We start from the raw sequence: 52,938 nt of genomic DNA on the forward strand, positions 1-52,938 counted from the left end.
CAGTCTGTACGTCGATAAACAGGCGCTTACGCTTTTGTTCTTCGTTCGTACTTCTGTTGCCGAAGGTGGCAGCCTGGTTTGCAGGTGCTCAACCACTATAATGTCTTACGGACATTATCTGGTATCGCAACATCTTTTTTCTGCCCTCCGGGCAACGGCCGCTCCTTTGGGGTCACCGGCGAAAACTGGATGTCGCGCAGGCCAGCGGAAACCCCCACTTCAAGACGATTTGTTTTTTAATCGGCTAAGTGGGGGAGGTTCATCCTAAATCATGTCCCGTTACAATAATATAACCCACTAAAAAGATATTTAAAGCTATAATAACTCCCGTACAAATCCAGGCCAGCGATTTCACCCATGTACTATTTGCAAACTCACCCATTTTTTCCTTGCTGCTCGTGAATAAAACAAGGGGAATGACTGCAAAAGGGAGCTGAAGGCTCAAAACGACTTGGCTCCACAAAAGCAACTCGCCTACACCTTTAGACCCAGCTATCCATGTCACGATAAAGGCGGGAATAACTGCAATCAAACGGGTAATCAAGCGGCGGAGCCATGGGGAAATCCTCATGTTGATAAACCCTTCCATAACGATTTGTCCTGTCAAGGTTCCAGTAATGGTTGAATTCTGTCCGGAAGCAAGGAGTGCTACAGCAAATAAAGTGCTGGCAATTCCTACACCCAAAGTCGGGCTTAGCAACTTGTATGCCGCTTCAATTTCCGATACGTCCAGTCCTGTTCCGTAAAATGCGGCAGCCCCCAGAATCAAGATGGCTGAATTGATTAAAAAGGCAATGGAAAGCGAAAAAGTGGAATCCAAAATTGAAAATTTGATTGCTTCTTTCTTTCCTGCACGACTGCGCTCAAAATTCCTTGTCTGCACAATGGATGAATGTAAATATAGGTTATGCGGCATCACGGTTGCCCCTAGGATTCCCAAAGCGATAAACAGCATTTGTGGATTGGCAGCAATCTCGGCTTTTGGAATGTATCCTGCCAATATAGAGGATACTTCCGGTTTGGCTACTATTACTTCAAAGACAAATACAATGAAAATCGTAGCCATCAGTACAATGATAATGGATTCGATGACACGAAATCCTTTCTTTTGCAACAGCAGCAACAACATGACGTCCAATGTCGTAATCAAAATTCCAAGTAATAAAGGAATGTTGAACAATAGGTTTAGTGCTATCGCGGAGCCGATCACCTCCGCTAAATCCGTTGCAATGATTGCAATTTCGGTGAGTATCCAAAGAAAATACGCCGTTTTTTTCCCAGTCGAATCTTTTGTGGCTTGTGCAAGATCCCGCCCAGTAACAATACCAAGTTTCGCAGACAGCCCTTGAAGCAACATGGCAATCAAATTGGAAATGAGAATAACGCTCAGAAGGGTATAACCAAACCTTGCTCCACCTGCGATGGAAGTTGCCCAGTTTCCTGGGTCCACGTAGCCAACGGCAACTAGCGAACCAGGCCCCGCAAATGCCAAGAATTTTCTCCAAAAGCCTGCGTTTGCAGGGACATGAATTGAGCTGTTTACTTCTTCCAAGCTAAGATTAGAGCTCTTTCGCAGCCATCCATTACGTTTTACTTCCTGTTCATCAGACATTCAATCAACTCCTAAAGTAAAGCCGAGGGAAACAAGGTTGCCTTAAGGCAAAAAAATGAGTGAAATAGATTTCTTTTTTTGTAAAAATATCATAAAGCTGTTTCTTTCACAAGCAGTTTGTGTTCTTTGTGAAATTAATCACAATATATGACAAATATCATCCCAAAGTGATGACGTTTATGTCTACTCCAAATTGGTACTTGCTCTTATCATTAGATGTAACATCAATTGGGAGAGGGTCACATGAACAAAGAGAAGACGAAACAACTGCGTAAAAGCGTAGCAGCTTTTGCTAAATCTGATCTGAAAAAGAGCACTGGTCAATTATTAAATACGATTCCACCCTTCTTGGTACTATGGTTTCTGGCGTATCAGAGCTTATCCGTATCCATTTGGCTTACCCTTGGTTTGGCAGTAGTGGCTGCCGGGTTCGTTGTTCGCATATTTATTATCTTTCACGACTGCACCCACGGGTCTTTTTTCAAAAATAAAAAAGCGAATGATATACTTGGCACGATTACAGGAATTATAACTCTGTTTCCATATGAAAAGTGGAAAAGAGAGCACGCGATTCACCATGCCTCCAGTTCGAATCTCGATAAGCGGGGCGTTGGCGATATTTGGTTGATGACCATTGATGAATATAAACAGGCTTCAAAAGGACAACGTCTTTGGTACAGATTCTATAGAAATCCGTTTGTCATGTTCGGATTGGGCCCGTTGTATCTAATTTTGATCTCTAATCGGATTAATAGGAAAGACGCTAGAAAGAAAGAACGGTTGAATACATATTTGACCAATCTTATGATTGTAATAGCGTACACGTTGATGATTGCAGTTGTCGGTTGGCAGGCTTTTCTCATTGTCCAAGGGACCATCATGTTTACTGCAGCAATGCTCGGAGTCTGGCTCTTTTATATTCAGCATACTTTTGAAGACTCCTATTTTGAGGAAGAGACGGAATGGAATTATGTAAAAGCAGCTGTTGAAGGCAGCTCCTATTATAAACTGCCTCGAGTATTGCAATGGGTAACAGGGAACATCGGATTTCATCACGTGCATCATTTGGCGCCGCGTGTACCAAACTATCATTTAGAAGAGGCTCATGATATGACACCGCCGCTTCATCATGCTACGACCATCACAATTAGAACAAGCCTTGAATCTTTGAAATATAAATTATATGATCCGGAAAATAAAGTATTTGTCACCTTCAAAGAGGCACAGCGAAGGATTCAGATAGAAAGAAAACGGCCGAATTTGAAGCCGAAACATATAAGTTTTGAAACAAAATAGTTAGTTTAAGCCATTCCATATTGGTGGAATGGCTTTTCATTCATATTAAAGAATAGCTTGTTATAGAAAATTTTAGGATTAAGCTGTCTCCTCGGGAATCGTCTTGTTTGCCCGCGCTGACCAAGGCGCTTCGCTTTTCTTAATCATCATTGATATAATATGTCCGACAGACAGGAGTGACTATCTGATATGGGTAGCTGGTTTAGCATTTTTCCAAGAAATAAATGGCTGAGTATTTATGTATGGATTATTTTTTGCTTATTGCCCTTCTTTTTCATTTTTAGGTCATCGTCACCATTGGAAATCTCAATAGGCATTACGTTAATGCTGCTGTATTTTTTATCATATATGTTCTCGTATAAGTCAAAAAATAATGGACTTGTCTATATGTGGGTCAGTTTTGAAATTGTCATAAATATTGTCATGACCTTGTTATTTGGATATGTGTACTTGGCTATTTTTACAGCATTTTTTATCGGGAACATTCGAAATCCTGTTGGATTCTATATCATTTACGGTCTTCATATTGCATTTACTGTAGGGGCAATTGTAGCGGGGTTTTTCATAGAAATCGATTTGTTCCTTCCGCAAATTCATTTTATCCTTGTATCAGTTCTAGGAACGGTGCTTCTTCCTTTCAATCTCTTTTATAGGAATAAGCAGATCAATCTGGAAGGGCAGCTGGAACATGCGAACGAACGGATTTCTGAATTGACCGTACTGGAAGAGCGCGAACGGATATCGAGAGATCTGCATGATATTCTTGGCCAAAAACTGTCGTTAATAGGATTGAAAAGTGATTTGGCCGGGAGGCTTATTTTTCGAGATCCGCAGGCGGCAGAAAAAGAGCTGCAAGATATCAGGCAAACCGCCAGTACCGCATTACGTGAGGTGCGGGAGCTTGTTGCCGATATCCGGGCGGAGAAGCTGGACAATGAGCTAGTCAGGACGAAACAGATGTTCAAAGCAGCTGAAATGGAATTAACAGTTGAGGGCGACTCTTCCTTGGGACAAGTTCCAGCAATCATTGAGAGCGTAATGAGTATGTGTTTGAAGGAAGCGGTAACGAATGTGGTGAAACACAGTGGTGGTACGGCTTGTCGGATCACATTCAAAGAAACTCCGAACGAATATGTCCTCTCTGTCGAAGATAACGGTATTGGAATTGCCAATGAAGGAAAAGTCGAACCTGGAAGCGGGTTGAGGGGGATGCGGGAACGCTTGGAATTTGTGAATGGCAGTCTCCACGTTGAAGGCGGAAAAGGGACAAAGCTTACAATTCGCGTACCCGTAGTACTAACACATATCGTGAAGGAGGTTGATTGATATGATTCGTATTGTCATTGCCGAAGATCAGGGGATGATGCTCGGAGCCCTTGGCTCGCTGCTAAATATGGAAGAAGATATGGAAGTTGTCGGACAGGCCAGAAATGGGGAAGAGGCAGTCAGGCTTGTAAAAGAGCTTGAACCTGATGTTTGTATCATGGATATTGAAATGCCGCTTAAAACTGGACTTGAAGCAGCACAGGAACTAAAGGGTTTCTCTAGTAAAATCATCATTTTAACCACTTTTGCGAGGGCCGGATATTTTGAGCGTGCCCGAAAAGCTGGAGTTCGAGGCTATTTGTTGAAGGAGAGTCCCATTGAAGAACTGGTTTCTTCTATCCGCCTAATCATGGATGGAAGGCGCATGTACGCCCCTGAACTGGTGGATATCGCCTATGGTGACGACGATTATATGGAGAACCCTTTGACTGAACGCGAAAGTGAAGTTCTCAGTCTTGTCGCCGAAGGAAAAACAACAAAAGAGATTGCGAAGGAGCTGTATTTGACTCCAGGTACGATCCGAAATTATATATCTTCCATTCTTGAAAAGTTGAACGTTGGTAACCGGATTGAAGCCATTGCCAGGTTCAAGGAAAAAGGATGGTTTAAATAGGGCAGGCCAGCGTTTTTCTCTTCGCTCAAGAAGGCAGCTATCCGTTGTAACGGATGACTGCCTTCTTGTCTGTTTTTAGGAAACTTCTATTTCAGCAGGCGGAAGGAACAGTAGCTTCTAAGCAGTTGTCCCGTTTGATGTTTAAATGACGTTTTCTTTATGAAGCAACTTCTCAATTTCTTCTTTTGTTACTGGTGGGCTGTAAAGGAAGCCTTGCCCAAGTTGGCAGCCGTTTTGCATTAGGAAATTCGCTTGTTCCTCTGTCTCGATGCCCTCAGCAATCAATCCGAAGTTCAAATTGCTTCCCATCTCTATAATTGTTTTGACCAAAGAGGCAGTGTTTGCGTTAGTCATCATTTTTTGGACGAAAGATTTATCAATTTTGATGACATCAATTGGCAGGCTGCTCAGCACACTTAAAGATGAGTATCCGGTACCAAAATCATCAATAGAGACTTTAATGCCGATGTTTTTCAGTTTGCTGATAATCGCAAAGGATTGGTTGATCTTCTGCATGACACTTTCGGTGATCTCCAGCTCCAGATATTTAGAAGGCAGCAAATTTTGACTCAATGTTTCGTCGATCAATTCGATGAATTGTTGATCCTCAAATTGCAATGCCGAGACATTAGCGGCAATTTTTATCCGGATTCCGATGCTTTGCCATAACTTGATTTGCTTGCAAGCTTCCTGGATGACCCACTTTCCAATTGGTATAATCATGCCGGTCGTTTCGGCGACCGGAATAAATTCGTATGGGGAAATAGTACCCAATTCCGGATGCTTCCAACGAAGCAACGCTTCCACCCCTACAATCCGCTTGCTTTTCAAATGTACCTGAGGCTGATAATACAGTTCAAATTCATTATTATGGAGGGCCTTTTTCAATCCATGCTCTATTTTTATTTTCCTGTCATGGATTTTATCATCTTCATGTACGAAAAATTGATAGTTGTTATATCCGCTTTTTTGAGCCAAATGCATTGCTTTGTATGCATTTTTCATCAAAGTGCCTACATCTTTGCCATCATCTGGATACATACTGATGCCGATGCTTATTGTTGTAAAAAATTCCTTTTTGTTCATAATAAAGGGGGCCATAAATAATCCTAGGAGTTGTTCAGCAGCTTCTTTAACTTTTGATTCATCCGTATTCTCTATCAAGAGAATGAATTCGTCCCCGCCATGCCTTGCAAGCATCGCATTGGAAGGGGCCTTTTCAATTAGTCGTTCACTAACTTTGATGAGTAACCTGTCCCCAAGCTGATGTCCTAGCGTATCATTGAAGACTTTGAACCTATCCAAATCTAGAAACATGACTGCAAGCTGATGGCTTTTTTTTTCACTCCACTTAATAGCATCCTTTAAAGTACTTTGAAACTTCATTCGATTTGGGATTCCAGTCAATTGGTCATAATAGGCCATGTAATGCATTTTTGTTTCATGGGTCCTTCGTTCTCTCAGCGATAGGGTGTGCATCAAGCCCATTATAATGATGTTGATGATAGCGATTCCAATCAATATAGAATTTGATCCGATAAAGAATTCCCATTTCTTTGGCTTCAACAGAACAACCTCGTAATGGTTTGCATAGATAGTCATTGATTTCATTGCCAGATAGTGGGAGATGTATACTCCAAGGGATAATATGACTGCAGCGGGTATGTGAAAAAGGGAGAAGCTTTCCTTGATTGTCTTTGCAAACAAACAACCTGAAATAAAAGACAATCCGATCGCAGAAACAAATGAGATGACCACAAGCAAATAATTATATTCGATGAATGCATTTGTAACAATTCCATATGTGCCGCTATAATGCATGATTGTAATGCCCGCGCCCAGCAGGACAGAAGCAGGAGCTAGAGTTGAGAAAGTGGCCTCTTTTTTGAGTGTGAAGATATAAAAGGCAACATACGACAGGGTGATCGTGGAAAAAAGTGAAAAAAACATTATTGGGCCATTGTAAATTGCCTCATTCTCAGTCTTCAGAGACAGTGAGGAGATAAAATGCATGGACCAAAGGCAGCTTCCCAACATTAAGGCGCTTGCTGCAAGCCAAAGCTTTCTCTTTTTTTTCGATTTTACCCCGCGAACCCTCCTCAACAAATCCAATGTAATGACACATAAAAATATTGAAATGACAATGGAAATGAGTACAATAGAGTAGTTGTATACGAATGTGATTTCTACCATTAATAAAACCCTCGTTCCAACTGAATTTAGATAAATAACTGTTTAATTTTTTTATCGGTTTTTTTCGAATTTTGTAAAGGGAATTGTTTTGATTTAACTTTATTCAGCAGAAGTCTCCCACTTCTATAAGTGGTGAGATGAATGCATGTTGTGGTATTCCATTCAGCGGGGGTTCAAACCTAGGCTGAATAAAATTAAAGCCTCCGGCGGATGCCACAGATTTTTACAGGAAATTTATCGAGCGAAAGCTCGANGTTGTGGTATTCCATTCAGCGGGGGTTCAAACCTAGGCTGAATAAAATTAAAGCCTCCGGCGGATGCCACAGATTTTTACAGGAAATTTATCGAGCGAAAGCTCGATAAAATCTGGGCGCAAATACGCCAAGGCGCATTTGATAAATAAGGTGGGAGATTCAACATTTTGGTGAAAGTTGTTGGTCCTTTTAAGCTAAAAAGAAATTCTCATATTATAATGGAAGTAGATAGTACCATACATGTTGAAATAACGGCCTGGTTGGCCTGAATTTAATGGCGGGTTCAAAAGACCTGCCTTATTAAGGGGACGAATCGAATGATATTGAGCAAGACGGAGTCTCGTGAAGGACAGATTAAGACGGGACAAATTGCAGCATTCTTTGCTGATATGATGGCGCTTTTCAAAGGGATTGTACTGATTGCCAATGTGCTGCCCGTTTTTATCGGCTTCTGGTTAGCATTGGTGTTTACCAATATCTCCTTCGCCATGCATCTGAATTTGTTTTTTTTGACAATCATCGGCAGCACGCTTGTCATGGCTGGTGCGCTTGTCTTGAACAACTGGTATGAAGTTGATTTGGACACTGCTATGGACAGGACTCAAATACGCCCTACCGTTACTGGGAGGATTTCGCTGAAAGCAGCCTTGATACTTGGGATAGTATTAAGCATCATTGGATTTGTTTTTTTGGCTTTCACAACGTGGGAAGCCGTTCTTTATGCGTTTATTGGATGGTTTACGTATGTGATTATGTATACGATGTGGACAAAACGCAAATATACCTTCAATACGATTGTGGGGAGCATTTCTGGAGCTGTTACACCGTTGATTGGGTGGGCGGCGGTTGCTTCTGTCAACCACATTGTTCCTATTGTTCTGTTTATGATTTTATTCATTTGGCAAATGCCGCATACTTTTGCAATTGCGATGAAAAGGCATGATGAATATAAAGCGGCGGGAGTGGCGATGCTTCCTGTCATCCGCGGGTTTGAGATGACAAAGCGCCAAATGTTTGTTTATGTCGCTTGTCTGTTGCCCTTTCCTTTCTTTTTGGCACCGCTTGGCACAGCATTCATTGCTGTCTCGACTTTAATGAACCTGGCATGGCTGGGGCTGGTGATTAGGGGATTTTTTGTAAAAGATGATATTAAATGGGCAAGAATCAATTTTGTAGTGTCAGTCAACTATATTGCCATTATTTTCATTATGATGTTTTTAGTGACTTTGTAAACTGGAGGAGTTGTTTGAACTCCTCTTTTTTCATGCAAATATAGCAGGTATAATGGAATGAACAGTAGATGAAGGGGATTTTTCACAATGTCTCAAGACTTTTTTGACCAAATGCAGAAGGAGACGGCTGTCATCTTAAATGAGGTTCAAAGAAAGGCAGTGCTTCAGACAGAAGGACCGCTGCTTCTGCTCGCTTCGCCGGGTTCGGGAAAAACAACGACCATCATTATGCGAATTGGATACCTTATTCAGCAGAAGAAGGTTCCTCCTGCCCGGATAAAAGCCGTTACCTTTAGCAGGGCTTCTGCCAACGATATGAAAGAGCGCTTTAAACAATTTTTTCCCGAGCTTCCTCCAGTAGATTTTTCTACGATTCATAGTCTGGCTTTTGAAACTGTTCGGGAGCAATTGTACGAGGAACGGGTCGATTACCAGATTATTGAGGGGAATACGGAAAATGGATTGCATAAGAAGTTGATTTTGCGCAAGCTGTTTGAATCTGTTGTTAGTGAGACAATGACAGACGATCAACTGGAAGAGCTTATGACCTATATCAGTTTTATAAAAAATAAAATGATTGCTCAGGATGAGTGGTCGTCGGTTAAATGCACTGTTCCAAAGGCAGTAAAGATTTTACAGAGGTACGAAAAATTCAAGCAGACAGGTCATCACAAGCTGTTGCTGGATTTTGACGACATGCTGACAATGGCAAATGATATTTTTGAGAATGAGAAAGAGCTTCTGAAGAAATATCAAAGCAGATACGATTACATATTGACGGATGAAAGCCAGGATACGTCATTGGTGCAGCATAAAATCGTGGAAAAGCTGACAAGGGAACATCGCAATCTATGTGTGGTGGCTGACGATGATCAATCGATTTACAGCTGGAGAGGGGCAGAGCCGTCTTATTTGCTGGATTTCAAGAAGGCTTATCCGAGTGCAGAAGTTTTGTTTATGGAGCAGAATTACCGTTCTTCTAAGGAGATCGTAGAGACTGCAAACAATTTTATCAAGCAAAACAAAAAACGGTATGCCAAAAATATGTTCACGAAAAATCTTTCGTCAAAGCCTATTGTATTTAAAAAAATTTCAGATTACAAGTTGCAAGCAAAATATTTGGTGAAAGAAATCAGGGATGAAGAAAGTTTGTCGGATATTGCGGTATTGTATCGGAACAATGCTTCTTCCATCGCATTGATGAATGAATTTGACCGGGCGGGCATCCCTTTTTTCATGAAAGATTCGGACAACCGCTTTTTCTCTCATTGGGTCGTTGGCGATATCCTAAATTTTATGCGGATGACTTTTACGGATAAAAGGCCGGATATTTTAGAGAAAATCCACACAAAACTTAATGGTTATATTACAAAAAAACAGATGATGGCTCTAAAGCAGATCAAAAATAATGAATCTGTTTTTGATAATCTTATCAACCACGTTCCATTGAAAGATTATCAGGTAGAAAGGTTGAAGGATAACAAGGATACCTTTCGTCAAATGAAAGAAATGCCGCCGCTCCATGCGATCCATGTCATTAGGGATCGGTTGGGATATGAGAAGGCCTTGGAGAACATGTGTGAGCGCTTGGGATTCCGAAAAGAATATCTCCTGGGTATTTTAAATACGCTGGAGGAAATCGCGCAGGAACTCAAAACAATGGAAGAGTTCGCGGCGCGTTTAAAACATTTGGAAGCAAAACTAAAAACATCCAAATTTAAGAAGGATGAAAATGCAGTTACCTTCTCCACTTTCCACAGTGCGAAGGGCTTGGAGTTTGAAAAAGTGTACATGATCGACTTAGTCGACGGTGTCATCCCATCAACCGAAGACAAAAAGGGGGATATAGAAGAGGCTGTGCGCTTGTTTTATGTCGGAATGACCCGAGCCAAAAGGCACTTGGAATTGATTTCATATCAACAAAGAGATGGGGCGAAAACAATGGAATCCCAATTTGTCAGCGATGTCTGGAACATCATGAACCCATCGAAGGAAATCGCCATCCAGGGGCGGGAACTAAGAGAAAAAACAAAGGCTGTTGAGGCTAATCCAAATGCTATTTCTGACATGTCCGAGCTCCAGCAAGGAATGTCCGTAAAGCATAGAGTATTCGGAGCAGGCAGTATCAAATCACTCAGCGAAGAAACCGTACGGATTCAGTTTTCAAATCAGGAAAAATCTCTTTCTATTAAAATGTGTTTGGAACGTGGGTTGCTGGAGCCTGTTTGAGAAAGGGAGTGTGAGCCTTACTCGGGGGATTTGAGAGGGAAAAGTGCCTGTTGGGCGGGGTTGCTCCAACAGGGGTGTATGGGCGGCATGATGTAAGCGAAGCCTGAACCCCTTGATACACAAGGGTTTGACGGCAACGAATTATAATCAACAACATTCCAACAACATTTTAAAAACATCCTTCCACTCAAATTGTTGTGTGAAGGATGTTTTTCTTATCTGGTTTAAAATAAAGATAAGTTGGGAAGTAATGAAAAAGACAACGGTATTTTATGTGGATTTTATAAAGATTTGTCTCTTTAGATATGCTCAATCAAAGATTTTTCCTATACTATACCTTTACCGGTTATGTTGACATGTTTTTGTGCATATTATATAATGATCTTAGCGATCAGGCCCAGATCCTTACGAGGACTGGGCTATTTTTATGGAGATGAAGACGTTTGAAACCTTTTAAAACTCATAGACAACAATTGGGAATCTTACGTGACCGTGGTTTAGAAGTTAAAAATGGATCAACAGCATTGAGAATACTCGAAAAAGAAGGATATTATGCTTTGATAAATGGGTATAAGGATCTTTTTCTTAAATTAGATACTCAAGGTAAACCACTTGATCCAGAGGAATATAAAAAAGGTACAACCTTTGATGAAATATATCAGCTTTATTCTTTTGATCGAAGTTTGAGAAACTTAATATTAGAATATATATTAATGTTTGAAAGTAGTATTAAAGCAAAAATTTCTTATCGTTTTTCGGAGAAGTATAAAGAACAGCATGCTTATTTAGTATTGAAGAATTATACTCGTAATCCTGATCAATTAAAAAACGTACTTGATTTAATATCAACAATTTCAAATACTATATCAAAAAAAGGTAAAGCAAAAGGTGAGAATCCAATAAAACATTATTTGGATTCTCATGATGGTGTTCCGCTATGGGTTTTAGTAAATTATTTAACATTAGGCAACATCAATTATTTTTACATGTGTCTCACTGATAGTTTACAGAACACTATCGCTAAGGACTTTGCAATAAACTTTAATAGAGATTACCAACAAAATTGCCAAATAACACCGGCTATGATTTTGGATGTACTAAAAATGGCGAATTTCTTTAGAAATGTATGTGCTCATGAAGAAAGAATGTATAGCTTTAGTGTACACAACCCACCCAGAAACGCTCAAATTGGAAAAATATTAGGCATTCCACGAAATCATATAAATAATGGAAGGTTGTTTACCTTGATAACGTTCCTTAAACTTGTTTTACCTAGAAAAGATCATAAGCAACTCATTAAAGAAATTAAACTGCTCTTTAATGAATATGAAAATAAATTTTCATCTGTAAGCTTCGATGATATTCTTTTTAAAATGGGCTTTCGGTATAATTGGGAAACGAGATTTTAGTATCAATATATAGGTTTAAAAAAGACCCTCATAAAAATGGTGGTCTTTTTTTAGAATATACCCGTTTTGAACGATTGTTTCAAAACGGGTTGGTTTCATTTTGCGAATGGTTTTGAAGGTTTTCTGAAGCTTCATTATCGTGTTATTTTCTACGTTTCGATATTTATAACCTGATCCATTAACTGACTAAATCGTTCTGCATCTTTTTCTCGAACTGGTTTAGTAATATGCAGATATATCCTTTTAGTGATTTCGTCATTTGCATGTCCTAACCTTTTCATAATTCGTTCTAATTCCACTCCTGCTTCTGCCAATAAAGAGGTATGCGTATGACGAAAAGCATGTGGAGACAAATGCGGATTCATATTTGCGATTCGGAGAATTCGGTTCATTCGATGTTGTACAAATTTAATGTAATGTGGATACCCCGGATATTTATTGCTATTAACAAAAATAAAATCTTCGTCGTGATAATCTTCTCCCGTAGCTTCTTTCAATTGCTCGTTATAAGAAATGACATTTTGTAAAGCGTCGTAGACGACCGGTGCAATATCAATGGTTCTTCTCGATGTTTTGTTTTTAGTAGTCACCAGCTTATAATCCTTTATAATATTCTTTGGGTTATAAAGTGTTTTAGAAATCTTTAGAAAGTAAGTCCCTTCTTCTTCGAATACATCTGTTGTTTTTAAAGCACACAATTCTCCTAATCTCAATCCGGTATATGCCAATGTAAGAAAAATTTCATAGTCATGAAGAAGACCATGATCTTTACAGGTTTTCAGGAAATTAGACAATTCATTCTTTTCCATATAATTAGGTAGCTTTTCTTCATTTTCGATTTCTTCAACTGTTTTCGTATATCTTGGAAAGTAGCTGTAGCGTGTTGGGTCTTCTTTAATAACCTCCAATTCAACCGCCTTTTCGAAAATCATTTTTCCGGTAATATAGATTCCTTCCAATGTGCTTTCAGAGAACCGTTTTTTCATATCGTTAATTGCATCTTGGAACATCTTTAGGGTAATATCTTCAATCGAAATATGTCTAAAATAGTGTTGCCAATTATTGATTTCATTTTTCCTAATCCTAATAGTTCCCGGTTTTACAGCTCGTTGATTTTGATAAATATCTAGCCACATATTGCAAAAATCATAAAAAGATTTGTCGTCTCCTTGAAAAATACTCCCCTTACCTTTGATTTCCTTCTCCAATTCATAAGCCATTTCCTGTGCTTCTCGCTTAGTTTTAAAACCCTGCCGGCTTGTCTGTTTTCGTTTTCCTGTGATTGGGTCTTTTCCATTATCAATTACAAACCTCCAAAACACCCCGTTTTTTGTTTGGTATTTGTAAAATGATGCCACTCCTTCGATTTCTCCTTTCAGCATTCAAAATAATTGTTTCGATTCCCTCCTTTCATACTTAGTCCTAAAAAGATTTGTGCGGTATTGCTTATTAGTTAAGATGCACAGTGTAATTGTAGGCGCAATTCAGCAAAATCATATTCAACATGAAACACCCTTGAAATTTCATGTATGATTTCTTCCCTTGTCATATTTTGGGCGCATAAAGATAATTGGTTCATAAGAAATTTTGGTACACAAAAATACAAATGGAAGTTGTGCAATTCTCTAGTTGCTTTACCTTCCAAAAACATTTGGTAACAAGCATAAACAGCCATGCTTCTTCCGAAGTCCTGCCAAAGATCATGCTTACTTTGCTCTTGGTTTAAGTAAATTCTCCACTCCCCGCCAAGATTGTTAAGTTCGGTCGGATAATTATAAAAGTGTATATGTAATCCCAATTTTTCTGAAATATCTAAGATGACTTCTTCCACTGATGCATCTTTCAATTGTTCCCACCGATGAATGTTGATGTCAGAATAAATGTTTTTAATGAAATTATGCATAATGCTTTTTTCCTCCCATCTTGTTCATAGTTGCTATAGATATAAATTAAAGACACAGCAGCCAACTTGAAGGAATTACTAGGATGTATCGCTGCCCGGCTGGCCGTATCGAAGCCCTAAACCAATCAACAGACACCCTCACTTTCTAACATTCCCCATTTATAACGATGACTATTATACCATGACGAATTGCACGAAACACATGTTCTATTAAAAGGCATTTTTAATACCTACCGATAGGTAGATATTAAAAACCGTCCGGTAGGTATTCAGATTTGAATTCTAAACGCGTTTTAAAATCTCTATATTTTAACCAAAAACAAAAAATGTTTGTTTATCTCTTTTTTATTTATCGTCTCTTTTTTCACCTTTAATCAAATTCCACATAGTCCGTAATTTTTCTAAATCTTCTTGGTCAGACTTAGAAAGATCTATAAACCATCTTTTTAAATTAGGATCGCTTATCGCTTTTAAAAATTCTTCTTCTTCTTCATTCCTGTGCGCAGAAGTAGGCTTGCTTGTAATACCTAAAAGGTAATCAGTGGAAACATCGTAAAGCTCGGCTATTTTGGCGATCATGTCGTTATCTGGTGTCCGTAACCCGTATTCCCAATTTGCATAAGTCGATAAAGTATTGACATTCAATTTCTTTGCAACATGAGTCTTGGACCAACTTTTACTTTCGCGTAACGCCTTTAACTTTTCCGAGAGATTATTTTTCATTAATACACACCTTTTCCCTCAAATTATAAAAAAATAAAGAAACGGACATCCAAACATTTATAAATATATTAACATACTTACACAAAAAATGAAAGATTTTTCACAGTTTGAAAAATAGTTAGGTTGACATACACGCTATGAGTAGGTTACTATGTTGGTGAGTTACCCGTAACGTGTATAAATAATGAAAGGCTGTTGAAAGATGTAATCATGAATCTAATGAACTATAACATTAATCGGTTGAAACGAATTAGGATTGAAAAAGGAATATCCCAAACGTATATGGCGCGTAAGTTAGGATACAAAACACCTTCTGGATATGCCAACATCGAAAGCGGAAAAATAAAATTAACACTTGAAACAGCTTTAATGATTTCAGAGATTATTGAAGTGGATTTTCACGTCCTTTTTTTTGACTAAAACATACACATATTGTGTATATTTTTTCTTTGAAACATACACACCTTGTAAATATTCATTTAAAGGTAACTAAGGGGGAAGAAAATCATGAGTTCTATGTTAGATCATTTGAAATCGGAATTGATGAAAGAAGAATTAAAAGCACTCTTCAAAGAAGCGTATGAACTCGGTATTCAAGATTCTAAAAAGCAATACAAATACCCGTTGCTACTGACTAAAAAAGACTTGGCGGAAATATTTCAAGTAAAAGAAGCGACAGTCAACAAAATTGTCGGAAGAAGAGGGTTTCCGAAAGCTCGTTTTGTTTCAGCCAGGTATCCAAGGGATGAAGTTTTTAAGTGGATGGAAGAAAACAGCGTGCGAAACTCGGTTACATAAAGAGAGCCGTCAGCAAGGAACCTATGAAACTATTTTTCGTTCCTATACATAAGAGCATAAACACTAAAAGAAAGGGTGGTTGGAAATGGGATCTTTCTTTGTCTTGCAAGTTCATACAGGATTTGAAATTGAAGCCAAAGAAATGTTGCAGAGTGTTTTGGCAAGAACGAACAACAGAACAGTCAAAAGTATCTATGCAATGGAAAAAGTGGAGTCCGTCTATCAGACAAGTGAAGACTTAAAAGAGCTTACTGAACTCGACCGCGATGAAATATCTGAACATCTTCACGCGAAACGATTGCAAGCGGGATTGTCAAACCTTCGCCATGCTTGCGAAGCCATGAAAAGGTACGAGGATGCAGATACGCTCGCACTTCTTGACTCCTACCGAGAAAATATCCGCGCACTTACGAAACAACTGAAAGAATTGCGTAAGGGAAGCAAGCGGATCGGGTCGGTCCTAAATGGTTATATTCTCATTGAAACTCATGAAAATATAAGCCGTTTTCCTAGTGACTTATTGCACATCGTTTATAGCATCCCAAAGATCATTGGACTGCCAAGTAAAAACAATGTACCGCAAGAAGAAGTGGATTCCTTTTTCACACAAATCGATATTTCGCCTGAAATTGAAATCGAATTGGACGAGTTTTCTGACGTTGAGGAAGATGAACAAGTAAAACACGAACTAATCGAACAAGCAAACGAGGTTATCGGAAGCCCAAAAGAAAAATGGTTGCTGAACAGACTGGATAATTACAGGAAACCTATCGAGAAAGAAATCGAAGATATACTTTCCGAATATAGCCAAAGACAAAAAGAGAAGTGGACAGGTAATCCCATCCACTCAAAAATACAATCCATAAATGTTTCAGTGCGGCAAAGGAAAAAGCGTATCCGAATGCCACTATCCCTTTTTGAGACTGTTTATCCCAATACCTCAATTCCTTCGAAACAGAACGTGTTTGTGATGGAAGACCGCCATCTTTTCTTGGAACGATTGAAAGATTTGCTCTGTGAATCTACCGAGAAAGGGTGTGTGTATCATGAATGAAGAACAAGCTCTCATGCCTGAATCACATTTAGGTACTCTAAAAGACGTGGTTTTCAGGCAAGAAGACTTTTTGATTGGTTATATGGAAACAGATAAACGAGAACGTATCAAAATAAAAGGTAGTCTGTACGGTGTGGAAAAAGGCGAAGAAATAGCAATCAAAGGAAAATGGGAAACTCATCCTAAATATGGAAGGCAATTCGCAGTTGAAACATGGGAACGACCTATTCCACAGACAAAAGAACAAGTCATCGCTTTTTTAGCTTCCCCTCTTGTGAAAGGTTGTGGCCCTAAGCAAGCGGTCATGATTTATGAAAAGTTAGGGGAAAATGCTATTGACATCATTGGTGAAATAGGAGAATCATGCCTTGAAGGAATCAGGGGTATTGGTCCGAAAAGGCGAAACAAGATTGTAGAGAGTGTTCGTTCGACGTTCGAAGTTCAAAAAGTCATTAGCGAATTGCTCGTATACGGCATTACGGCGGAAGTAGCCATGAAAGCTTATAAGGAATTTGGTCCGAATGCTGCCGCGATTATACAGGAAAATCCATATGAATTGATAAAACTCGACAATATCGGCTTTCTTAAAGCTGACGAAATTGCAAGGAAAATTGGAATACTTCCGATTTCGAGTTTCCGCATTGATGCTTGCATGGAATTCGTCTTAACAAAGACATGTTATAGTTCCGGGCATTGCTATGTGGAAGAACATGAATTGTTCAAGCAAGTCGAACTTGCCCTTAATCATCATTCCTCCGGGGATGATATTGTCACAATGGAAGAAATTGAACAAAGCGTTCTTCGTCTCGACGGCGACACCATTGTCATCGACGAAGACGGTAGTATTTATCCAAAACGACTATTCAATTATGAAACAAGCTTAGCCCGGAAACTTTCAAGATTGAGAGGTTCGCGGGGTGGCGAAGCCATGTCTTTTTTGGAAAAGCAGATTACGACTTACCAAAAAAAGAATAGAATCATCCTTGCAGAAAAACAGCGAGAAGCCGTCAAACGGCTGTTTTTTGAACAGATGCTCATATTGACTGGGGGACCCGGGACAGGCAAGACTACTGTGGTTAAGGCAATGATTGACGTGTTTAAATCCGTCTATCCGAAAGCACAAATAGCACTTGCTGCTCCTACTGGAAGAGCAAGCCGGAAGCTTTCAGATGTCACTGGACAAGAAGCAAAAACAATCCATAGTTTGATTGGATACCGTCCCGGAGACAAACCTGAATACAACAATGATAATAAACTCCCTGCAAACTTACTCGTAGTGGATGAAGTGTCGATGGTAGATCTTCACCTAATGCACCTGCTCCTGCAAGCCGTGGAAGACGACACTAAGATTCTACTTGTCGGGGATACAGACCAGTTACCATCAGTAAATCCTGGTAATGTCCTAGCTGATATGATTCAAGCCGGTATACCGACAGTCCGGCTTACTGATGTGTTCCGACAGGCAGAGGAAAGCCAAATTGTCACTAATGCTCACCGAATTAATAAAGGGAAGCCATTGTTGATTGATACAACCAAAAACGATTTCTATTTCATTCGAAAGGAACAACCAGAACATATTGCGCAGCTCGCTGTTTTAAGCGTCGTTCGTTTTATGAATCTTGGGTATGATTTATCTGACATTATGGTATTAAGTCCAATGAAGAAAGGTCCTGTTGGAACCATCACATTGAATCAGATGTTGCGAGATACCATCAATCCGAAGACTGTCTATACGAATGAATGGAAAGTTGGGGACCGAGTTTTTCGTGTAGGGGATAAAATTCTTCAAAAGAAGAACAACCGAGATAAGGATGTATACAACGGGGACATCGGCATTATTCGTGCCATCGACAAACATTTCGACACGGAATTAAATGAACACATCCAAATCCTCACTGCTAATTTCGGTGGCAGGAACGTGACCTATAAGCGTGGGGATATGGATCAGATTGAACTCGGTTACGCTATTACGATACACAAGTCGCAAGGCGGAGAAGCCCCTATTGTCATCATTCCTATGACTACAAGCCATTACATTATGCTTGCACGGAATCTTGTGTATACGGGTTTGACGAGGGCGAAGGAGAAGGCCGTTTTCATTGGAACGGACAGAGCAATGAATATGGCAATCGCAAACGATAAAATCACAAAACGTAATAGTCGATTATCGGAACGGATCATCACAGAAATCAATTACAACAATCGCTATAAGGAAAGCGAAAGGGTCAACGGATGATGTTGACTCCTTTTTATTTTGCGCCGTGGAATACACACAGGGAATACAGAGGTGGAAACGAATGAAACTACAACGTCAATTTGAGATTGCAGAACAACGTGCCAGACAGCGCGAATCCGAAAGGCGTGTCGATTTAAGTGAAGTAGCTAAGCAAGAGCAGAAAGCGAATCAAATGGGATACGGTTTATACAAAATTAAAAAGAAGAACAAAACGCCTTTTGTTCAGATGTTCCATGAAAACATCGACATACTTATTAAAGAAAAGTATATGACAATGAATGAACTTGGTTTTTTGTCGGCACTCTCTCCATTTATTGCAATGGGGTCCAATGCCGTCAAACATCCCGAAACAGATCATTTTATGACCATTACCGAAATTGCAAACGTGTTAGGGTTCCAAAGAGAAACCCTAAGCAGGACGATAAAGAAGATGTTAGACAAGGGATTGATGTATGAGATTGTCAGCGCACGAGAAATCAAACTCTATAAAAGGAATGTCAATGCTCGTCCTTTGTTCGTGAATCCCGAAATCATGTACAAAGGCAACAAAGACGAAATTGATCCGATGCTTTGTGACATGGTAATGGAATATGACTACATCGAAAAAAACAAAGTCCTCCTTGAATGGAAAGTCTGGCATACCCATGATCAAAAAGCGGGGAAGATATTGAGTCGTTCCACTTATTTGAAATACAAGAAACAAAGTAAGAAAAAGTGAGCCTTTAGGAGTGTGATTATTTTTTCACACATTAGAATTTACGCCAAAATAGTGCGTTGGGGGTGTGACTTAAAAATCACGCTCGCGTGACTTAAAAGTCACACCTTAAAATGGCTAATAATGTTGATTTCGTGCGGTTTTTCGCGCTTCGCTTCAATGGCGCTATTCTTACTCTTATATATAGAGTCCAATTCTTAATTTTTCAGACAAAAGGTAAGGAGTTGGTTTACTTGGTTATCCAAGAGTCAAAAAAGGACTCCAACGTCGTAACCTTCGTGACGCCCAATATTTCCTATTTTACTGAACAGAAATACCTCACAGATGCGGAAATGGCGTTTTTGTTCCGGTTATCCACTGTTCTCGATGCCGAGAATTGCATCAACCGAGAAGGCAACCAGTATCTTACTCAAAGTAAGTTGGCTCAACGTTTGGAGATGTCTAGAGAAACTACGAACCGATTAATTGGAGCTTTGGAAAGAAAAGGGTTACTTAAAAAGGAAACGAACAATAATGCCAATTCAAAAACGGCTCAATATAAGGTGTTCGTTAATCCTAATATACTGTTCTATGGCGAAACGTCTTGTGCAGTTCCATTATTCATCAAGCACCTTTTCGCAGAACCGGTCCGTAACTCAATCATGGATAAATTACCTTTCAAGGTATAACAGTAATCAACGGAAAGGGGGTGGTTGGTTTTCGCGAATGTTTAATCGCACATTAATATGGGCGTATACAGTCGGTTTACTATCCGGCGTTTTAGGGACGTACCTAACGTACACTTTACTTGTTTCAGCAGCACAAGTGAAAGCCTTGTTTCTCTTTTACCTGATATTAAGCATATGTTCTGGCGGTATCTTATTCTTTCTGCTTGGCGGAATATTCGTCTTCAAAGTTACCGACTTCTATCAGGAAACGAAAATCAAGGAATCTAGCGGTACTTCCGAAGGTCCAGTGAAAAGAACATGCAAACAAGGGGATTGACCTGATAAGGGTCGCCCCTTTTTGTGTGGATGGAAAGGAGGGGGTTGTATGACAGTAGATGATAGAGATCCAGCTTTGTTGTCGGATAGGGCGTTTCTGGAAGAATGGTGCTATGTATGGGGAAATTATAGCAGGGATTTCTACCGAAATCTTTCGGATGCGGAATTGGAAAAACTTTATGACGAGCTGAACGATAAAGTGAGCAGGAGCCAGCAGACTTTCAAGAAATGAGACTCAGGAATTAGAAAGTACAGGGGGAAGATCGCCATTCCCTTGCCCAACTACAGGCAATCCCCCCGAAAAAAAACAAAGAGGTAAAACAAATAAAGGGGAGGTGACAGTCATTGGGGCGGAAAAATATAAGGACGGTTGAAACATTTTTGATTTGCAGCGTATGTGACAACGTCTACCCGATGTTCCGGCACAAAGGGAAACAGAAAAAGGACGGGCATATTAAACATCTATGGTGTTATCGCTGCAAAGATACAACTGCGCATGTAGAGGATAAAAGGCTTTTCAACAGGCCATCGTTGGAGAAAGAATGCGTGGGAACCTATCCCGAAAGGAGGACGTCCTACTGATGGAGTGGCAAACGCATATGTTGTCCGGTGTTGTTGCTGGATACATGATAACGGGTGGTGACTGGAAAGGTGGACTAATCGGTGGTATTGCCGGTATTCTCCCGGATCTTGATGAACCAAAATCGAAATTCGGAAAAATCCTAATTCCCGTATCGCTTCCGCTTAATCAGTTGGTTGGACATCGAACGCTAACCCATTCACTTTTGTTTGCCATAGCAACAGGATTGTCATTATCCTTGTTTTTTAACATGAATGTGGGTCTTGCGTTTGCGGCAGGGGTTCTTGCGCACGCTGCGGGGGATATGCTGACAGGTAGAGTTAAATTGTTTTACCCTTTTAATCTATCAGTTGGTATGAAGGTATCTCCATTCGTGTTCTTTGTAAACGACCGGATTTGCCGGGTCGCTATGGTTTTAATGCTATTGTTTTTTGGTTGGAAAGATTTCACTGATTATTTTTTGAGTTTGGCTAATTGATTAGAGAAGATTGAGAGAGACAAAGTTATTTTGATAGTGACCGAAAGGGAGGAAAAATGCGTGAATACGATTTATGTAGGAGTAGATTTAGGATATGGTTGGGTTAAAGCGATGTCATCAACAGGTAAGAGGGTCGTGTTTCCATCACTCGTTGGTAAAGGACATGATCGAGGACTTACGAACATGTTTGGAGAGGAAAAAAACACACATTCAAATATGAACGTCATGTATAAAGGGGAAAATTATTTCGTCGGAGAATTGGCAAAGGAGTCTCGATCTTTGTCTCGGATTTTTGAACGGGAGAGGTTTAACCATTTGTACACTCATATCTTGTTGAATACAGCCATTCAACTTGTGACAGAAGGTGGAAATGGTTCTGTGAAGTTATCAACAGGGCTGCCACTTGATTTCTATGGTGCACAGGCAAAGGATTTTCAACAGTCCATCAAAGGCGTTCATCCTGCAATTGAATGGGTATCTGGTTCCCTTGCTGGACGTACCGAGCAGATCAACATTGAAGATGCACTTGTGTTTCCCCAAGGGGCATCGGCAGTATATGCAGCATTGTTCAACCATGAAGGCAAATTGACATATCCTCAATACATGAAAAAAGGAGCACTTATCGGTTTAATCGACATTGGATATAGGACGACAGATTTTGTGGTTGTTGAAATTCAGGAGAACAACGGATTTATGCCAATGACCAAACTGTCCGGTACAATCGACGATGGTGTTATTAACCTGACTCGGGATATTAGACAAGCCTTTAAGGTGCAATCAGGCGGCGCGGATTTGAATGAATTTCACTTGAATCGGGTCATGCAGGAAGAAAGATTGACATACAAAGGGAAGACACTTGATTTTGAGGATGTTATCCATTCCAGTAAAAAATCGATTGCTATGAATATCGTGGACCGGCTTAAAAATGTATGGGGAGAAGAGTCGGATTTGTTCGATGCCATTTTCCTTGCTGGTGGTGGAGGCGAGTTATTCGAACCATTCATTCAAAAACCTTTTGATGAACGGCTGATTAAGATTCAAGAAAGCCAATTCGCAAATGCGATTGGGTACTTGCGACTTGGAAACTCCATTTTTAATCATCGGAAATAAGGTAGCGGGCGGTGAACGACGATGACTGCGAATTGGAAAAGGCGGTATAGTTTTCGATTAACGGATGACGATGAAGACCTCGGGCAAATGCTTGAAAATGTACCGGACAGTAAAAAAAGTGAAATGATTCGTAATATGCTCAAATACGCATATCGCATGATGAATGAAGAACGGAAAGAGAAAAAAGAACTGGATGAGCTTAAAAAAGCGTTGCTTGATTTCAAAGAATCATACCAATTGCAACATGAAGAGCTATTAAAGGAATTACGCAAAGGGATCAAGGTTGCTCCAAGTCAGTCTGCAACAGAAGGAGAGGAACGGGAGGGTGTCGTATCGGAAGACGCCATCAGAAACAGTGCACAAGCCTTTCTTTCCTCTTTCGGCGGCATAGAGTAGCCATGCGGAAGGGAGATATACATGCTAGATGCAAAGACTAGAAAAAAGATAGAGAGTGGCTTCAAGGAGAAAACGCGATTGGCGAAGAAAAGGTTGTTTAGGGAAATAAGCAGATGTTTTAAAGTATGTGACGCCTGTCCAATGAATGGGCAGGTGATTTCCGATGCTGCCCCAGAGGAACCTAATTCCTATCAGTCGGTATGTGGGAAGTGTCCAATATATAAGAGGATGCGAAGTGCAGGAGCCGAACTTTGGGAAAAGGATACAAACATCGAATTTCTTCTTTCTAAAGGAAAAAAGTTAACAGCTGATGAAGTCCTATATTTGCTCGAACAGGGAGCGACAAAGAAATCCATTCAACATGCGCTCGGGTTTTCCAATCCGAAACAGTTGAATGGCTTTTTAAATGCAATTTATCAAAGCAAGGGATGGAAAACGGATAAGGTTATGTAAGGAAATGTAATGAAACTAATAACTTAATAAGAAAAAACAATAGACAAGGAGTTAATGGTATTAATGAAAAAGAAAACATGGTTGAAAGTTTTATCAGTTGGTGTACTTGCAGTAGGGTTGGTTGGATGCAGCAATACAGAAAATGCACCAAAGACAGATACAAAAACGGAAGATGTCGCAAAGAAAGTGAATGAGGATGCGAAAAAGATTTTTGAACAAGCTAAAACGAAATTCGAAGACGCAAAAAGTATGAAGTTTGTCATAGAGAACAAGCAGACATTTAAAATTGGCGATCAAGAAGATTCCGGTTCCATCACAAAAGAAACGGAGTTCATGAAAGATCCAGTCATGGCTCATATCATTACAAAAGCTAATATCGCCCCTCTTGGAGAATATCAAACTGAAATGTATTGGGTGGACGGATACCATTATCATGCTTTTGAAAACGAGACGACCGAGAAAAGCTGGAATAAAGTAAAGCCAGGAAACGAGTACATTAATGAAGATTACCGTTTTGTCCAAGACATGTTCAATGCCTTCAAGGGTAATATTGATGATTTTAAAGTGAGGGAAAAAGATGGGGCCTACCATTTCGTTTTTGCTGCTGACAAGAAAGAAATAATCGAGAAATATAAGACAGTGACTAGTTGGCTCATGAATACGGAAGGTGCGGAAATTAATAAGATGGATGTGAATTTCACATTTGACAAAGACAGTAATGAATTGAAGTCTCTTCACTATATCTTTGATATGTCTGGCGTTGCACGTGAGGAAAAAGGAGATAAGGGGGATGTCCATGTGGATGCCTTGCTTACCGTAAGCGACTATGGTAAGGCGACTGTCAGCCTACCGGAAGAAGTAAAGAAAGGAGCGAAGGAGTTGCAGATAGAGAAACCTGCAACGGAAGAATCCGATAAGTAATGAAACAGTTACCAAATGCGTTGTTGTCGGCGGTCGTACTGTTCATTCTAATGGGAGTTCTTCTGCAAGGTGGAGGGGAGGAAGCCCCTTCTGAAATTATTCCGCCATCAAAAGAAAATAGTTTACAATTACGAAAAGTAAAAGCTTCCATAGCTAGAATTGTGGATGGTGATACGGTCATTGTTCGTTTTTCAGAAGGAGATTTGAAAGGCAAGGAAGAACGTATTCGGCTTCTCTTGATCGATACTCCAGAAAGCGTCCATCCCTCAAAGGAACCTGAATGGTTAGGGAAGGAGTCATCAGAATATGCCAAGAAATATTTAAAGGAAGGCCGGAAGGTTACTGTCGAAATCGGGAACCCGGAGCGTGATAATTACGATCGGTTGCTTGCCTATATTTGGGTCGATGGTGTGAATTTCAATCAGCACATGATTGAGAAAGGCTATGCACGAGTAGCTTATGTTTATCCACCGAACACAAAGTATCTTGAAGAGTTTAAGAAGGCGGAGGAAAAAGCGAAAAAGAAAAAAGTTGGTATTTGGGGTGTTGCGGGATATGTGACCGAAAAAGGTTTTGACATGTCTGTCATTCAACCAAAAGGAGAGGTAGCTAAATGAGTAATCTGGGGGAAATCGTAAAACAGTATAAAAAGATTGGAAAGGAAATTGAGACTCTTTTACAAGATACTGACGAAATGTTCGACAATACGAATGCAGCAATTCTTGACATCGAGGAATACCAAAAATATCTTTTGGTTTACCAAAGTCAGTTAGCTCTTGAAAAAGCACATAACTACATGAAAGAGTTAAGTAAAACAACTTTCATAGAGGGCTATTTGGAAAAGAAAAGTAATGGTCGATATGCGATAGGGGGATATGAATTGTCAAGCGGTTCTCACCTTGATATTTGGGTAGAGGATGACGATTCACAAGCAGGTGGATATTATCTATTTACCCGCATTGAACACAAGGAGGATTATTACGCCTTCGACAAGCCAAGTCTTGAACTTGAAGGTAGAAAGGCGAGAATCCGTCGATAGCAGAACAGGCAACCTTATTCAGAAGGGTTGCTTGTTTCATTTTGACTGAATTAGGAGTGTAGAAGTTGGAATCAAAAGATAAGGAATTGGCATTCCCTCATTTAGACAAGTGGCAGTGGAAGCCAAATGTAGTAGAAGCCGTACAAGCGATGGAAAGGGAGCACGGGCCATTAAAGGTTCTTGTGCAAAAGGTGGATGTGCATACATGCAAGAACAACGGCGATATTAGCATTCACGAATTTACGGCTGAAACCATCATCAAAGGAAAGGAGGTGATCGTTTCAGATGCCTTTTCTGTGCTTTGGTTCATAGAGTGGGGCATCATCCGTCATTGGAACAGCATCAACTTGTCGGAAAAGTTTTTGAATACAAAAATTGGGAAAATATGGCTCGGGTATTTGATACAGGAATGTAAACCGCAATATCTTGTCTATTAGTCTTGTTTTCATAACTAAAGACGTTTAGTTTATGACGTTGAAAGTTCTCCTTACGATAATTGGTTGAATGCCTGTAGATGGTGCTACCATAGGTGTAAGATCAAAAATAAAAAAGGAGTTGGTTGTGATGATGATGACGTTAGAGCAAACGTACAAGGCGGTGCTGCTGAAAGAAATGTTCAGAGAAGAAAGGGAGGAATGGAAAGCGAAAGTAGACGCTTTTCTGCAAAAAGGGATCGTAAAGAAAAATACGACACTACGGATTGTTCTCTCGACAATGGGTGCTTCTGCATTCATCTTCTTCCTGCTAAACTCAACTGTCCGTCCAATGCGGGAACTTTTTATCTGGTTCCCTCTATTCTTCTTTATGGGCGGCTGCGTCGCACTTTCAGTATTACTTGGCTTTCGTGTATACAATGCCATAAAGAAACGGATAAATGTATTGAAAGGGAAACGGGACAGAGAGTTCTTGAATTGTTTTGAGTTCGCAAAGGCAGCGGAACATAACTACGCCACGATCGAAAAAGCACTCAATGAGAAATGCACGATCCCGGGAGAGTTCCAAAACAAAAAGGTGTTAGAAGCGATGATCTTATTTATTCGTCAGGGACGGGCAGCAAACGCCGAACAGGCCATGCGGATCATCCGCAAAGAGTTTCCATATATGCTTAGCAAATAAAATGTCGGGCCAAAATCGGTCGGGCATTTTTTCTTTGAATCTATTTTTCCGTATACTTTTTAGAGACTTTGCTATCGGTGATGGCTGTTAGAATGAAAATAACAACATATAGGCAAGTCGAAGGGGAGGGGTAGGTTGAAGAAACGATATTTGCTATCACTTGTTGCGGTAGCAGGAGTAGGCGCATATCTGGTCTGCCGTAAATTGAAGCAAGTGGAAGCGATGTGACAGGATATTCTGTTTTTCATCCCTAAAAGTGGATAGGCGAGTGAGATGGAGAAGGGGAATGAAAGTATCCTCTTCTTTTTCTTTACCACAGGGGGCGCAACATTCAATAAATCTTGAAGGTAATCCCGTTATTTAATTACAGCGTATCGAATGTTTGCTCATTGGTGGTGGTTGACATGTAAATTTACAGGCAGTCCCTATAAATAAATATTTTTTTGAAAAGGAGGAACGTGCATGTTCAGGATGATGCTCGGGATTATCTTCATGATTTTCCTGATCGCGGTCGTCGGTAATATAGTTTTGGATCAGTTTCCGAGCCTCGTGCCGTTGTGGGAAGAGTTCAAGATGCACATTACTAATCTGTATGAAATGTCTATCGTTAAGTATGGAACTGCCGCAACACTCATGATTATTGTGGCTGTCGTTATATTGGTTGGCTCATCTAACAAGAAAATTTGAATCTACGTCAATAGCATGGCGAGAAAGGAGTAAATAATTGAGCAAACTTACTCATCGGAGAACAAAAAAAGTAAGCAAGTTTGAAAAAATCAAAGATGTCGCGCTGAAAATGAACGAAAATGAAAAACGAAAAAGCGATGCAAAGAAAAAGGAAAAACAAAAGAAGCCAAAAGGGTATCGCGCACGAAAAGCTGGTGTTGTTACCTTCTGGGTGATGCTTGTCTTAATGTTTTTAATTGTAGTTGTGAACTCGGGAGGGGGTAAGAAACAGACAGAAGCGATGGTTCTTAACGAGCCGACTACAAGTAAAGCAGTATCGACGGAAGCTGTAGAATTCTCGAAGGATTTCCTTTCGAAATATTTTACGTGGAACCTCGATACGCTGGACCAAAACGAACGGAATGCAACGCTTTCGTATTTTGTATCAAAAGATATAGTTGACCAGATTGGAAGAATAACAGGGAAGACCTGGCATTCTTCGTTGAAACGAGATGCAGTCCTTTTGAAAGAAGCGCAGGATCTAGGCGACAACAAATCCATTCTGACTTATCAAGTAAACATTACCTATGACAAGACGCTTGCTGCGATTGAAAAGGAAAAAAGTGCACTTGGCGAGAACGGGGAAGATACCTATTCTGTAGAAAATCTATCTCCTGACAGCATGGATGTTGTGGTGAATGAACAAGGAATTGTTAAAAGAATCACAAAGAAAAAGTTTGTGACAATTCATTTGTATTACGATGCAGACCAAAATCGTTTTGTAATCTATCAGATTCCAAGCTTCACCTATTTCGAAGATACGCCGAATACATCCGGTCCTGAAATGGAAACGGACAACCTGCGTACTGTTGTTGGAAACGAAACAAACGCTGTCAAAGATTTTCTGAATACATTTTTTGAAGCCTATGCAAACGATTCGAGCGAGAAGCTAAGTTATCTCTTCGATGATGAACGCCGTCAAAGTGGATTAAACAAGACTATGGAGTTTGTCACGGTCAAGAATGTCACAGTTTATGAAGGTAGAAACGAAAAAGAAAAAGTCGTAAGTGCTACGGTCATCTTTGCCGAGCCAGATACCGGAATTGAATATTCATCAAACTATCAAATTGTCGTGGCAGAGAAACAGGATCGTTTCGTGGTTATGCATCTCAACAGCAAAAAATATATCGACGATATGCTAAACGATGCGGAACAAGATGCAGATAAAACCGATGTAGATTCGTCGGAAGACAATAAAAAAGGCGATGAAGTAGAAAAAGAACTGGAAGAGCAATCTACGGAAGAATAATTTCCTTGATTGCCTTTGTTGGGGGTGGTTCTGTCAATATAAGACATTCATACTGCGGTTGTGAGAATACGGTTTTTGGGAATGAAAAACAAATTATATTTTTCAATGAATACGATTGAAAGGAGTTAGTTGGTATATGTCAATAGAGAACTTATTCGATTGGTTAGCAGGGGAAGTAAAATGGGCTTTGTTCATCGCTCTCTTAGTCTTGCTAATCGTCACGGCTTTTAAGCGTGCTTGGATCGCGATGGTCGGTGTTGTCATCGGACTTGCATTTATTGGTATGTTCATTGTGAAGCCTGACTTAATTATCACACTTGCTGAATGGCTGACAGGATTGCTCAATTTCGGCGGAAAATAACGCATCTTCTCATAACAGCAATGGGAGTTTGTAACGGCGGAATCCGTTATAGATTCCCATTGTTTTGTTTTTGAAAACTAAAACAGGTGGTGAATGGTGATTAATAGAATCCCGTTATATGTCCTGAACAACTTTTTGAAATTCGAAAAGAAAATCTATCAGGTTTTTGGTTTAAAACTAGGACGACCATTACGGATGAAGGCAGTTTTGTATGGAATTGTCTTTGGTGTCGGAACTATCGTTTTCTATAACCTTCCGTATCTTGGAAATCTTATTAACTGGATGCCGAAGGGTGTACTGGTCCTGATTCCGATCGGCCTCGCATGGTTGCTTGCCGACGTCGGTACGGAGAACCGATCACCAATCTACTTTTTCCGTTCGTTTATTGGTTATCAGGTTAGGAATTTTATAACAAAGACGACGTATTACCGTGGGAAAGAAATTCCAAGAGAGACGGTCTACCAATTCAAAAACTATTTTACTTATACCGTTTCAGACGAAGAAGTAAAGGCACTTGAAGAATTAGCGTTGGAATCAACAAAACAAGTTGAAACTGATGCGCCTAAGAAGAAAGTTGCAAAATCTTCTCCTTGGATACGTCTGAAAAAACATAAAGAGAAATTCGCAAAGCAAAGAAAGGAACAGAAGGAAACTGTGGAAGAACCGAATTTTTCTACAGAACCTTCACTAAATGTGACGAAGGAACGGGTATCCGTCCCCGAAAAAAATGATTTACTAGAAACAATTCCGGTTCCTACAGGAAAAGCACATGTAAAAATGGAGTCGGAAAAAGTAGAAGTCAAAGTAGCAGAAAGAGTCATTCGAAGACAATTGGACGAAATCAAAACTTCTTTTGTAACTGAACCGGTTAATGAAGGAATAGTTGATGTTCAAGAAGTACAAAAGATCAACGAAGAAACAGCTGTCCGCCCGGTTAGTCCAATAGAAGTACATGCGAAAATCGATGAGATAAACGCCCAAACCGAAATACAGGAAGAGACGAAAGTTAGTGAGTCAGATCCATCGATTTATCAAAAAGAAAACGATTTGTCTACCCAAACCCATTTTTACGAAGAACCGAAACAGTCGGATACAGCCCATACGTCGGAAAGCATAAATAGAGAGGCTGAACAAGAGGAATCAAAGCGGCTGTCCGAACTTGAACAGAAGGTCGTCTCACTTGAAAAACTAATGGAAAGCAACATGACAGAACAGTCAAAGCAACAGGAACCGGTAGGCAAAGCTATATTGACAACCCTCAAACCACTCAATCCCCTCATCGCTAGGCGCAAAGAGGAAAAAAATAAGGAGCAAGTGAAGAAGGAAGTGTTCGAATTGCTTAGCCTAAATCCGATAAAGGTTGAAACACCTTCCGAAGAAAAAGAGTTAGTGGAAGTCGGGTCACGCACGGAACGTAATCAAATGAAGAAAAAACGGAGACTTTTATAAAAAGGAGTGTGGGGTCTTTGAAGATTGATTTTCCAATTAAACACATTGACGGGAATCTTGTGTTTGCCCACGATAACACCGTATGGGCCTATTTTAGAATTGACGGATTTAACTATGATTTTTTAGACGATGATGAAAAAAGTGTTCCATTTCAACAGCAAATGTCATTTTTCACGAACATTGGACTTGATTTGCATTTTCTCTCCATACCGAATCCAACTGATATTGGGGGTATATTGGACGAAACAATTGAAGAAATGAAACGAAAAAATTACCCTCTCCAAGAAAATGGAATCGAATTTATGAAGCGGGTAAAAGCAGCACTTGAAGATCAAAAGGAACTCAATGAATCTAGTGAATATCATGATTATCTTGGTGTTCAATTGAACAAGGAACGAAACAAATATACGTCCGGGAATGTTGGGATAGACACAATTAATGCGTTCAAGAGTTTTATCAACGGTTTCAACTCACCTGTGTATCAGGCGGTTGGTCTTTACCCGAACGATATTCTTGAAAGTGAAATACAAGCATACCGTAGTCAAGCAGCAACGATCGAAACGACACTTGTAAATGCCTTCTCATCTCGCATTTCGCGTGTTACGACAGCGGAGGCGGTATACATTGCAGAAAAGATGTTCAGCACGCGGAACAATAACTCTGACGTAAAATTGAGAAATAGGTTTGCGTCTGGAAGGGTTGTTGAGGGGGTTGATAAGAAAGGCGTCAAGCATAAGGCGATCCGAAGCGATAAGAGAGATTTCATCGACTTGCAAGGGACTAATATCGAGGAAATTAACCCGAAAGAGCTTTTGTTAAGTCGTATCACAGACGATAACGAAATTGAAGAATTGCTCTGTCAGCATCTTGTTATCGCTGATATGGGCGATGTCCATTTTCATCCGGGTTTTGAATGGCTCTATTATATCAAATTGAGGATGCCGTTCCCTGTTACAATTTCTATCCGGGCAGATCACCAACCAAATGAAATGGTGAAGAAACGACTTAGTAATGCCAAACTTGAAATTCAAGACCAACGTAAAGAAGCGTGGAAAGGCGGACAGGGTGTTGACATGAACGTTGAAGTGTCAGAGCAGGGAACTGTCCAAATGGAGAACTATTTCCAACAGACGGGGTATCCAGGTTATGCGTGTTCGTTTGTTTTGAAAGTAACAGCAGAAAATGAGGAACAACTAAAAACACGTGTTGATATGTTGAGAAACGAAATGAGTAAATTCGGTCTGAAAGTCCTTTCGCCATATGGCTACCAGATTCCTTTGTTACTTGAAATGATTCCGGGTTCTAAGAAAATGCATGAGGATTACAAGATCGAAGTTTCGCCGGGTATTCTTGGCGGCATGATGTTCGGTGCAACAACAAACATTGGTGATAACCGTGGATTCTATATCGGCCATACTTCAAGATTATCGAAACCTGTATTTGTTCAACCTGATTTAGCAGCGAAGGCATTCGATATTGGAAATATTGTAGATTCCATTTCTGTTCTTGTTGCCGGGATGACAGGGAAAGGGAAATCGTTCTTCATGAACTTGTTCGTCTATCTCGCTACCCTCACAGGTTCTAAAGGTCTGGTTATCGACCCTAAAGGCGATAGGATGGATTGGGATAAAGGCTTGCCGTTTATTCCCCCAGAATACATTTCGGTTTGGACATTAGGGACTGACCCTAACGATGCAGGTTCACTTGATCCTTTCCGTACTAGTACGAGTATGGAAGAAGCGAAGGACATCACTATGGACATCCTATCTTATTTGGCGAAAGTCAGTATAGACGATGTAGCCTACAGTATTTTAAGTGAAGCGGTTGAAATTGTACCACAACATGAAGATCCATGTATTGGAGTTGTGATGTCCTACTTGCATAATCTTTATGACAACCGACCCGCAAACATGTCCGATCAGCGTTATTTAGCATTAGAAAGCCTGTTGAATACACTGACGACATTGAAGCGAAATCAATTGTCCTTGTTGCTATTCGGGGAAGTTGGACAAAATTACAAAGTGTTGCAACATGAACAGCCAATTCAAGTATTGATGATCCAGAACTTGAATCTCCCACGAGGAAGCGAATTGGAAAACAAACGTCCAATCCATATGATTTCGGAAGCCATTATGATTTCCATAACAGCATGGACAAAGCAATATATGTTCAATAGCGAGCGTGGAGTCCATAAATATATCCTTCAAGACGAAGCCAGTGCCATCGAACGAAGTGCAATCGGATCAGAATTGATGGATTTTATCGTTCGGATGGGGCGCTACTATAACACGACCCTCATGAAAGGTTCTCAAAATGCTTCCGACCACGGGCAGGATGTCGCCAACATTGGGATGAAGTTCAGCTTCGGTTTGCGGAAGACGAGTGAATGCGAAGAAATGCTTGATTATTTGAACTTGCCGAGGACGCAGGAGAACATCGACACGCTCAAACGGCTCGACCGCGGGGAAGCTTTGTTTCAAGACATCTATGGTCGTTCCGCCGTCATTCGTATCAATCCAGTCTTTGAAGAATTGTTGAATGCGTTCGACTCGTCCACATCGACCGAAGAAGAAAGGGAACGCGAAAAAGAACGTGTGCGGTAAGTCTTTCCTAACAATCCTTTGTCTGTTTGGACGAGGATGTCCTATAATGCTTGTAAACTAGAAAACAAGCAAAGGATTGATGAAGATGAAAATGAATAAGAAGAAAATCAACTTCCGGGCTTTCGGGATTGCCTTGATAGCAGGATGTACACTTGTCATAAGCGGATGTGCAGGTTCATCTGGTGGAGAGCAGCCAGCTCCAAAGAAGGAAAACCAGGTGAAGAAACAGGAAAAAGAACCAAAGGATGAGTTGCAGCGTGACAAAGAAATGCGGGCTGAAATGAACGAAAAATTCAAGGATGCTGATAAGGTGATTCATCAATTTATCGTCGCCTATTTCGAAGGTGATCTCGACATATTGGAATCCATTTTTCTTTCGGGTGGAGCGGGCGATGAAAAGCAAAAAGGAAATGGACGGCAGTCATTGGAAGCACAGAATAATGGACCATTCGATGAGAATGTTGATGAATACTATTTCGTCCGTTATTCATCCGAATATGATGAGTTTGAAAAATTGTACTATCAGACGTATGTATACAAGCACGGGGCAATGGCTGCGGTGTCCACGAATGTGGCATTGGTCAAGGATGAAAGTGGTCAGTGGAAAGTTGAGAATTACGGATTAAGTAGCAGTGAAGTCTTCCCTCAAGGGATTGAGAAACACGGTGGTACAGTTTCAACACTTTATTTTGACGGCGAAGGAAACCTAACAAAAAATGATTAACCTTTACACTTCTGCAATTTAGAAAGGAGGTAAAAGGTGTGAAGAAGGATTCTCCCTACATGGTAGGGAGTTTCTTTTTTCCCCTTACTCTATGAAACATAAGAAAACATCTATTTTGAAACAAGCATTCTTGATTCTCATGTTGCTTGTCTTCGTTTGGGGAGTCGGTGCATCTTCACCCGCGCCCGCTTTTGCTGAAATGGATTCCCAACGGGTCGATCAGGGAATTGTGGATGCTTTTGAGCGGGAGCAAATGGGAGAATTTAAGGAAGGAGGCAAAAACTATTACTATTTAGATTCTGTCACGGAACGTGATGCGAAAAAGGTGCGGGAAGATAGCGTTTGGGAAAATATCAAGGATAAGCTATTTGGTTGGACGGACTTCACTGGGAATTTTATGGATAAGTTCAACACGTTCCTGAACATGATCGTCAATATGGCATTCAAGATGAACCTCTTTATGACAAACACGATGATCATGGTGCTTGATTTCGCGTTTGACATCGACATTATCAGCGCTTTGGTGCAGGAGCTACAGAACAGCATCCAAAATATGACTGGCATATCGGGTGGTAAGTTCCTCGGTGGAGGCTTGTTTGGTGGCTTGATTAAAATGGTGGCTATCATTGCAGTTCTCTATATGCTGTATGTCTTCGTCATTCGTCGTGCTTTCCTTGAATCCATCGGCGCATTGATGAAAACGGTCCTTACGCTATCTTTATCATTGTTACTGTTCTCTAACTATGCAACTTTCATTAGTGGTGCGCAGAGCATTACGCATGATGCAACCCGGTATATCATCGGTTTGACGACATGGAACGAAAACAGCAACATTTCTGTCGATAGTGATACGAAGACGACAATGAAAGACTCGTTATGGACAATGTTCGTCGATCGTCCATATCTTTATATGCAATACGGTACTCATGACACAAACCAGATTGGGAAGAGCAGGATCGAGGACTTGCTGAAAACACCTACCGGTGAAGACCGTTATGAAAAAGTGCTGACAAAGGAAGTCGCGGGTCATAACAATGATTTCATGGTTCACAGTTCCGTTTTGGATCGGCTATCCTTTAGCGCCTTCTATCTAGTGGTGAACGGAATCGTCTCCATGCCGATTTTCATGCTTGCGATACTCTTGATCGTATTACAATTTTGGTTTCTCATTATTGCGGCTATCGCTCCTTTTGCATTGTTAGTTGCTTCAATTCCAGGCTTCTTCGGGGTACTTAAACGGTATGCGATTGAATTTGTGATTCCACTTGGGCTCAAAGTTTTCTTCGCATTCTTTACTGTACTATTGTTGGTGCTTTCGGATGCTTTATTCTCAATGAGTATTGCACAACGTTACAACGCGCAATCAATCATCGACTATATCGCAGTGGGAGTATTTCATTTCGTGTTATTTATAACACTATTCCTTTTAAGGAAGAGGATTTCTAACGTCTTTGCATCCGGCTCACAGATGATCGCAGGCTTGCGCGAAGCATCTGGACCTGTAAATCCGTTTACCATTGCCAAAAAAGGTGTACAAGGTACAGCAACAGTTGCAGGAGTAGCAGTAGGAGCGGCAGTGGCAGGTCCAGCAGGAGCGGCTATGGGAGCTTCTATCGGTAGCACAGCAGGCAGAGCGGTTACAGGCGAAGCAGGAGTCGCAGAAGTTGCTTCTGCAACGTCTCGTGCAGCTAATTTTAGCAAGCTCAGTAAATTGTCTGATGCCAGAAAGAATATTGACTTTGAAATTGATAAGGAAAAGAAAGAAGATATTACTGAATTCATGAAAGAAAAAGGTTTTGACGATCAGACAATCAAGGATACAATAGACGCCTTTGAGAAAAATGGTTTGCAGGATGTTTCACAGAAAGAAATTGAAGAGCAGTATGAAAAGATGGCGAAAGATGCAAGAGGGGAAGAGTTAGACAAAGATTTCTCTCAAACAATGGCAGCCGGGATAAAAGAACAGCGTGCAGAAAACCGGATGAAAGAACAGCAACGCATACTCGGAAGGGAACAAAAGCCTACGGAAACATCCGAGAACGCTGCCCGATTCTTCCATGAGAAAGGTGCACATCATGCTACATTGGATGTTGTCGGAAGCCTTGAAAAAGCAGGTTTGAAAGATGTCAGTATGGAAGAAATGGAAGCACAGTACGCTCGTATGCAAACACAATTCGACAAAGGAAAATTCAAGGGTGATTTTGCAAGTGAATTCGCTAATGGTATTCAACAGCAACGGATGCAGGATGCCAACTACGAGTCACACGAACGTGTCTTTGCAAATGCAAGACCTGAAATTAAAGCGGCTGATAATGTTGACGACCAACCTTCTACGGTAAAATCCGTCCCAATGGAAAATAAGGATATGGAATTAAAATCACTTTTCGACCAAGAACCACTTACAGATACAGGTTCAATGGACACCAAACCAATGGACACAATTAAACCCGATTCTAGACCTGAGCAAGATGGTCCAATGGATAATGGTCCAACTCATGGCGGGGCAAACAATCAGAATTCTAACCAATTGGAAAACATGCCTATCGGCAATGATCCATTGCAAACCGCAGGATTCGATAGCAGGCAGTCAGAAGTTCGCCCGATGGATGGTCAGAAATATGATACATCTGGTTCAAATGCTCCACCGATGGAACATGGTTCTCTCGATGGGACAAAGTTGGACGAAAAAGGTTTGGATTCCACTCCTGTAACCGGAAATACGACAACTGGCGGACGTATAGATTCAACTTCTCTCAATGAGAGCGATATGAATGCAAAGCCACTTGACCAAAATTCCGTGAAAGGTGAAGGAATGAGCGGAACAAATATGGATGTTTCACCAATGGGGGAAACCCCACTGCAAGGAAATACAATGGACACAAAACCAATGGAAAACGAGTCTCTTGCAGAAAAGGAAATAAATTCAAACCCGGTTGGCAATAATCCGGTAAGTGGTAACCAAATGGATACCAAGCCGATAGAAAGCAATGATATGAGCGCTAATAAATTTGAAGATTCTCCAATAAACAATAATCCAATAGGCGATAGTCAAATGGAAAGCAAGGCTCTCGGTGAGAATGAGATGAAAGGTGGGGGAATGGAATCGAGACCGATGGGAGATAATCCACTCGGCAACAATCAGGTGGAAAGCAAGCCACTTGAATCAAATCCGTTAGGCGGTTCGAAGATGAAAACTTCGCCAATGGACAGAAGTGAAATGAAAGGCTCATCCATGAGTGGTTCTTCCATTGAAAACTCATCTTTGGAAGGCTCATCTATGAATAGCACTTCTATGCAAGGGCAGGGAATGGACGCCAAGCCACTTGAACAAAGTTCCTTTGGAGGAAGTTCTTTTGAAGCCAAACCAATTGAAGAAACCAAACCAATTGAAACCGAAATAACGATTCAGGAACCGTCTCAACCAAAACCTGCTTCAAGTAATCTAAATAATAGTACGCAATCGCGTATTCCTGAAACAGAACGGTTGAATCCTGAACAGGATGTAAGAAACACGGAAGAAGATAAAACAAATTAATGTTGAGAAAAAGCGTGAAGGCATGTCCTCACGCTTTTTCCTATTGTTTTTTTGGACACAAGTACGCATGTAAGGAGTTTGAGGTATGGAAAACGAACAAAACAAAAAAGGCGGTAAAGGTTGGCTTATCGGTATAGGTGCGGGTCTTGGTTGCCTTCCTTTATTGATGATCGGTCTATTCCTCCTTATTGTAGCTGGCATGTTCATCATTATCGTAGATGAAGAAGATCAGGAACGGTCAAGCAGTTTTGGTTCTTTCTGCCGGCTCGAAGGAGAAGTGGATTTCGATATATGGGACGCAAATTTTGCAGATTCCTCCAAAGTGGGTGCACTTGCGGGTTATGGAGATACCATCATTAGCCTTGCAGATGAATATGGGATTGACCCTGTGCTTGCATCTGCAATCATGTTGCATGAAACGGGGAGAGGTACATCAAATGCCGTGAGGAACTATAACAATCCGGGGGGCATCATGGACCCGGCATCCGGTTGGTCCAGTCTTATGAGATTCCCAAGCATGGAGGAAGGCTTGCGCTATACGATGGCAAACCTGAAACGGCGGATTATCGACGATGGACTTGATACGATTGAAAAACTTGGTGCGGTATACGCCCCGATTGGTGCTGCAAATGATCCGAACGGATTGAATCAACACTGGGTTCCGAAAGTGACGGAATTTGCGGCTGAACTTGGCGGTCTTATCATGAATTGTGAAGGAATCCCGGCGATTGGAAATGATGCCTTTCAGATCATCTATGAAGAAATGCTGAAATATCAGGGTTGGGGCTATGTCTGGTCAGGTAATAATCCTTCCACTGGTTTTGATTGTTCAGGATTGATGCAATGGGCGTATGCGAAAGCAGGCATTCAACTCCCTCGGACATCCTATGAACAATACAAGTTCAGCCAACGCATCACAGAAGATGAATTGCAACCGGGTGATTTGATTTTCTTTAGCACGGCTTCCTATGCCCCGGTCACGCATGTAGGCATGTATGTTGGAAATGGGAAAATGTACGATTCTAATGATTCTGGTGTCGGATATTCCGATCCCTTCAATTCATATTGGAGACCGAAAATTGTTGGGTTCGGCAGAGTAGCAGATTTCTCGGAATAAATAACAGGAGGGTAATGAACGTGGATAAAACGAAAATCATAGGCATCGTCGCGATGGTGGTCGTGCTGATTTTTGCCGTTGTTGCGTTGATTAAAGGGAAGGAAGAACCGGAAGTGCAGGAAGAACCGAAAAAACAAGCCGAAGTGGTTAAGGAGGAACCCGCAGATGAATTACCGACAAAGATCCCGGATAAGAAAGTAACGCCGACCGTAGAAAAAGATGAGAAGAAGGGAAAAAAAGAAGTAGAGAATGAAAAGGAACGTGCGGCTGAACAGCCTACCGAGCCTGATTTTGAAGACGAGTTCATTAAAAAATTCGGGAATGAACCGGTGGATCAAGCGAGAATAACTGTCGCCAAAGCAATGGCGATTTGGGTGTTAGATGAAACAAATGAAGTGGAATGGCAGCCATATGCCACAGAGCATTTCTACAAGAAGGCGATCGAGGATATTCAAATAAGCAAGGATGACAAAAAACGTGATATTTCCAATTTAGAAATCTTTGCTACTGAACCGAAGAATGATAATGAAATGCGTTTTGTTATCTTTGCAGACTGGCAGTTGCTGGACGGTGTAAAGACAGTTAGTACGCAAAGGAAAATGTACTATGCAGATGTCGTCAAGGTAGATGATAAATGGCTTGTCAATGAAATCGAAGGGCTTGACAGGGTTTTTTCGGATAAATAACTGTTCCCACGCAAAGTATTTGTCACGTCAGACATTAGAAATGAAGGGAAGCAAACCTTTGTCAACTGTTAAACAGAGGTCAATCCCCTTCTTGTCGGACGTTATCAAAAATTCGTGTCGGACGCCATTACGGGTTTATTAAGGCATATATATCAATGTTTTGACTTAATTTTCTATTGCTCTCGTCTGACACGGTGAAATTTAGTAAGGAATAGGATGTTTTGCTGTCCGACGTTACGTTTAGAAAGCTCAATGTTTTCAATGGCTTGCGTGAATAAATAACGTCATAACGAAGGAGGTATTTACATTGCCAAAAGAAATGAGTCCGTTGCTGAAAAGTTTGGAGGATTTTCGTGTGCGTTTGATAAAAGAGACTGGCTATTCTTCCGAGGATTTGAGTTATGTACCTGAAATTAATTTTCGGAATAAGCAGTCGGAACCACTTGAAATAGATGGTTTTCCTGCTTTTCGTTTTTCATATCCGGGAACATTGCCACTATATGATGCATATGACAAGGAGTTTCAGGGGCTTATTCGCCGGATGTATTTGGAAGCAACATTCAATCAGTATGATTTCAAAGCAATTGAGATCAGTTATAAGCGTGCTGTCATGGTAATTGAACATCATTTTAAGGATGCGAGCATACGAGATTTGGATAATCGAAACCGAAAATATTTGATAGATGCGGTCCGGGCGACCGGGTTAATACCTGACGATAATGCACAAGTTCTAACACTTTTTGAGGAAGCTTACTTGACCAAAAGGGACCCGTATATCGATGTTTTTGTATTAGAAAGAGAAAACCTTATCAACTTTTTGGAATGGCGAAGTAAGAAAAGAAATGATGTAGACGATGAAATAATATTCAGTGACGTGGATATTAATTCAATCAAAGAAATCGAGGAAAGGGAGAATAAGACAAATGTAGTAGCTTGTGATTCTAACCCCTATTGGGATTGATTTTCTATTAAATTATACCTTTTGATTTATAGATTATACCTTTACGAAAAGGTAAGAACTAAATAGGTTTGTGAAAACCTTAATCCTTACCCCGGTGTGACGTTTAATTTATACCTCTTTTAAGTCGATTAGCCCTTTGATATTGCTGGTTTTGTGCTATTTCTCTACCAATATCGGAATTGGGGTGAAAATCCACGAAGTTTTGTTAGCCATGTTGTAAATCATTACAATGTGGCGTAACGAAACAATCCGTGCGCTCAATATGGCAATTAATCGCAATAAAACAGGAATACAGACTCCATTTGTAGGGGAGTAGGAGGGGACATGCGTTTGGAAGGAAACGAACGTTTATGCAAATTAGATACAGAAATTCTTGCGGGGCTTTATGAGTACCGCGCGTTGACAACGGAGCAGATCGGACGTATGTACGGGATGTCGATGCCCTACACGTACAAAAAATTGCATGTGTTGCGGAAACGAAAACTGTTGCATAGTGAACCGATTTCTGGCTATTTAACTTCGCAACGTAGTCAGGGAAAATACCATCGTATTAGCGAGACGGGCATCACCTGTTTGCGAAAACAGGGGATGTTTGTCGAGCGGCAGGCGTACCAATTGAAAATTGATAAGTACCACTTACCCTTTGTCTTGATGACGAACGACTTGCTTGTTGATTTAGAACCCTATGGATGGACGCTATCGGATAGTCGTGATACGAAAGCAAGATTCAATTTGAACCGGAGTGACAATATACAAGGAATGCTGTTACACCGCCACACGTTGGATGAGTATGGAATCTACATTCTTTCAGCAAATACTAGCCCAAAGAACTTGCAGAAAACAATTCGAGAAGTTGGGGACTATGATCAGATTAACGATTTCTTGATATTTACCAAAGGAAAGGAAAGTTTCGAGTCAATAGCAAAAGGACTGCTTAATGAAGATGGTCGCAGCGTGGTTGGAAAACGTAGGAGAATCAAAATATTTCCCCACTCATTCGGAAGGAGTTACTTGCAACATTATGACAATGAGGACAAGATACTTGGCTTTGTTGTTTCGGAAATGGGTGTAGCGTTCAAGGAAAAACTCACAGGTTCATCCATCCGCCACGATGGTTTAGATACGGTCGTTTGGCACGAAGGCGAGGAAAAGTATTTTGTGAACCTGCTTGATACGGATTTGAAAAAAATATTCAACTTGCTTCGATACCGGAAGGAGAAATATGCAGAAGACGGAAGAAAATTACTTGTTCTTAGTCAGATCGCCTTTCACAAGGAGCTGCTGGAAGAAATCCGCCACATTGATTATTTGGAAACAGGTCCGAATCAAGTCATGTCCTACTTGAACAACTTGAAATAGGGCAGCGAACAGGAACCGTCCTGTCCTTCAAAACACGTTTTGAATTCAACAAGAATTTAGTTGTAATGAGGTACGAAATAGCAAAAGTAGGTAGCCCGACACTATTCATATTCAATTACACACTGTTCATCAAAAGACGTTTTGTTTTCATCGGATGGTAGCAACAAAGAAGTAGGTATTACACGAACGGTAAAGGATACAAAAAACTATGTCTTGCGCCGGATACAAGATAAAGGAATGGAAAGGATGGCATTTCACATTGACACAGTATAAAGTGACACCTGAATTAAAGCATTTATTTTCTTTACTAAACAACGGAAACTATCTGGCGCAGGAAGTCAGCGAGCATTTGAGCGAGAAAGAACAAGAGAAAATGTTCGAAATCGTAAAAGACGTCCTTTCGGATGAAATGGCGCTTATTCTCGAAGTGGAAATTCGAAGAAAGGCATTCAAAGAAAAACATGGATCGGAACCCTATACAGGAAATCGAATGGCCGGTGATTTCAATTAATCGGAAAGGAGGGGGCAATATTTGGTACAACTGCTGATAGCTTTACTCCATTTTGCAGTAGGGGGAATAGGTGTCGCGTTAATGTTTGGGGGAGATTACATTCCATCGCCAAAATTGATATTACTAACAGGGGTGACGCTTACGATCGGTTATTACGTGGCGGCTTTCATAACAAAGAGGAATAGCCGGAAATTACAACGGCTGCTCGTGTTTTCTCTGACAGTCTATGTAGCGTTGCTATTGTCGAGTTACCTCCATTCAGTATGGACGTTCGATAAGATATTCAGTGCTGAAATGATAATGAAAGCAATTCTGTTCATGCTTCTGCTGATAGGAGTATACGGGAATTTTATATACATTCGAGCTGAATCGTCCTATAAAAAGAAACGGGGAAATCAACGGATTAAGGAGCCGCCACAGGAAAGTGCATATGAAAAGTGGAAAAAACGAAAGCAGAAACCGAAGCAGGAAGTCATGATCGTATTGGGGGAATCGACTGACAATGAAGAATAAACCATATGACAGCAAGGATCGATATTTTGAAAACTTGCGGGCGACAGCAAAGAGTGGTGACGAGCGAGGACGATATTTTTTGAATATCATCCTCGTTTTGTTTTTTCTAATTATAGGGGGAACGGTCATTTTCTTTGTGAAAATGGCACAAGGCCCGGTGGACGACATGGTCGATGTGTATGAGAAAAAGACCAATATCTATATGATCGAGCCGGTAGGGAAACAGCGGGAAAAATAAAACTTGTTTTGAAATAAACAAAAAGAAAACAGATTGAAAGAAAGGAAGTTAGTAAATTTGTCCACAGAGTTATCCACAAGTTCAAGAAGAGGAAAAATTGTAAAGCTTATCGTGATTAAAACGAAGGAAGGAATGGAATATAAAATCTGTTTTGTCGTCTCGAAGCATAGAAAAATGGGAAGTGTGAATGAAGTGATTCGACAGATGCGAAGTTGTGAAAATGCAAAGCTCTCACCATACTCGCAGTCTCTGTTTGATTCCTGCTTCAAGAATTGGTAATGGAAGTTGAATGGGGGAAGGAATGAAGGGAATGAATATTGTTCAAAGATTATTCGGCGGAAGGAAGAAACATCAGAAGGAACCAGAAAGGGAGCAGCCGACCAACATGGAACTGTTCCGGCTGTACACGGTCCTGACAAACCATGATGACTGGTGGAATGCGAAGGATTGTGAACCGCCGGAGAGAAGGCGTAAGAATTTGGAAGCAAAAGCCGCCTTGCATTCTTATTATAAGCAGCTTGTGAAAGTTGGTACGTCGAAAAAGGTAGATAAGGAAGCTACAGAGCTTTACAAGAAAAATATGAAGGACATCGAAATAGCGCTTCAGGATGAAAAATACATGCGTGCTTGCTATGAAATTATCAATCTCATGTACTATGAGCCGTTCATGAGGAAGGATATTCATTCAGAATTGCGTTCCTTACTCGAAAGGAACCTTGGGGTTACTTGAAACGTCATGGTAGGGAGTCCAATAAACACAAAGGAAAGGAGAAAGAAGTTTGTCACAACAATTGATCGGATGGGTAGTATCAGTGCTGGTTCTTACACTTGCCATTTCAAGTCTTGTTCATGTTTTGAGGGCAAGGAATTACGAAAAGAACTTACGAAAATCCGGCATTCGGGACATTGACCGGATGGATGAAAAAGAATTCGGTGCTTTCATCAAATTATTATTCAGAGAAGTCGGGTTCAAGAGCATTGAAGTCGAGGAACAGGAAGTGTTGTTCGGGGCGGATTTCCTTTTGGACGGGGAAACAAAAGCCGTTTTGCAGATTAATCGTCTCGGTGAAAATACACGGGTAGGCGTCCGTGCAGTTCAAGAAATCGTGGCGGCGCGTATTTACCATGGAGTGGAAGAAGCCTGGCTCATAACAAACACTGTCTTCACGGAAAACGCCCGTCTTCTGGCCGAAGCATGTCAGGTGAAATTGATCGACCGATTCCTATTGCAAAGATTGATTTTGACCGTGAACCCAGATGCGGACCCGAAAGAGGTAAGGGAAAGTATTAAGCTACTGTTTGAGGAAGCGATGTGGAAAAACGTGGAAGCGAAGCAAGAGAAGGAAGGGAAATATGCAGTAATGAATGAACAATTAAAACCGTAACGCAGAGAGGATGAAATAGATGACGGAACGAGCAAGAAATGGAGGATTTTGGTTCAACTTAATTGGTTTTTTTGCCATCTATATTCTTTTTATGATTAATGGTGGAAGTAATAAAGAATTTTTTCTATTGCTCATGATTTCAATCTTGTCTGTGATTGTTCTTTATGTCGTAGTAATTAGCATTCTGCGGATTAAAGAAAGATTAACGAAATAAGGAAAAGAGGAAAAAGGCGTAGTTAATTGCATTTTTTTGCTTTCAACCTACACGTAAAGTGTAGAAGTAACTGAAAAACGAAAGAGGTTTTAACGGATGAGAAACATGGCAATAGCAGAACGAAAATACGCGGGGTTCTGGATTCGATTTGTAGCATCTCTGATTGATGGTTTTGTTTTAGGAATCCCACTGTTCTTCATTCAAATGTTTATTAATTTGCTCATTTTGGTCCCTGTAATGGGAAACGAATCACAAATGGCAGCTGCAAATATAACAGCAGTATTTGTAAATGGTTTATTTTCGATGATCGCGACCATTATCTACTATGTTCTGATGGAAAGTTCAAAGAAGCAGGCGACAATTGGAAAGATGGTATTCGGTATCAAAGTTGTCGATGAAAATGGCGGACGTATTTCTGTTGGACGGGCCATCGGAAGATATTTCAGTAAGTATCTATCCGGCATGATCTTTTATGTTGGATACATCATGGCAGCATTCACAAAGGAAAAACGTGCATTGCATGACTTCATCGCAAAAACATATGTCGTGAAAAACTAATTAAAGCGGAGGAAATGGATTTGGAAAATAAGGAGCAAAAACAAAAAAACAAATTATGGTTCGGATTTCTGGCTTTCTTCCTTGGCGTAGGAGTGTTCGCATCTGCTTACGCCCTTTTCCCGGATGCCTTACACAAGCTGACGGAAAAAGTGAAGGCTGAACAGGTGTCGGAGGAAGATGTCTTGAAAGAAGAAATTCATATGTACGTACAAAAGATGTTTAGTATTGATGTGGATACTTTGCTTGCCGATCACTTGAACAAGCTTATGGAGGAAGCGGAGCCAAGCGAGGAATCCGTCTCTTTGTTTACAGAGGCTATTACGAAACTTGAAGAAAAAACAGAGACAGATATTGAAGAATTAACGCCTTTACGTGAGTATTACCAGAAACAATTAGAAATCGCAAAACATGTGGCGGATGTCTTCGTGTCCAAAGAAACAACATTGGAAGAATTGAATGAAGCGATTGAGGATTACAACGCCCATTTGAAGAAGCGTGATGCTGCGATGGTGAAAGTGCTTGATAAAGCAGGGTTTGAATATGAAAAGGACGAGAGTGGCGGAATCACGTATCAATTTGCAGGATAAACAAAACACATTTTGATTTGAAGGAGAGGAAAAGGTATGTGGCTATGGTGGAAGGACAATGAGAAAGGTGAGAAACAGAAGAAACAGCAAGAAGACGTGGGTCGAAAAGAGGAAAATGTAGAAATTCCCCTCACACGAGAGGATTTTGAAAGGGAATTTTACAATACCCAAAATTCGCAGATCGCCTTCTCACTCATCAAAGCGCTTCGAAGTCTTTCGAAAGAGGACATGCAGAAGGCAGGTGAGAACGAACGGACGGAGCGGCTGCTTAGGGAAATCAAGGATGCGCTGATAGCTTCCTGTTTCGGTCTTATCCGAGAACTGTCGGCGGAAACGTCCTTTTCCTATACGGATCAAGTGTTCAAGCGACGGGAACGAATCCCTTCGGAAGATGAGAAGAAGGAACTGTTCGGCTTTCTCGTCTACCAATTATCCAAAGATGTGGGGATGTTGGTGAAGGGTGAGGAATCGAAAGCCGCCCCGAACGGAGAGGAAATGCGGAAACGTTGCAATCAGCAAGCCCTTTTTATTGGGGATGCCTATTCATCGCTCGTCACAATACTTGCCATGTTGGGAATGCCACAGCCGGGAATAGAGTTGAACAAGGAACTCATAGCGATTCTTCCAGAACTCGAAAGCGTATTGCCAAAGTTCGCTGACCCATCCAAGAAATTAGTGGAATTAATAAATAAAGTTGTACAGTGAAAAAGAGCGATGTCTTCTGAATTAGAAGATGTCGCTTTTTAGTATTTATTTTTCAAGCAAAAGAAAGGGAGGATAAGATTGGATAAGGGATTTAGTTTTATTATTTCGCTTGTTATCTATAGCTGGTTGTTTATCGTGGGTGACATGTTCGCTTTAACAGTAGGCTTATTCATTTTGTTGTTTTTAATGTACAAAGCAAAGAAAGAGTTGTTTGTAGGCTATGCGATTGCAGGAATAGTTGTTGTCTCAATTTGGCTGTTTGTCTATACATCACTGTTCTTACTGTTAAAAATACCACCATCTGGAAGCATTTTGTCTCTATTGTACCAATTTAGTGTAGCTGTTGTTTTGTTGGTTCTATCAGTCAGATATTACAAAGAAACTAAATAAACAAAAGGAGTTTTGTTTACATGAACCATGCCGATAAGTCCAATCATTATGCAAGAATAAGAAGGGAATTGCTAAATATTAAATATCCCTTCGATAAGCAACAGTTCCTTTCGTATTTGAAGAAAAGCGGCAAAATTAGAGAGTATGATGAACGGCAATTTCTGTATTCTTTGCAGAATGCTCGGTCCGCGCACCCCATTATCAAAATCAATGATTTTCAATTGAATCAATGGCTCGACCATATCGAAGGCAGCTACCGTTTCTTCGACGGTTTTAAAACTCTCGAAGAATGCGTGAAACACGCCTTGATGCCGAAAAGCAAATATGTGTTCATACGGTTTAAAAATCAGTATTATGCAGAGGCCTACAAAGGGTTGAAGCAACTTGTCATGGGTAAGGACGAAGTTCACTTCATTGAAGACGGATACTTCAAAGTGGAGAAAACACACCCTGATAATTATGAGGTAAAGGGAAGATTACGGAAAATCGAAATTGCCGATACCATCTATCATGAACTCAAAATGTTCGATCCTGATATGACAGCTTATATTTTCAAGAGTGTACGCCACGACGAGCCAATAGAAGTGTCGGAAATGACGAATGATTATCTGCATTATTATATATTGCTCGGAATTCGGTTCAAGGATTTCTATTACTCCAAAAAGAACATTCCGCTTCTGAAATTCTATTTCAGTTATACCGGGAACTATGAGCAGCTGCTCAAAAGGAAGGACGTAAAGAGCGTCAATCCATTCGCATGGCGAGTAAAGAATGCAAGTGGGGATTCCCGTCCCTATCAAACAGTATACGTATATCAGCCATACGGAGGTTTCTACAGCATACGATTATAGGTCCGAAAAAGAAAGATGTTTTGCTCATTTCGAATGTATGACGGGAGAAATAGCAAAGTGAACATCCAATAAAAAAGTTGATAACAAGCGATGCCTTCAAAACATAGAGGGTGTCGCTTGTTGTTGTTTTTTAAAAAAGAAAGGAGTTTTATTTGCATGAGTTTAGCGAATCCACAGATCATACCGATCACATGGGGCGGAAGTGATTGTTTTACCCATATGTTGGTTGTCGGCCCGACCCGTTGTGGGAAAACCGCCACGATATTAAAACCGATCATCTATCAGTTGCTACTTCAAAAGAAACGTGGCATTCCTCTTGGTCTATCGGTTGTTGAACCGAAAGGGGACGTGGCTGCTATGGTTGCAGAAATGTCTAGGGAGATGGGCTTGCCTTATACACATATTGATCCAATGCAACCTGATACGACTGATAAATTTAATCCGATGGAGGGAGAAATTAATGATGTTGCGGAAGCAACAGTCGTCGTCCTGAAAGGTTTATTTGGAAAGCAAGATGCCTTCTTTGCGACTGTACAGGAGCTATCCGCACGGAACGTCACGAAGCTATTGAAAGAACTTCATGGCGATAACATGGATATTATAGACGTAATGAACACGCTGCGAGATCAAGCTGTACTTGAAGCGAAAGTGGCGGAATTGAAACAAAGAGACGGTATGACGGATCTTGTTCATTTCTTTGAATCAGAACTTCTTGGAAGTATGCGGGATAAGTACCGTCAATTTGTTATTGGTTTACGGGCCCAACTTGAAAACGTGGTATCAAACGATGCACTTCGTAGCATCATGACCGGAAAGAGTAGTATTGATATTGATGCACATTTCGAAAATGGCGGAATCTTAGCTGTGAATACAGCAATGGGTAAGTTACGCACATCAGGCGATGCTTTTGGGCAGTTTGTAATCATGCATCTACAAAATGGGACGTTTCGTAGACCAGGAACAGAAGACACTCGAATTCCTCATTACTTAATCGTGGATGAATATTCGCGTTATATTAACCCAGATGTTGAAATCTTCCTTAACTTAGCGGCGGAATATAAAGTTGCAGGAATATTTGCCACTCAATCACTTGGTCAATTAGAAATTGAATCAGGAAAATTAAGCGCCAGAGCAATGAAAAGGGCGATTCTAGGTGGTTGCCGCAATATCATCACTTTCGGTGGGATAAAGAGTGAAGATGCTAAAGAGTTTGCTGACGAACTTGGTAAAGATAAAATTATTATGCGACAAAGCACTTATAAAAATAGAATCCTGTTACCAAACTTGTTTCCTGATTCTTATAGAGATACAGAAGAAGAGGAATACAGATTTGATTATACCGATTTAATGGATGGACTGCCGAAGTTTCATTTCATTCACAAGTTGTTGAAAGATGGAACACCACAAAAACCTGCGATTGGCAAGGGAATATTCGTCCCTAGAGATTGGAAAGAACGTAGAGAATGGGAAACTGAAAGTCCGACGAAGAATAATCGTGCAGATATGAAACGTGTTTTGAATATGTTGCTGTATAAGCGAAAAAACAAGAAAAAGGAACCTGCCATCAGCGGATACATCGAAGCACCAAAAGAAGATACGCAAGATTCTCACATGCAGGCAATCCCCCAAGAACAGGTTGCGACTTCCGATACACAGATGCGGGAGCCTAAGCTGGCATCCCTTCATGGAGTCAAGAAAGAAAGTGCCGATCAAAGGGAAGTGCAAACGTATGACAACCGGAAGCAGTCGCCCCCATCCCCGAAGACAAAAAGAGAGGATGGAGCATATTCGAAACGACAAGAAGGGGGAGTGTTCACTCAACCGAAACAAGAGGAAGATAAGCCTAATGTGGTACTACGATCCGATGATGGGTTCTGGGACTAAAAAAAGTTACACAAACTGTTGTATTTTATATTCATATTGTGTAGTATTAAGGTGTAGTCGGCGCAGGACTACACAAAATGAATAGTTTTGGTGTCTGTTTTGTAGATGAATCGATACGCATTGGTAGCAAGAATCCCACTGCTTTAGCTTTGGGAGTGTCACTTGAGAAAATAGATCGGACACGCAATAGCTAAGAAGCTAAGGTACACCATTGTTGCTTGGCTCATATCCGCTCCGTTAATAGCCATCATACCTGCGGCGCTATGAATAACCCATATACAGATATAAATTGAACCTTGGAATTCACTTTTTTGGGTCTGTATAAGACAAAGCGGTGTTCTCAAAATGATTCGACTTACATTTACAACGGATACCAGAAACTATTGCACCTACCTTTTCCCAAAGTGTGATCTATTCCGAAAAATAACCCGAAGCGGTTTTTCTTGCAACGAAGCAAGGAAGTGCCGTCGGGTTATTTTTTGTTTTTCAATTCCACAAACCGTTGTATTGGTATTTCCTTTGGTCTACAATGTGTGTATAATACGAAATTTCTACTCGTATTGTGTATATACAGAAAAATAGTCAAAACGATGGAAAGGAGTGGATAGGCACAAGTTCATATAGGATGTCAAAACAGACGATTGCTGCATATTTGCCGGTGAAAAATACAGATACAGCAGAAGAAAAATATTCTTGGTATTGATCGAATCAGAGAAAAAGTCCAAAAGGAAGCAGCTGAAAAATAGAAAAAGAAAACAAAAAGTCGATTAACAATTTCATCTTAGTATCAGGCCCCTATGAATCATTTCGTGGGGGCTTTTCGATACAAAACATAAAAAAGGAGTGTTTGTTGAATGGCGGAAGAATTGAATGTCACTTCCATGTTGATTGAAGGCTTTGACGCGAGGAAACTCGCCCCAGAGGAACAATACGATAAAGATTGGCAACAGGTAGTTGGGGCAAGGCAAAACGATAAGATTCTCCAATCTGAAATTGTTGGGATCGAGAATATCGGAAGTAAGGAATGTGCGGTAGTCCATGTTGGTAAGATCAAAGGTTATATTCCAATGGAATTTACAGGAGTCGAAAACTTGCGTCAGTTGCGTGCGTTGACTGGAAAAAAAGTAGCCTTTAAGGTGCTTGAATATATCGAGGATGCGGAAAAGCAAATATTTATGGCGTCCCGGACAGCGGCTCTTGAAGAAATGGCGGAAATTACACTTCGCCGGATCAAAACAGGAGATGAAATTGTCGCTGTTGTCCGCACAGTCAGTCCTAATCTCGTCCGTGCTGATATTGGTGGCATTGAAGTAAGATTGCCACTCGATCAGATTCGATATGGATGGATCGACGATTTGACGGAAGAAGTCAAGCCGGGTGACCACCTACGAGTTAAGGTGTTGGATATTGATACAGAGAAGAAAGAAGTAAGAGTTAGCGCGAAGGCACTCATGAAGAATCCGTGGGAGGACTGCAAGGCTAGATATAAGCGCGGAGCCGAATACGTCGGAACGGTTTCCGGTGTTCGTGAGTTTGGCGTATTCGTCAACTTAGAAGCTGGCGTAGACTCTCTTGCAAGCCACTTGAAATATCAAAACCTTCAAAGAGGGGACCGGGTGCTTGTGCGGATTATTGGGATTGACGAAAAGGAACAACAAATTCGGGCGAAAATTGTACGTGTTGTTTATTAAGCAAACAAGAAAAGGGGTTGTTATTCAATCCCTTTTCAAATCGTCTGAATTTAGGTGATCAAACATTGCATCCTTCTTATTGGAAACTTTTGAGAACACTCATATACCTGAACTGTGCAGTAGCAATATTCCGCTATTTTTACTTCAACTATTAAATTGCAGACAATCCGGCAAAGAAGGGGGTGAATAGAGTGAATGTAGCCAATGCAACAATCAGTCCGTTTTCTCTTTCCCACTCATGGACATTGCATTGGGAACGGCTACCATCCAATCTGAAACGCATTCAGCATTTCAGTTCAGAGTCAAACAAGGAGAAACAGGCAATTGACGCGATTAGCAAAGTAGGTGTCATCGGAGGGCAGCAGCTACAAAAATTGTTCAATATCGACAAAAAACGGCTGAAACGCATGGTCGCGGAGCAAAAGATTGTACGCCATGAAATGCGGCTCGACGGAAAAATCATTCCCATCTATACGCTCGGGATGAACGGTGCACTAATCGCCGGAATGGAAGATGCTTATGAATTAAATTATTGGGTGCAGTACAAAACAGAAGACGTTTTGAAACGAATCCTGTTCTTTAAACTGTACGAACGTTTTCATGGAAGCGGGGCGGAGGAAAAGAAAGCCGTATCCGCCATCTTTCCTACGCCAAACCCATTCATCGGCGCAATCCAATTCAGGCAATCCCTTCTGTATGTATACGTGGTAAGGGGCGACATCAACGATTTTCTCATGTATATGAAATGGAAAGGTGATGGGTTCAATGAACGAGTCATTGTCATTGCGGAAGAAATCCGCCATTTGGAGTTGCTGAAACATGCGTTGCTCCCGTTGAAAGCGAGAGTTACGCTCGACTCCGATCTTCTCTCGGAAGTGGAACATGTTCAGAATATCTTCTATTTCTTAAAAGATGGGGACTTCGTAAAAGATCAGTAGTTTTCAGAGTCACGGGATATAGGGGGTGGTGTAGTTAAGTCGATTCTTTACTGATGCTTCTACGAAGGTAGGTAGCGGTAAAGGATACAACAAAAGATTAGGGGGAAAGACGGTTTTGATGACTACAAAAAAAGGAGACATCGAGAATTTTGAAGTGAAGCCCGGAAAACAAGTCGCATTTAAAACGTTTTATAATGGGAACTTGAAAGTCTTCAACGTGCCTTATTTTCCAAGCGATGACAGTGAGGGGTCGGGATTCATCCCATATGAGGTACTGTTCCAATTATCCCATATCTTCAAGTATATGAACATTCAAAACTTGGACGAGTTTAATTATGAAGACTTCAAAGTAGTGCACACTTACTTGCAATTCCATTCGGATAAAGAAAAAGCTAAAAAGAAATTTAAAGATGAAAAGGATATGTTTATTCAATATGCTTTGAAAGAATGGATTGAGAAGTATTATGAAATGAAGCTTAAAGCAAATAGATCGGATTCTCCATTTGGTGAAACAGACAAGCCAAATGATGAAGCAGTTCAGGCAAGACAATGGCTCGATTTTTTTCATAGCAAATTAAACGAATTACCTGAACTTCAAAGGGAGATCATCAAGAAAAAGTATTTGCAGATTGAAGTGTCTGGCAATTATCCACTTGATGATTTTGTTTATGCCGAACTCCATCTGACAAGAGCTTTTTATTACAGAAGGAAAAAGGAAGGTCTATATTGGCTAGGACTTGCCTTACAAAATCATAATCAAATCAAAAAAACAATTTGATGACACAACTTCCCTTCGAATCAATTGTGTAGGCCAACTTTGGTTCTCGAAAAACTCCTTACGATTTTTTGAGGGTTATGTAAACAGCGTGCTATGGTGAAGGTACAGTACCGACGCATTCGGATTTGTACAACTTACAACATTGTAAGGTGATATAGGGAACCTTTTGACTGCGGAAGCGTCAAAGGACATTACACAATTATTTAATATACTCTCGGTATTCCAAACGAGTAAATTCCTGAATTCCCAAAAATTT

54 protein-coding genes are annotated in these 52,938 nt (G+C 40.6%); 49 read left to right on the forward strand and 5 right to left on the reverse strand.

From position 1 onward, the window contains the following. Positions 1–259: 259 nt before the first annotated feature. Positions 260–1,612, reverse strand: a complete 1,353-nt coding sequence (locus D5F11_RS22850) for an Nramp family divalent metal transporter (RefSeq protein ID WP_120118595.1) — start codon at positions 1,610–1,612, stop codon at positions 260–262. Between the two features lie 243 nt (positions 1,613–1,855). Here D5F11_RS22850 and desA point away from each other — a divergent pair, with 243 nt between their 5' ends. The 3 genes from desA to D5F11_RS22865 all read left to right on the forward strand — a co-directional run bounded on the left by desA (position 1,856) and on the right by D5F11_RS22865 (position 4,847). After that, on the forward strand, positions 1,856–2,908 hold the full coding sequence (gene desA / locus D5F11_RS22855; RefSeq protein ID WP_120118594.1) for a Delta(5) desaturase DesA: 1,053 nt from the start codon (positions 1,856–1,858) through the stop codon (positions 2,906–2,908). Positions 2,909–3,097: 189 nt separating this feature from the next. Then, the gene (locus D5F11_RS22860; protein ID WP_120118593.1) at positions 3,098–4,234 is read left to right on the forward strand and encodes a sensor histidine kinase; all 1,137 of its coding nucleotides are present in this window, start codon (positions 3,098–3,100) and stop codon (positions 4,232–4,234) included. A gap of 1 nt (position 4,235) precedes the next feature. Further along, positions 4,236–4,847 carry a response regulator transcription factor gene (locus D5F11_RS22865; protein ID WP_120118592.1) on the forward strand — a complete coding sequence of 204 codons (612 nt, stop codon included), beginning with the start codon at positions 4,236–4,238 and terminating at the stop codon, positions 4,845–4,847. Between the two features lie 141 nt (positions 4,848–4,988). Here D5F11_RS22865 and D5F11_RS22870 read toward each other — a convergent pair whose 3' ends face one another. After that, positions 4,989–7,040 (reverse strand): bifunctional diguanylate cyclase/phosphodiesterase, encoded by a 2,052-nt coding sequence (locus D5F11_RS22870; protein WP_120118591.1) that lies wholly within the window; start codon positions 7,038–7,040, stop codon positions 4,989–4,991. Between the two features lie 571 nt (positions 7,041–7,611). Here D5F11_RS22870 and cyoE point away from each other — a divergent pair. The 3 genes from cyoE to D5F11_RS22885 all read left to right on the forward strand — a co-directional run bounded on the left by cyoE (position 7,612) and on the right by D5F11_RS22885 (position 12,164). Then, on the forward strand, positions 7,612–8,526 hold the full coding sequence (cyoE, locus tag D5F11_RS22875; RefSeq protein ID WP_120118590.1) for a heme o synthase: 915 nt from the start codon (positions 7,612–7,614) through the stop codon (positions 8,524–8,526). Positions 8,527–8,613: 87 nt separating this feature from the next. Continuing rightward, a complete protein-coding gene (locus tag D5F11_RS22880) occupies positions 8,614–10,755 on the forward strand; it encodes an ATP-dependent helicase (protein WP_120118589.1) in 2,142 nt (713 codons plus the stop codon). A 443-nt stretch (positions 10,756–11,198) separates the two neighbouring features. Further along, complete coding sequence (locus D5F11_RS22885; RefSeq protein ID WP_120118588.1) at positions 11,199–12,164, forward strand: Abi family protein; 966 nt, start codon at positions 11,199–11,201, stop codon at positions 12,162–12,164. A 149-nt stretch (positions 12,165–12,313) separates the two neighbouring features. Here D5F11_RS22885 and D5F11_RS22890 read toward each other — a convergent pair whose 3' ends face one another. The 3 genes from D5F11_RS22890 to D5F11_RS22900 all read right to left on the reverse strand — a co-directional run bounded on the left by D5F11_RS22890 (position 12,314) and on the right by D5F11_RS22900 (position 14,790). Then, complete coding sequence (locus D5F11_RS22890) at positions 12,314–13,546, reverse strand: site-specific integrase (RefSeq protein ID WP_120118587.1); 1,233 nt, start codon at positions 13,544–13,546, stop codon at positions 12,314–12,316. A 71-nt stretch (positions 13,547–13,617) separates the two neighbouring features. After that, entirely contained in the window at positions 13,618–14,010 is a 393-nt protein-coding gene (locus D5F11_RS22895; protein WP_126646664.1) for a hypothetical protein, read from the reverse strand. A 402-nt stretch (positions 14,011–14,412) separates the two neighbouring features. After that, entirely contained in the window at positions 14,413–14,790 is a 378-nt protein-coding gene (locus D5F11_RS22900) for a helix-turn-helix domain-containing protein (protein ID WP_120118585.1), read from the reverse strand. Between the two features lie 210 nt (positions 14,791–15,000). Between D5F11_RS22900 and D5F11_RS22905 the strand changes: the two genes are divergently transcribed. From D5F11_RS22905 to D5F11_RS23115, 43 genes are all read left to right on the forward strand, one after another. Then, positions 15,001–15,210: a helix-turn-helix transcriptional regulator gene (locus D5F11_RS22905; protein WP_245998302.1), complete on the forward strand. Its 210-nt coding sequence runs from the start codon at positions 15,001–15,003 to the stop codon at positions 15,208–15,210. Between the two features lie 87 nt (positions 15,211–15,297). After that, the gene (locus D5F11_RS22910) at positions 15,298–15,588 is read left to right on the forward strand and encodes a helix-turn-helix domain-containing protein (RefSeq protein WP_245998303.1); all 291 of its coding nucleotides are present in this window, start codon (positions 15,298–15,300) and stop codon (positions 15,586–15,588) included. Between the two features lie 85 nt (positions 15,589–15,673). After that, complete coding sequence (locus D5F11_RS22915; RefSeq protein WP_120118584.1) at positions 15,674–16,642, forward strand: transcription termination/antitermination NusG family protein; 969 nt, start codon at positions 15,674–15,676, stop codon at positions 16,640–16,642. Further along, positions 16,635–18,878: an SF1B family DNA helicase RecD2 gene (gene recD2 / locus D5F11_RS22920; protein WP_120118583.1), complete on the forward strand. Its 2,244-nt coding sequence runs from the start codon at positions 16,635–16,637 to the stop codon at positions 18,876–18,878. Before D5F11_RS22915 ends, recD2 begins: the two co-directional genes overlap by 8 nt. Positions 18,879–18,939: 61 nt before the next feature. After that, on the forward strand, positions 18,940–19,596 hold the full coding sequence (locus D5F11_RS22925) for a helix-turn-helix domain-containing protein (RefSeq protein WP_120118582.1): 657 nt from the start codon (positions 18,940–18,942) through the stop codon (positions 19,594–19,596). Between the two features lie 230 nt (positions 19,597–19,826). Further along, positions 19,827–20,261, forward strand: coding sequence for a helix-turn-helix domain-containing protein (locus D5F11_RS22930; RefSeq protein WP_185830872.1), 435 nt, complete (start codon positions 19,827–19,829; stop codon positions 20,259–20,261). Positions 20,262–20,298: 37 nt separating this feature from the next. Continuing rightward, positions 20,299–20,577 carry a hypothetical protein gene (locus tag D5F11_RS22935; protein ID WP_120118580.1) on the forward strand — a complete coding sequence of 93 codons (279 nt, stop codon included), beginning with the start codon at positions 20,299–20,301 and terminating at the stop codon, positions 20,575–20,577. A 48-nt stretch (positions 20,578–20,625) separates the two neighbouring features. Further along, positions 20,626–20,808: a hypothetical protein gene (locus tag D5F11_RS22940; RefSeq protein WP_120118579.1), complete on the forward strand. Its 183-nt coding sequence runs from the start codon at positions 20,626–20,628 to the stop codon at positions 20,806–20,808. Positions 20,809–21,157: 349 nt separating this feature from the next. After that, positions 21,158–21,634, forward strand: coding sequence for a metal-dependent hydrolase (locus tag D5F11_RS22945; RefSeq protein ID WP_185830873.1), 477 nt, complete (start codon positions 21,158–21,160; stop codon positions 21,632–21,634). A 60-nt stretch (positions 21,635–21,694) separates the two neighbouring features. After that, entirely contained in the window at positions 21,695–22,744 is a 1,050-nt protein-coding gene (locus D5F11_RS22950; protein WP_120118577.1) for a ParM/StbA family protein, read from the forward strand. Between the two features lie 21 nt (positions 22,745–22,765). Then, positions 22,766–23,140: a hypothetical protein gene (locus D5F11_RS22955; RefSeq protein WP_120118576.1), complete on the forward strand. Its 375-nt coding sequence runs from the start codon at positions 22,766–22,768 to the stop codon at positions 23,138–23,140. Positions 23,141–23,218: 78 nt separating this feature from the next. Next, complete coding sequence (locus tag D5F11_RS22960) at positions 23,219–23,593, forward strand: hypothetical protein (RefSeq protein WP_126646665.1); 375 nt, start codon at positions 23,219–23,221, stop codon at positions 23,591–23,593. A gap of 63 nt (positions 23,594–23,656) precedes the next feature. After that, positions 23,657–24,514, forward strand: coding sequence for a DUF6612 family protein (locus D5F11_RS22965; RefSeq protein ID WP_120118574.1), 858 nt, complete (start codon positions 23,657–23,659; stop codon positions 24,512–24,514). Then, positions 24,514–25,131 carry a thermonuclease family protein gene (locus D5F11_RS22970; protein WP_120118573.1) on the forward strand — a complete coding sequence of 206 codons (618 nt, stop codon included), beginning with the start codon at positions 24,514–24,516 and terminating at the stop codon, positions 25,129–25,131. The genes D5F11_RS22965 and D5F11_RS22970 overlap by 1 nt, the downstream gene beginning before the upstream one ends. Next, the gene (locus tag D5F11_RS22975; RefSeq protein WP_120118572.1) at positions 25,128–25,553 is read left to right on the forward strand and encodes a DUF5348 domain-containing protein; all 426 of its coding nucleotides are present in this window, start codon (positions 25,128–25,130) and stop codon (positions 25,551–25,553) included. The genes D5F11_RS22970 and D5F11_RS22975 overlap by 4 nt, the downstream gene beginning before the upstream one ends. 65 nt (positions 25,554–25,618) lie before the next feature. Further along, entirely contained in the window at positions 25,619–25,990 is a 372-nt protein-coding gene (locus D5F11_RS22980; protein ID WP_120118571.1) for a hypothetical protein, read from the forward strand. Positions 25,991–26,117: 127 nt separating this feature from the next. Then, complete coding sequence (locus D5F11_RS22985; protein WP_120118570.1) at positions 26,118–26,669, forward strand: hypothetical protein; 552 nt, start codon at positions 26,118–26,120, stop codon at positions 26,667–26,669. 462 nt (positions 26,670–27,131) lie between these two features. Then, a complete protein-coding gene (locus D5F11_RS22990; RefSeq protein WP_120118569.1) occupies positions 27,132–27,356 on the forward strand; it encodes a hypothetical protein in 225 nt (74 codons plus the stop codon). Positions 27,357–27,393: 37 nt separating this feature from the next. Then, positions 27,394–28,644: a conjugal transfer protein gene (locus D5F11_RS22995; RefSeq protein WP_120118568.1), complete on the forward strand. Its 1,251-nt coding sequence runs from the start codon at positions 27,394–27,396 to the stop codon at positions 28,642–28,644. Positions 28,645–28,780: 136 nt separating this feature from the next. Continuing rightward, complete coding sequence (locus D5F11_RS23000; protein ID WP_120118567.1) at positions 28,781–29,005, forward strand: hypothetical protein; 225 nt, start codon at positions 28,781–28,783, stop codon at positions 29,003–29,005. A 96-nt stretch (positions 29,006–29,101) separates the two neighbouring features. After that, positions 29,102–30,454 (forward strand): TcpE family conjugal transfer membrane protein, encoded by a 1,353-nt coding sequence (locus tag D5F11_RS23005; protein ID WP_185830874.1) that lies wholly within the window; start codon positions 29,102–29,104, stop codon positions 30,452–30,454. A gap of 17 nt (positions 30,455–30,471) precedes the next feature. Continuing rightward, complete coding sequence (locus D5F11_RS23010; RefSeq protein WP_120118565.1) at positions 30,472–33,057, forward strand: ATP-binding protein; 2,586 nt, start codon at positions 30,472–30,474, stop codon at positions 33,055–33,057. A gap of 85 nt (positions 33,058–33,142) precedes the next feature. Further along, complete coding sequence (locus tag D5F11_RS23015) at positions 33,143–33,781, forward strand: hypothetical protein (RefSeq protein ID WP_120118564.1); 639 nt, start codon at positions 33,143–33,145, stop codon at positions 33,779–33,781. Between the two features lie 115 nt (positions 33,782–33,896). Continuing rightward, complete coding sequence (locus D5F11_RS23020) at positions 33,897–37,316, forward strand: CD3337/EF1877 family mobilome membrane protein (protein WP_126646666.1); 3,420 nt, start codon at positions 33,897–33,899, stop codon at positions 37,314–37,316. Between the two features lie 85 nt (positions 37,317–37,401). Continuing rightward, positions 37,402–38,433, forward strand: coding sequence for a C40 family peptidase (locus tag D5F11_RS23025; RefSeq protein ID WP_120118562.1), 1,032 nt, complete (start codon positions 37,402–37,404; stop codon positions 38,431–38,433). 20 nt (positions 38,434–38,453) lie between these two features. Next, on the forward strand, positions 38,454–39,119 hold the full coding sequence (locus D5F11_RS23030) for a hypothetical protein (RefSeq protein WP_120118561.1): 666 nt from the start codon (positions 38,454–38,456) through the stop codon (positions 39,117–39,119). Positions 39,120–39,426: 307 nt separating this feature from the next. Beyond that, positions 39,427–40,080 (forward strand): hypothetical protein, encoded by a 654-nt coding sequence (locus D5F11_RS23035; RefSeq protein ID WP_120118560.1) that lies wholly within the window; start codon positions 39,427–39,429, stop codon positions 40,078–40,080. A gap of 330 nt (positions 40,081–40,410) precedes the next feature. Further along, positions 40,411–41,439, forward strand: a complete 1,029-nt coding sequence (locus tag D5F11_RS23040) for a replication-relaxation family protein (RefSeq protein WP_185830875.1) — start codon at positions 40,411–40,413, stop codon at positions 41,437–41,439. Positions 41,440–41,698: 259 nt separating this feature from the next. Continuing rightward, positions 41,699–41,950: a hypothetical protein gene (locus D5F11_RS23045; protein WP_126646667.1), complete on the forward strand. Its 252-nt coding sequence runs from the start codon at positions 41,699–41,701 to the stop codon at positions 41,948–41,950. 21 nt (positions 41,951–41,971) lie between these two features. Beyond that, entirely contained in the window at positions 41,972–42,463 is a 492-nt protein-coding gene (locus D5F11_RS23050) for a hypothetical protein (protein ID WP_120118557.1), read from the forward strand. After that, the gene (locus D5F11_RS23055) at positions 42,453–42,701 is read left to right on the forward strand and encodes a hypothetical protein (protein ID WP_120118556.1); all 249 of its coding nucleotides are present in this window, start codon (positions 42,453–42,455) and stop codon (positions 42,699–42,701) included. The genes D5F11_RS23050 and D5F11_RS23055 overlap by 11 nt, the downstream gene beginning before the upstream one ends. 301 nt (positions 42,702–43,002) lie before the next feature. After that, a complete protein-coding gene (locus tag D5F11_RS23060) occupies positions 43,003–43,431 on the forward strand; it encodes a hypothetical protein (protein ID WP_126646668.1) in 429 nt (142 codons plus the stop codon). 49 nt (positions 43,432–43,480) lie between these two features. Next, entirely contained in the window at positions 43,481–44,086 is a 606-nt protein-coding gene (locus D5F11_RS23065) for a restriction endonuclease (RefSeq protein WP_120118553.1), read from the forward strand. Positions 44,087–44,105: 19 nt separating this feature from the next. Beyond that, positions 44,106–44,300, forward strand: a complete 195-nt coding sequence (locus tag D5F11_RS23070; RefSeq protein WP_120118552.1) for a hypothetical protein — start codon at positions 44,106–44,108, stop codon at positions 44,298–44,300. Positions 44,301–44,396: 96 nt separating this feature from the next. Further along, positions 44,397–44,858: an RDD family protein gene (locus D5F11_RS23075; RefSeq protein WP_120118551.1), complete on the forward strand. Its 462-nt coding sequence runs from the start codon at positions 44,397–44,399 to the stop codon at positions 44,856–44,858. Positions 44,859–44,878: 20 nt separating this feature from the next. Then, positions 44,879–45,445 carry a hypothetical protein gene (locus D5F11_RS23080; protein ID WP_120118550.1) on the forward strand — a complete coding sequence of 189 codons (567 nt, stop codon included), beginning with the start codon at positions 44,879–44,881 and terminating at the stop codon, positions 45,443–45,445. 36 nt (positions 45,446–45,481) lie between these two features. Next, positions 45,482–46,150 carry a hypothetical protein gene (locus tag D5F11_RS23085; RefSeq protein ID WP_120118549.1) on the forward strand — a complete coding sequence of 223 codons (669 nt, stop codon included), beginning with the start codon at positions 45,482–45,484 and terminating at the stop codon, positions 46,148–46,150. A 78-nt stretch (positions 46,151–46,228) separates the two neighbouring features. Then, on the forward strand, positions 46,229–46,540 hold the full coding sequence (locus D5F11_RS23090) for a hypothetical protein (RefSeq protein ID WP_120118548.1): 312 nt from the start codon (positions 46,229–46,231) through the stop codon (positions 46,538–46,540). Positions 46,541–46,560: 20 nt separating this feature from the next. Continuing rightward, positions 46,561–47,391 (forward strand): hypothetical protein, encoded by an 831-nt coding sequence (locus tag D5F11_RS23095; protein ID WP_120118547.1) that lies wholly within the window; start codon positions 46,561–46,563, stop codon positions 47,389–47,391. Positions 47,392–47,547: 156 nt separating this feature from the next. Beyond that, positions 47,548–49,275: a type IV secretory system conjugative DNA transfer family protein gene (locus tag D5F11_RS23100; protein ID WP_245998304.1), complete on the forward strand. Its 1,728-nt coding sequence runs from the start codon at positions 47,548–47,550 to the stop codon at positions 49,273–49,275. An 854-nt stretch (positions 49,276–50,129) separates the two neighbouring features. Beyond that, on the forward strand, positions 50,130–50,966 hold the full coding sequence (locus D5F11_RS23105) for a S1 RNA-binding domain-containing protein (RefSeq protein WP_120118546.1): 837 nt from the start codon (positions 50,130–50,132) through the stop codon (positions 50,964–50,966). 191 nt (positions 50,967–51,157) lie between these two features. Next, entirely contained in the window at positions 51,158–51,904 is a 747-nt protein-coding gene (locus tag D5F11_RS23110; protein WP_120118545.1) for a hypothetical protein, read from the forward strand. 115 nt (positions 51,905–52,019) lie between these two features. Continuing rightward, positions 52,020–52,682: an ArpU family phage packaging/lysis transcriptional regulator gene (locus tag D5F11_RS23115; RefSeq protein WP_120118544.1), complete on the forward strand. Its 663-nt coding sequence runs from the start codon at positions 52,020–52,022 to the stop codon at positions 52,680–52,682. Positions 52,683–52,938: the final 256 nt, after the last annotated feature.

This window comes from Siminovitchia terrae, from assembly GCF_003605405.2.
Lineage (GTDB): Bacteria > Bacillota > Bacilli > Bacillales > Bacillaceae_C > Siminovitchia > Siminovitchia terrae.

Bases quoted from the DNA above. Each gene is read 5' to 3' on its own strand.
- D5F11_RS22850 (WP_120118595.1), bottom strand. From the start codon at position 1,612: ATGTCTGATGAACAGGAAGTAAAACGTAATGGATGGCTGCGAAAGAGC.
- desA (WP_120118594.1), top strand. From the start codon at position 1,856: ATGAACAAAGAGAAGACGAAACAACTGCGTAAAAGCGTAGCAGCTTTT.
- D5F11_RS22860 (WP_120118593.1), top strand. From the start codon at position 3,098: ATGGGTAGCTGGTTTAGCATTTTTCCAAGAAATAAATGGCTGAGTATT.
- D5F11_RS22865 (WP_120118592.1), top strand. From the start codon at position 4,236: ATGATTCGTATTGTCATTGCCGAAGATCAGGGGATGATGCTCGGAGCC.
- D5F11_RS22870 (WP_120118591.1), bottom strand. From the start codon at position 7,040: ATGGTAGAAATCACATTCGTATACAACTACTCTATTGTACTCATTTCC.
- cyoE (WP_120118590.1), top strand. From the start codon at position 7,612: ATGATATTGAGCAAGACGGAGTCTCGTGAAGGACAGATTAAGACGGGA.
- D5F11_RS22880 (WP_120118589.1), top strand. From the start codon at position 8,614: ATGTCTCAAGACTTTTTTGACCAAATGCAGAAGGAGACGGCTGTCATC.
- D5F11_RS22890 (WP_120118587.1), bottom strand. From the start codon at position 13,546: ATGCTGAAAGGAGAAATCGAAGGAGTGGCATCATTTTACAAATACCAA.
- D5F11_RS22900 (WP_120118585.1), bottom strand. From the start codon at position 14,790: ATGAAAAATAATCTCTCGGAAAAGTTAAAGGCGTTACGCGAAAGTAAA.
- D5F11_RS22905 (WP_245998302.1), top strand. From the start codon at position 15,001: ATGAATCTAATGAACTATAACATTAATCGGTTGAAACGAATTAGGATT.
- D5F11_RS22910 (WP_245998303.1), top strand. From the start codon at position 15,298: ATGAGTTCTATGTTAGATCATTTGAAATCGGAATTGATGAAAGAAGAA.
- D5F11_RS22915 (WP_120118584.1), top strand. From the start codon at position 15,674: ATGGGATCTTTCTTTGTCTTGCAAGTTCATACAGGATTTGAAATTGAA.
- recD2 (WP_120118583.1), top strand. From the start codon at position 16,635: ATGAATGAAGAACAAGCTCTCATGCCTGAATCACATTTAGGTACTCTA.
- D5F11_RS22925 (WP_120118582.1), top strand. From the start codon at position 18,940: ATGAAACTACAACGTCAATTTGAGATTGCAGAACAACGTGCCAGACAG.
- D5F11_RS22935 (WP_120118580.1), top strand. From the start codon at position 20,299: ATGTTTAATCGCACATTAATATGGGCGTATACAGTCGGTTTACTATCC.
- D5F11_RS22940 (WP_120118579.1), top strand. From the start codon at position 20,626: ATGACAGTAGATGATAGAGATCCAGCTTTGTTGTCGGATAGGGCGTTT.
- D5F11_RS22945 (WP_185830873.1), top strand. From the start codon at position 21,158: ATGGAGTGGCAAACGCATATGTTGTCCGGTGTTGTTGCTGGATACATG.
- D5F11_RS22955 (WP_120118576.1), top strand. From the start codon at position 22,766: ATGACTGCGAATTGGAAAAGGCGGTATAGTTTTCGATTAACGGATGAC.
- D5F11_RS22965 (WP_120118574.1), top strand. From the start codon at position 23,657: ATGAAAAAGAAAACATGGTTGAAAGTTTTATCAGTTGGTGTACTTGCA.
- D5F11_RS22970 (WP_120118573.1), top strand. From the start codon at position 24,514: ATGAAACAGTTACCAAATGCGTTGTTGTCGGCGGTCGTACTGTTCATT.
- D5F11_RS22975 (WP_120118572.1), top strand. From the start codon at position 25,128: ATGAGTAATCTGGGGGAAATCGTAAAACAGTATAAAAAGATTGGAAAG.
- D5F11_RS22985 (WP_120118570.1), top strand. From the start codon at position 26,118: ATGATGATGACGTTAGAGCAAACGTACAAGGCGGTGCTGCTGAAAGAA.
- D5F11_RS22990 (WP_120118569.1), top strand. From the start codon at position 27,132: ATGTTCAGGATGATGCTCGGGATTATCTTCATGATTTTCCTGATCGCG.
- D5F11_RS23000 (WP_120118567.1), top strand. From the start codon at position 28,781: ATGTCAATAGAGAACTTATTCGATTGGTTAGCAGGGGAAGTAAAATGG.
- D5F11_RS23015 (WP_120118564.1), top strand. From the start codon at position 33,143: ATGAAAATGAATAAGAAGAAAATCAACTTCCGGGCTTTCGGGATTGCC.
- D5F11_RS23025 (WP_120118562.1), top strand. From the start codon at position 37,402: ATGGAAAACGAACAAAACAAAAAAGGCGGTAAAGGTTGGCTTATCGGT.
- D5F11_RS23055 (WP_120118556.1), top strand. From the start codon at position 42,453: ATGAAGAATAAACCATATGACAGCAAGGATCGATATTTTGAAAACTTG.
- D5F11_RS23060 (WP_126646668.1), top strand. From the start codon at position 43,003: ATGAAGGGAATGAATATTGTTCAAAGATTATTCGGCGGAAGGAAGAAA.
- D5F11_RS23070 (WP_120118552.1), top strand. From the start codon at position 44,106: ATGACGGAACGAGCAAGAAATGGAGGATTTTGGTTCAACTTAATTGGT.
- D5F11_RS23075 (WP_120118551.1), top strand. From the start codon at position 44,397: ATGAGAAACATGGCAATAGCAGAACGAAAATACGCGGGGTTCTGGATT.
- D5F11_RS23085 (WP_120118549.1), top strand. From the start codon at position 45,482: ATGTGGCTATGGTGGAAGGACAATGAGAAAGGTGAGAAACAGAAGAAA.
- D5F11_RS23095 (WP_120118547.1), top strand. From the start codon at position 46,561: ATGAACCATGCCGATAAGTCCAATCATTATGCAAGAATAAGAAGGGAA.
- D5F11_RS23100 (WP_245998304.1), top strand. From the start codon at position 47,548: ATGAGTTTAGCGAATCCACAGATCATACCGATCACATGGGGCGGAAGT.
- D5F11_RS23105 (WP_120118546.1), top strand. From the start codon at position 50,130: ATGGCGGAAGAATTGAATGTCACTTCCATGTTGATTGAAGGCTTTGAC.